Source organism: Rhizobium sp. CC-YZS058 (assembly GCF_034720595.1).
In the GTDB taxonomy this organism is placed as follows: Bacteria; Pseudomonadota; Alphaproteobacteria; order Rhizobiales; family Rhizobiaceae; genus Ferranicluibacter.
The window spans coordinates 2,501-59,190 of record NZ_JAYESJ010000001.1 but is presented as its reverse complement, the minus strand read 5'-3'; the positions used below and the strand labels follow the sequence as shown (position 1 = coordinate 59,190).

The 56,690-nt window shown below is 64.2% G+C and carries 52 protein-coding genes, 1 tRNA gene and 2 rRNA genes (1 of these 55 cut by a window edge); 23 read left to right on the top strand and 32 right to left on the bottom strand.

Annotation, left to right across the window (positions count from 1 at the left end):
- Together U8330_RS00290 and U8330_RS00285 are read right to left on the bottom strand one after the other, a co-directional pair.
- Positions 1–750, bottom strand: the 5' portion of a protein-coding gene (locus U8330_RS00290) for a MurR/RpiR family transcriptional regulator (RefSeq protein WP_323107062.1). 114 nt of this gene lie to the left of the window's left edge; the window shows 750 of its 864 coding nt (coding positions 1–750); the start codon lies at positions 748–750; its stop codon lies beyond the left edge, outside the window.
- Positions 751–792: 42 nt separating this feature from the next.
- Positions 793–1,182 (bottom strand): RidA family protein, encoded by a 390-nt coding sequence (locus tag U8330_RS00285; protein ID WP_323103073.1) that lies wholly within the window; start codon positions 1,180–1,182, stop codon positions 793–795.
- A 100-nt stretch (positions 1,183–1,282) separates the two neighbouring features.
- Here U8330_RS00285 and U8330_RS00280 point away from each other — a divergent pair, with 100 nt between their 5' ends.
- The gene (locus U8330_RS00280) at positions 1,283–1,783 is read left to right on the top strand and encodes a hypothetical protein (RefSeq protein ID WP_323103071.1); all 501 of its coding nucleotides are present in this window, start codon (positions 1,283–1,285) and stop codon (positions 1,781–1,783) included.
- Between the two features lie 23 nt (positions 1,784–1,806).
- Positions 1,807–3,297, top strand: a complete 1,491-nt coding sequence (locus U8330_RS00275; protein ID WP_323107061.1) for a M81 family metallopeptidase — start codon at positions 1,807–1,809, stop codon at positions 3,295–3,297.
- A gap of 13 nt (positions 3,298–3,310) precedes the next feature.
- Here the strand turns inward: U8330_RS00275 and U8330_RS00270 are convergent, their stop codons facing one another.
- Positions 3,311–4,945, bottom strand: coding sequence for a Na/Pi cotransporter family protein (locus U8330_RS00270; RefSeq protein WP_323103069.1), 1,635 nt, complete (start codon positions 4,943–4,945; stop codon positions 3,311–3,313).
- On the opposite strand from U8330_RS00270, the gene U8330_RS00265 reads away from it, so the two are divergent.
- The 4 genes from U8330_RS00265 to U8330_RS00250 all read left to right on the top strand — a co-directional run bounded on the left by U8330_RS00265 (position 4,926) and on the right by U8330_RS00250 (position 8,537).
- Positions 4,926–5,195 carry a hypothetical protein gene (locus U8330_RS00265; RefSeq protein ID WP_323103068.1) on the top strand — a complete coding sequence of 90 codons (270 nt, stop codon included), beginning with the start codon at positions 4,926–4,928 and terminating at the stop codon, positions 5,193–5,195. The two genes, U8330_RS00270 and U8330_RS00265, sit on opposite strands and share 20 nt — an antisense overlap.
- Positions 5,196–5,403: 208 nt before the next feature.
- Entirely contained in the window at positions 5,404–6,375 is a 972-nt protein-coding gene (locus U8330_RS00260) for a helix-turn-helix transcriptional regulator (RefSeq protein ID WP_323103066.1), read from the top strand.
- A gap of 125 nt (positions 6,376–6,500) precedes the next feature.
- A complete protein-coding gene (locus U8330_RS00255; protein ID WP_323103065.1) occupies positions 6,501–7,772 on the top strand; it encodes a calcium-binding protein in 1,272 nt (423 codons plus the stop codon).
- A gap of 9 nt (positions 7,773–7,781) precedes the next feature.
- Positions 7,782–8,537, top strand: a complete 756-nt coding sequence (locus U8330_RS00250; RefSeq protein WP_323103063.1) for a calcium-binding protein — start codon at positions 7,782–7,784, stop codon at positions 8,535–8,537.
- Here U8330_RS00250 and U8330_RS00245 read toward each other — a convergent pair.
- The gene (locus U8330_RS00245) at positions 8,461–8,814 is read right to left on the bottom strand and encodes a hypothetical protein (RefSeq protein WP_323103062.1); all 354 of its coding nucleotides are present in this window, start codon (positions 8,812–8,814) and stop codon (positions 8,461–8,463) included. The two genes, U8330_RS00250 and U8330_RS00245, sit on opposite strands and share 77 nt — an antisense overlap.
- A gap of 494 nt (positions 8,815–9,308) precedes the next feature.
- On the opposite strand from U8330_RS00245, the gene U8330_RS00240 reads away from it, so the two are divergent.
- The 5 genes from U8330_RS00240 (at position 9,309) to U8330_RS00220 (ending at position 14,694) form a co-directional block, all read left to right on the top strand.
- A complete protein-coding gene (locus U8330_RS00240; RefSeq protein ID WP_323103060.1) occupies positions 9,309–10,466 on the top strand; it encodes a Gfo/Idh/MocA family oxidoreductase in 1,158 nt (385 codons plus the stop codon).
- A 13-nt stretch (positions 10,467–10,479) separates the two neighbouring features.
- Positions 10,480–11,367, top strand: a complete 888-nt coding sequence (locus tag U8330_RS00235) for a sugar ABC transporter permease (RefSeq protein WP_323103059.1) — start codon at positions 10,480–10,482, stop codon at positions 11,365–11,367.
- Positions 11,364–12,224: a carbohydrate ABC transporter permease gene (locus tag U8330_RS00230; RefSeq protein ID WP_323103057.1), complete on the top strand. Its 861-nt coding sequence runs from the start codon at positions 11,364–11,366 to the stop codon at positions 12,222–12,224. Before U8330_RS00235 ends, U8330_RS00230 begins: the two co-directional genes overlap by 4 nt.
- A 31-nt stretch (positions 12,225–12,255) precedes the next feature.
- Complete coding sequence (locus U8330_RS00225) at positions 12,256–13,485, top strand: extracellular solute-binding protein (RefSeq protein WP_323103055.1); 1,230 nt, start codon at positions 12,256–12,258, stop codon at positions 13,483–13,485.
- Between the two features lie 75 nt (positions 13,486–13,560).
- Positions 13,561–14,694, top strand: coding sequence for a sn-glycerol-3-phosphate ABC transporter ATP-binding protein UgpC (locus U8330_RS00220; RefSeq protein ID WP_323103053.1), 1,134 nt, complete (start codon positions 13,561–13,563; stop codon positions 14,692–14,694).
- Positions 14,695–14,718: 24 nt separating this feature from the next.
- Here the strand turns inward: U8330_RS00220 and U8330_RS00215 are convergent, their stop codons facing one another.
- The 14 genes from U8330_RS00215 to U8330_RS00150 form a co-directional block, all read right to left on the bottom strand.
- The gene (locus U8330_RS00215) at positions 14,719–15,417 is read right to left on the bottom strand and encodes a response regulator transcription factor (protein WP_323103052.1); all 699 of its coding nucleotides are present in this window, start codon (positions 15,415–15,417) and stop codon (positions 14,719–14,721) included.
- Positions 15,414–18,122: a sensor histidine kinase KdpD gene (locus tag U8330_RS00210; RefSeq protein WP_323103051.1), complete on the bottom strand. Its 2,709-nt coding sequence runs from the start codon at positions 18,120–18,122 to the stop codon at positions 15,414–15,416. The genes U8330_RS00215 and U8330_RS00210 overlap by 4 nt, the downstream gene beginning before the upstream one ends.
- A 57-nt stretch (positions 18,123–18,179) precedes the next feature.
- Positions 18,180–18,749 carry a potassium-transporting ATPase subunit KdpC gene (gene kdpC, locus U8330_RS00205; RefSeq protein ID WP_323103049.1) on the bottom strand — a complete coding sequence of 190 codons (570 nt, stop codon included), beginning with the start codon at positions 18,747–18,749 and terminating at the stop codon, positions 18,180–18,182.
- 11 nt (positions 18,750–18,760) lie between these two features.
- Positions 18,761–20,836 (bottom strand): potassium-transporting ATPase subunit KdpB, encoded by a 2,076-nt coding sequence (gene kdpB, locus U8330_RS00200; RefSeq protein ID WP_323103047.1) that lies wholly within the window; start codon positions 20,834–20,836, stop codon positions 18,761–18,763.
- A 37-nt stretch (positions 20,837–20,873) separates the two neighbouring features.
- The gene (locus U8330_RS00195; RefSeq protein WP_323103046.1) at positions 20,874–21,023 is read right to left on the bottom strand and encodes a hypothetical protein; all 150 of its coding nucleotides are present in this window, start codon (positions 21,021–21,023) and stop codon (positions 20,874–20,876) included.
- A 15-nt stretch (positions 21,024–21,038) separates the two neighbouring features.
- Complete coding sequence (kdpA, locus tag U8330_RS00190; RefSeq protein WP_323103045.1) at positions 21,039–22,742, bottom strand: potassium-transporting ATPase subunit KdpA; 1,704 nt, start codon at positions 22,740–22,742, stop codon at positions 21,039–21,041.
- A gap of 35 nt (positions 22,743–22,777) precedes the next feature.
- Positions 22,778–22,867: a K(+)-transporting ATPase subunit F gene (kdpF, locus tag U8330_RS00185; protein WP_323103044.1), complete on the bottom strand. Its 90-nt coding sequence runs from the start codon at positions 22,865–22,867 to the stop codon at positions 22,778–22,780.
- Between the two features lie 406 nt (positions 22,868–23,273).
- On the bottom strand, positions 23,274–23,612 hold the full coding sequence (locus U8330_RS00180) for a hypothetical protein (RefSeq protein WP_323103043.1): 339 nt from the start codon (positions 23,610–23,612) through the stop codon (positions 23,274–23,276).
- Positions 23,593–24,117, bottom strand: coding sequence for a Panacea domain-containing protein (locus tag U8330_RS00175; protein WP_323103042.1), 525 nt, complete (start codon positions 24,115–24,117; stop codon positions 23,593–23,595). The genes U8330_RS00180 and U8330_RS00175 overlap by 20 nt, the downstream gene beginning before the upstream one ends.
- Before the next feature lie 146 nt (positions 24,118–24,263).
- Positions 24,264–25,145, bottom strand: coding sequence for a dihydrodipicolinate synthase family protein (locus tag U8330_RS00170; protein WP_323103041.1), 882 nt, complete (start codon positions 25,143–25,145; stop codon positions 24,264–24,266).
- A 38-nt stretch (positions 25,146–25,183) separates the two neighbouring features.
- Positions 25,184–26,794 (bottom strand): ABC transporter ATP-binding protein, encoded by a 1,611-nt coding sequence (locus U8330_RS00165; RefSeq protein ID WP_323103039.1) that lies wholly within the window; start codon positions 26,792–26,794, stop codon positions 25,184–25,186.
- The gene (locus U8330_RS00160; protein ID WP_323103037.1) at positions 26,787–27,710 is read right to left on the bottom strand and encodes an ABC transporter permease; all 924 of its coding nucleotides are present in this window, start codon (positions 27,708–27,710) and stop codon (positions 26,787–26,789) included. Before U8330_RS00160 ends, U8330_RS00165 begins: the two co-directional genes overlap by 8 nt.
- A gap of 8 nt (positions 27,711–27,718) precedes the next feature.
- The gene (locus U8330_RS00155) at positions 27,719–28,633 is read right to left on the bottom strand and encodes an ABC transporter permease (RefSeq protein ID WP_323103036.1); all 915 of its coding nucleotides are present in this window, start codon (positions 28,631–28,633) and stop codon (positions 27,719–27,721) included.
- An 83-nt stretch (positions 28,634–28,716) separates the two neighbouring features.
- On the bottom strand, positions 28,717–30,231 hold the full coding sequence (locus tag U8330_RS00150) for an ABC transporter substrate-binding protein (protein WP_323103034.1): 1,515 nt from the start codon (positions 30,229–30,231) through the stop codon (positions 28,717–28,719).
- Between the two features lie 304 nt (positions 30,232–30,535).
- Between U8330_RS00150 and U8330_RS00145 the strand changes: the two genes are divergently transcribed.
- The 3 genes from U8330_RS00145 to U8330_RS00135 are packed head-to-tail and all read left to right on the top strand — an operon-like array spanning position 30,536 to position 33,839.
- A complete protein-coding gene (locus U8330_RS00145; RefSeq protein ID WP_323103032.1) occupies positions 30,536–31,732 on the top strand; it encodes a sialidase family protein in 1,197 nt (398 codons plus the stop codon).
- Complete coding sequence (pdxA, locus tag U8330_RS00140) at positions 31,729–32,694, top strand: 4-hydroxythreonine-4-phosphate dehydrogenase PdxA (RefSeq protein ID WP_323103031.1); 966 nt, start codon at positions 31,729–31,731, stop codon at positions 32,692–32,694. Before U8330_RS00145 ends, pdxA begins: the two co-directional genes overlap by 4 nt.
- The gene (locus U8330_RS00135; RefSeq protein WP_323103030.1) at positions 32,691–33,839 is read left to right on the top strand and encodes an iron-containing alcohol dehydrogenase; all 1,149 of its coding nucleotides are present in this window, start codon (positions 32,691–32,693) and stop codon (positions 33,837–33,839) included. Before pdxA ends, U8330_RS00135 begins: the two co-directional genes overlap by 4 nt.
- A 128-nt stretch (positions 33,840–33,967) precedes the next feature.
- Here the strand turns inward: U8330_RS00135 and U8330_RS00130 are convergent, their stop codons facing one another.
- The gene (locus U8330_RS00130; protein ID WP_323103029.1) at positions 33,968–34,666 is read right to left on the bottom strand and encodes a FadR/GntR family transcriptional regulator; all 699 of its coding nucleotides are present in this window, start codon (positions 34,664–34,666) and stop codon (positions 33,968–33,970) included.
- Between the two features lie 4 nt (positions 34,667–34,670).
- Positions 34,671–35,699 (bottom strand): four-carbon acid sugar kinase family protein, encoded by a 1,029-nt coding sequence (locus U8330_RS00125; RefSeq protein WP_323103027.1) that lies wholly within the window; start codon positions 35,697–35,699, stop codon positions 34,671–34,673.
- Between the two features lie 242 nt (positions 35,700–35,941).
- Between U8330_RS00125 and U8330_RS00120 the strand changes: the two genes are divergently transcribed.
- A complete protein-coding gene (locus U8330_RS00120; RefSeq protein WP_323103025.1) occupies positions 35,942–37,237 on the top strand; it encodes a cytosine deaminase in 1,296 nt (431 codons plus the stop codon).
- A gap of 11 nt (positions 37,238–37,248) precedes the next feature.
- Here the strand turns inward: U8330_RS00120 and hutC are convergent, their stop codons facing one another.
- A complete protein-coding gene (gene hutC, locus U8330_RS00115; protein WP_323103022.1) occupies positions 37,249–37,959 on the bottom strand; it encodes a histidine utilization repressor in 711 nt (236 codons plus the stop codon).
- 125 nt (positions 37,960–38,084) lie between these two features.
- Here hutC and hutF point away from each other — a divergent pair, with 125 nt between their 5' ends.
- Positions 38,085–39,446 (top strand): formimidoylglutamate deiminase, encoded by a 1,362-nt coding sequence (gene hutF, locus U8330_RS00110; protein ID WP_323107060.1) that lies wholly within the window; start codon positions 38,085–38,087, stop codon positions 39,444–39,446.
- Positions 39,447–39,454: 8 nt separating this feature from the next.
- Here hutF and U8330_RS00105 read toward each other — a convergent pair whose 3' ends face one another.
- From U8330_RS00105 to U8330_RS00095, 3 genes are read right to left on the bottom strand one after another with little or no spacing between them, the layout of a single operon-like run.
- The gene (locus U8330_RS00105) at positions 39,455–40,156 is read right to left on the bottom strand and encodes a D-lyxose/D-mannose family sugar isomerase (protein ID WP_323107058.1); all 702 of its coding nucleotides are present in this window, start codon (positions 40,154–40,156) and stop codon (positions 39,455–39,457) included.
- Positions 40,157–40,184: 28 nt separating this feature from the next.
- On the bottom strand, positions 40,185–40,964 hold the full coding sequence (locus tag U8330_RS00100; RefSeq protein ID WP_323103020.1) for an SDR family NAD(P)-dependent oxidoreductase: 780 nt from the start codon (positions 40,962–40,964) through the stop codon (positions 40,185–40,187).
- Positions 40,957–41,682, bottom strand: coding sequence for a FadR/GntR family transcriptional regulator (locus U8330_RS00095; RefSeq protein WP_323103018.1), 726 nt, complete (start codon positions 41,680–41,682; stop codon positions 40,957–40,959). The genes U8330_RS00100 and U8330_RS00095 overlap by 8 nt, the downstream gene beginning before the upstream one ends.
- 130 nt (positions 41,683–41,812) lie before the next feature.
- On the opposite strand from U8330_RS00095, the gene uxuA reads away from it, so the two are divergent.
- On the top strand, positions 41,813–43,003 hold the full coding sequence (uxuA, locus tag U8330_RS00090; protein WP_323103017.1) for a mannonate dehydratase: 1,191 nt from the start codon (positions 41,813–41,815) through the stop codon (positions 43,001–43,003).
- 46 nt (positions 43,004–43,049) lie between these two features.
- Here the strand turns inward: uxuA and U8330_RS00085 are convergent, their stop codons facing one another.
- Positions 43,050–43,763 carry a carboxymuconolactone decarboxylase family protein gene (locus U8330_RS00085; RefSeq protein WP_323103016.1) on the bottom strand — a complete coding sequence of 238 codons (714 nt, stop codon included), beginning with the start codon at positions 43,761–43,763 and terminating at the stop codon, positions 43,050–43,052.
- A 67-nt stretch (positions 43,764–43,830) separates the two neighbouring features.
- On the bottom strand, positions 43,831–44,406 hold the full coding sequence (locus tag U8330_RS00080) for a flavodoxin family protein (protein WP_323103015.1): 576 nt from the start codon (positions 44,404–44,406) through the stop codon (positions 43,831–43,833).
- Positions 44,407–44,511: 105 nt separating this feature from the next.
- Between U8330_RS00080 and U8330_RS00075 the strand changes: the two genes are divergently transcribed.
- On the top strand, positions 44,512–45,438 hold the full coding sequence (locus tag U8330_RS00075) for a LysR family transcriptional regulator (RefSeq protein ID WP_323103014.1): 927 nt from the start codon (positions 44,512–44,514) through the stop codon (positions 45,436–45,438).
- Between the two features lie 81 nt (positions 45,439–45,519).
- The gene (locus U8330_RS00070) at positions 45,520–45,816 is read left to right on the top strand and encodes a PRC-barrel domain-containing protein (protein ID WP_323103012.1); all 297 of its coding nucleotides are present in this window, start codon (positions 45,520–45,522) and stop codon (positions 45,814–45,816) included.
- Positions 45,817–45,896: 80 nt separating this feature from the next.
- On the opposite strand, the gene xth is transcribed toward U8330_RS00070, so the two are convergent.
- Positions 45,897–46,667 carry an exodeoxyribonuclease III gene (xth, locus tag U8330_RS00065; protein ID WP_323103010.1) on the bottom strand — a complete coding sequence of 257 codons (771 nt, stop codon included), beginning with the start codon at positions 46,665–46,667 and terminating at the stop codon, positions 45,897–45,899.
- The gene (locus U8330_RS00060; RefSeq protein WP_323103008.1) at positions 46,664–48,361 is read right to left on the bottom strand and encodes a dihydroxyacetone kinase family protein; all 1,698 of its coding nucleotides are present in this window, start codon (positions 48,359–48,361) and stop codon (positions 46,664–46,666) included. Before U8330_RS00060 ends, xth begins: the two co-directional genes overlap by 4 nt.
- Before the next feature lie 209 nt (positions 48,362–48,570).
- On the opposite strand from U8330_RS00060, the gene U8330_RS00055 reads away from it, so the two are divergent.
- From U8330_RS00055 to U8330_RS00040, 4 genes are all read left to right on the top strand, one after another.
- Positions 48,571–48,885: a hypothetical protein gene (locus tag U8330_RS00055; RefSeq protein ID WP_323103006.1), complete on the top strand. Its 315-nt coding sequence runs from the start codon at positions 48,571–48,573 to the stop codon at positions 48,883–48,885.
- A gap of 183 nt (positions 48,886–49,068) precedes the next feature.
- Positions 49,069–49,713, top strand: coding sequence for a DUF47 domain-containing protein (locus tag U8330_RS00050; protein ID WP_323103005.1), 645 nt, complete (start codon positions 49,069–49,071; stop codon positions 49,711–49,713).
- Positions 49,713–50,717, top strand: coding sequence for an inorganic phosphate transporter (locus U8330_RS00045; RefSeq protein WP_323103004.1), 1,005 nt, complete (start codon positions 49,713–49,715; stop codon positions 50,715–50,717). The genes U8330_RS00050 and U8330_RS00045 overlap by 1 nt, the downstream gene beginning before the upstream one ends.
- A 141-nt stretch (positions 50,718–50,858) precedes the next feature.
- Positions 50,859–51,395, top strand: a complete 537-nt coding sequence (locus U8330_RS00040) for an NUDIX hydrolase (protein ID WP_416236780.1) — start codon at positions 50,859–50,861, stop codon at positions 51,393–51,395.
- Positions 51,396–51,436: 41 nt separating this feature from the next.
- Here U8330_RS00040 and U8330_RS00035 read toward each other — a convergent pair whose 3' ends face one another.
- The 4 genes from U8330_RS00035 to U8330_RS00020 form a co-directional block, all read right to left on the bottom strand.
- Positions 51,437–52,555 carry a branched-chain amino acid ABC transporter substrate-binding protein gene (locus U8330_RS00035; RefSeq protein WP_323103003.1) on the bottom strand — a complete coding sequence of 373 codons (1,119 nt, stop codon included), beginning with the start codon at positions 52,553–52,555 and terminating at the stop codon, positions 51,437–51,439.
- 222 nt (positions 52,556–52,777) lie between these two features.
- Positions 52,778–52,854, bottom strand: a tRNA-Met gene (locus U8330_RS00030).
- A 57-nt stretch (positions 52,855–52,911) separates the two neighbouring features.
- Positions 52,912–53,026: ribosomal RNA gene (gene rrf, locus U8330_RS00025) — 5S ribosomal RNA — on the bottom strand.
- 304 nt (positions 53,027–53,330) lie between these two features.
- A 23S ribosomal RNA gene (locus U8330_RS00020) occupies positions 53,331–56,218 on the bottom strand.
- Positions 56,219–56,690: the final 472 nt, after the last annotated feature.

Here is a 56,690-nt window from a genome sequence, read left to right as displayed (position 1 = left end):
GAGGATATCGACCAGCGCCAGGTAGGCGATGCGGGTGGAGGTGGGACGGAAGATGTTGACGCCTTCGCTCAGATCCACGGCCAGCACCGTATCGGCGGCTTCGGCCACCGGACTGCCGGTCTGGGTGATCACGATGGTGGGAATGCCGAGCTCGGCAGCAAGCTTCAAGGAGCGGACCAGCTCGGCATTGCGGCCGGAGAGCGAGGAGCCGATGATGACATCGCCAGGCCGGGCGGCGGCCGTCAGCATCAATTGCATGCTATGATCTGCACTCGCCGTGACGCGGATGCCCAGGCGGAACAGCCGGTTCTGCAGCTCGGTCGCGACCATGGAGGAGTTGCCGCCGGAGCCGAAGGCGTAGACCATCTCGGCTGCGACGATCCGCTCCACCGCCTGTTCCACGGCCGCGATCTCGAGCTGGTCGTGCAGGAGGAACAGAGCGTTCTGCGCCTTGGTGATGATTTCCTGCGCCACGTCGCCGGCATTGGAGCTCTTCGGCTCGGGCTTGAGATAGCGCATGCCGACATAGGCGGTGCGGGCGAGCCGGATCTTGAAATCGGAGAAACTGTCGCAGCCGAGCCTTCGGCAAAACCGCGTCACGGTGGGCGGCGAGACGGCGGCGCGTTCCGCCAGCTCGATGATCGAGGCGCCGACGGCAAACTCGAAGTCGTTAAGGATGATGTCGGCGATCCGGCCCTCGGAAGGCGACAGCTTCGCCTTTTCCGCCTGCAGATTGGAAAAGAGATCCATGCCGTCCGCCAACCCCTGTCCGACCGCCGCCATGACCGACTGCTAGCCTTCCTTGGGTTTGTAGGCGATGCAGTCGATCTCGACCTTGCAATCGACCATCATGGCGGACTGGACGCAAGCACGCGCCGGCGGATGGGCACCGAAATAGCTTTGATAGACAGCGTTGAAGCTCCAGAAGTCGCGCGGATCATCCAGCCAGACCCCGCAGCGCACCACATGCTCCACGCCGTAGCCGGCCTCGTGCAGGATGGCGATCAGGTTCTGAATGGCCTTGTGGCTTTCGGCCACGATGCCGCCGCCGATGATTTCGCCCTTTTCCATGGCCACCTGGCCGGAGACATGCAGCCAGCCATCGGCCTCGACCGCGCGGGCGAAGGGCAGCGGCTTTCCGCCGGCGCCAGCCTGCACATCTCCATAGCGTTTGATGGACACCGCGCTCCCCTTGCAAATTATTTTCGTGATCCGTTGACAAGTGACCATACAAGACGGATTTTGACCAGAGAAAATCGGCGTTCATGAAAAGAATTTCAATATGACGGTGGATCGAGACCCGTTTGCCAACCCGTTCCCTGCTGCGGACACGGACCGCCGCGCGATCTGGGAGATGCTGGTCGAGCGCGACATCACGGCCTTCCTCGCCGCCGACTGGTCGATGGTCGCCGACGATTTCGTCGAGGACGCATTCCTCGGCATCGACGGCCGGAAATCGGTAAGCCCGGCCACATGGCGCCTCACCTTTCCGACGCTTGCCGACTACCGCGAGGAATGGCTGCGCCAGGCGCGCGACTTTGCCGCCACCGCCTTTGCCGAGGATCCCCGCCAGGCGATCTTCAGGACGACAACGCTGACCGACATCGAGATTTCCGGCAGCGCGGCGCTTGCCCGCAAGATGTTCGATGGAGCGATCACCAAGGCCGACGGCACGCGCGACGTCTTGAAATGGCAGACGCTCTATTACTGCCGCTTCCATGCGGGACGATGGAAGATCTGCGGCTTTACGGGCTACCTGCCCAATCCGATGGAAGAGAAATGACGGCTGACGCCGCGGGGGGACATGTGCGGATCTTTACGGCAGCGCTGGCGACGGAAACCAACACGTTTTCGCCGATCTGCATCGATCGCCGCGCCTTCCTTGCCTCGCTCTACGCGCCGCCGGGCGAACACCCCGAAACGCCCACGCTTTGTTCCGCCCCGATCACCGTCGGCCGGCGCGTCTGCCGGGACAAGGGCTGGACGCTGATCGAAGGCACTGCAGCCTGGGCCGATCCCGCCGGTCTTGTCGCAAAGGCGACCTATGAAGGCCTGCGCGACGAAATTCTCGGCCAGCTTCAGGCCGCCCTCCCCGTCGATGCCGTGGTGCTCGGCCTGCACGGCGCCATGGTGGCTGCCGGCTACGAGGACACGGAAGGCGACCTTCTTGCGCGCGTGCGCGCCATGGTCGGCCCAGACGTCCTGGTCTGCGCCGAGCTCGACCCGCATTCGCACCTGACGGAAAAGCGCCGGCAGGCGGCGGATTTCTTCGTCTACTTCAAGGAATTCCCCCATACCGACTTCGTCGACCGCGCCGAGGATCTCTGGCGCATTGCCGTCGACACGCTGGAAGGCCGCGTGCGACCGGTCATGTCGGTCTTCGATTGCCGGATGATCGATGTTTTCCCCACCTCGCGCGACCCGATGCGCAGCTTCGTCGACCGCATCGCGGCGCTGGAGCGCATGGAAGACAGCGTGCTGTCGATCTCGGTGATCCATGGTTTCATGGCCGGCGACGTGCCGGAAATGGGCACGAAGATGCTGGTGGTGACCGACAATGCCCCCGAGACCGGAGAGGCGCTGGCGCGACGGCTCGGCCTCGAACTCTTTGCCCGGCGCGGCACCTTCATCATGCCGCAGATCGACGAGCGCGAGGCGGTGTCGCGTGCCTTGGCTGCGCGTGCCCATCCGGTGGTGATCGCCGATATGTGGGACAATCCGGGCGGCGGGACGGCAGGGGATGCGACCGTCTTGCTGGCCGAGCTCCTCGCCCGCGGCGCGCGCGATGTGGCGATCGGCACCATCTGGGATCCGATGGCGGTGCAGATCTGCATGGCGGCCGGGGAAGGTGCGGAGATCCCCTTGCGCTTCGGCGCCAAATCCGCCCCCGGCACCGGCCAGCCGATCGACGGGCGCGTGACCGTGGTGCGGCTGGTCGAAAATGCGCAGATGCGCTTCGGCGAAAGCTATGCCCCGTTCGGCGATGCCGCGCATATCCGGCTGGATGGCATCGACATCATCCTCAATTCCACCCGCGCCCAGAGTTTTGACCCCAGCCTGTTCTCCGCCCTCGGCATCGACCCGACGGCGATGAAGATCCTGGTCATCAAATCGACCAACCACTTCTACGCTTCTTTCTCCAAGATCGCGGCGGAGATCCTTTATTGTTCGGCCGGCACGCCCTACCCGAACAATCCGGCCCGCACGCCCTATCGCCGCGCACCGCGCACCATCTGGCCGATGGTGGCCGATCCGCACGGCCTGGAAACGGCAGTGCCAAGCCGCGGCGTCGCCTGAGCGCAGGCGGGCCTTACATCGCCCGCAACCGGCTCTCGCTGAGCAGCCCGCTCGTATCCATGATCGGATGGGCCACCGAGACGATATGGGCGTTGATGCGCTTCAGGTCGCGCAGCATGTCCAGATGCAGCGAGCTCGTCTGCAGACTGGCCGGCTGGCCTTCGCGCAGGCGCTGGAAGTGGCGCTCGGCCGATTGCTTCTCGAGATTGCGCACCTCCACCTTCACCTCCATCAGGCGCCTTGCCAGGTGAATGTCACCGGTGACGAAAATGGTCTGGGCGATGCGCAGATTGTCGATCGTCAGGTCGAAGAAGCGTGACAGCTCCGCAAAGCCTGCTTCCGAAAAGGTCAGGCCCAGCGACACCTTCTTCGTGACCTGCTCGGACAGGCCCTTCTCGATGATGTCGCCGATATGTTCGAGGTTGATCGCATAGTCGATGATGGCGATCGAGCGGCGGGCGTTCTCTTCCGTCAGTTCGCTGCGCCCGAGGCGCGAGAGATAGAGCTTTACCTCCTGCTGCAGCCGGTCGACCCGCTGCTCCAAAGCCGGAATTTCGCGCAGCGTGGCCGGATCGCCGGTCCGGAATGCATCGGCCGCCTTCAGCAGCATCCGCTCGATGAGATCGCCGACCCCCAGCACTTCGCGCGTGGCGCTGGTCAGCGCCACCACCGGCGTCGAGAGCTCGTGGGCGTCGAGATAGCTCGGCCCCTGGTCGGAACCCGCTTCCTCCGGCACCAGCCGCACCATCAGCCGGGTGAGGCTGCGGGTGAGCGGCCAGGCAAGCAGGGCAAGGACGAGATTGAAGAGAAGATGCGCATCGACCGGCAGCTTGTCGCCCGGCAGGCGGGCGAGAAGTGCCGCAGCCTGTCCGGCGAACGGCAGGGCTGCGAGACAGCCGCAAGCCCGCACGATGAGATTGCCGAGCGTGATGCGCCGCGCCGCAGGCGCTGCCCGCAAGGTGGCGACATAAGGCGGGATTGCCCCGCCCAGATTGGCGCCGAGCACCAGGGCCACCAGCAGCCCGCCGGGCAGCACGCCGGTGGACGCCAGCGACAGGATCAGCACGACGATGGCGAGGCTGGAGGAGCAGGCAAAGGCAAGGCCGGCTGAAAAGGCGAAGGCCACCGGCCAGGCGCCATCGAGCAGGCGGATGAAGGTTGCAAGCGCCGCCGAATGGCGCATGGGCGCGCTGGCCTGGTCGAGGAGGTGCAGCGAGAGCAGCATGAGACCGATGCCGATCAGCGCGACGCCGCCGCCCTGGCGCGCCGTGGCGGCGCTGCGGGTCAGGGCGAAGCCGCACAGGATGAGGAGCGGCGAAAGCCACTCGATCCCGGTCGAGACGATCCAGGCCGTCAGCGCTGTGCCGAGATTGGCGCCGAGCAGCACGATCTGCGCCATGCGCGGCTTGACGAGACTGCGCTCGACGAAGGAGGAGACCATCAGCGCCGTTGCGGTGGAGCTCTGCAGCGCGAGCGTGGCGACGAGGCCGGAGACGAAGGCCCGCCAGGAGCGTCGCGTCGCCGTGGCGAGCCCGGTGCGCAGCCGCGCGCCGAAGGCCCGCGACACACCGTCCTTCACCTGTGCGAGCCCGACAAGCAGAAGAGCGACGGCCCCAAGCAGATTGATCATGACGATGGTGGACTGCATGGCCGTTCCTGACTGGCGCTCGGCTGAACCGGCCTCTCGATCAGGGCCGGCGCGAAGCGCATGCGCATGGGCTCAGACTGTCACGCTTCGCGTCATCGCGCAGGAGAAAAAGCGACATCGGCCCTTCGTTTTCGCAGACAAAATCATTCGCCGGCTTATCAAAAACACCGTCGGCGGCGACGGTTGGGTGCTGGAGGGCCAAGGGTCTACGATCGGTTTCAATCTTTGCGCGCTGCGCACAGGCAAATGATAGAAAATGACATATTCGAAAATAAGGTTGCAATGATGAGGTGCTGTGCAATGCTGATCGTGGGCGCGCCCTCAAAGCGGCAGCCTGTTGCAGCGCCCGCCGCTCGGGCCTTGAAGGCCGCTTCACTGTCCGGTCCCGTCCGGCCTCTGTCGACGACCGGACACACCCGACGGACAGACGTGCATGACAGTCCTGAAGGAGAGACGGCATGGTTCTTCCTTTCCGATCCAAGACGGATGTCGCCCTCGGCGGAGAAATTGCCGGCTTCCGCGATCTCTGCCGTCACTACGGACAAATGATCGGCCACCGCTATTCCGGCCTCGCAGCCGAGGATGAGGGACGGGTCTATCGCTTTGCCAATATCTCGCTGCCCGAGGCCTGCGCTACGGTCTTCGACCAGGGCCTGTCGCGCTTCGTCATGTCGCCCAACATGAACGGGCTCGATCTCGTGATGTTCTCGATTCCGTTCGGCGAGAGCATTCTGGTCTATGAGCAGCGCGGGCGCGTCGAGAAGGCGGAGGCGGGAGAGATCCTTGTTCACGCGACGGCCGAAACGCTTCGGTCGCATTCGCGGCAGGTCGGGCGCACGCTCGCCCTTGCCCTGCCGCGCGCCAAGATCCTGCCGCTGGTGACCAGCGAGGACCGGTTCGACATGGTGCGCCTCGGCCGCGACAACCCGGCCTGCAGCCTGCTGCGCAGCTATGCCGACACGCTGATCAACGAGGATATCCAGCCGGACTTCAAGCTGGCGGAAACGATCGGCGACCAATTATGCGATCTGGCCGCCCTGGCGCTCGGCGCCAGCGCGATGGGCAAGGAGCGCTGCCTTTCCGGCAAAGCCTTGAGCGATGCGCGCCTGCACCGGGCCAAGCTGTTCATCGCCCGCAATCTTTCCAATGGGCGTCTGAGCGAGGCGCATCTGTCCGCCCATCTCGGCTTGAGCGAAAGCGCGGTGCGCAAGCTTTTTGCGGAAAGCGGAACGCCGCTGGCGCGCTACATCCGCATGCAGCGCCTGGAGCGCGCCTGCCGTCTGCTCGCCCAAAGGCATGGCAGCACGCAGCGCATCGTCGATATCGCGCTCGATTGCGGCTTCGAAAGCCTCTCCGCCTTCTACCGCGCCTTCCGCCAAGCCTACGGCACAACCCCCTCGCAGCGCAGCGACCACGCCCAACAGGCCTAAGGCAACCATCGCTCTTTTCGCCGCGCCTGTCAGGAATGGCACATGAGCATGTCGAAATATGGACGCGCCGCGCTGATTGCCCATGCAAGAACCCTCTCCAACCAACCATTCGGAGGGAGACGGCCATGGGTGCCATCGGAACGATCGGGAACGACTTCATCTACAATGAATTCGCACTCTCCTATGAGGGCTGTGAAGGCGACGATGTGCTGGGCTCGGATTCAATGTCCTTCATCGGCTATGGCGGCGAAGGCAATGATGTCGTCGTCTGCGACTACGGACGCAACAACAACACCGCTTTTCATCTTCTCATCGCCCATGGCGGCGGCGGCAATGACTGGCTGGTCAATCGATCGCTGTCGTCTGGCGGCGACTCGCTGTCCGGCGATGGCGGGCGCGATGTGATCGAGGCCGGTCTCGGCAATGATAGGCTGGAGGGGGGCGACGACTGCGATTCGCTGTGGGGCAGGCTCGGCGACGATCACCTGAGTGGCGGCGACGGCGATGACAGCCAGATCACCACCGTGGTGGCAGGCTCCACCGCGCTTGGCCAAGGATACCAGACCTCCAAGCTCGGCGGCCTCTATGGCGGCGAGGGCAACGACGTGCTCGATGGCGGCGCCGGCAGCGATTCGCTCGACGGCGGTGTTGGCGATGACGAGCTGTTTGGCGGCACCGGCCTCGATTCTTTGTCCGGAGGCGACGGCAACGACACGCTGGACGGCGGCAGCGGCAGCGACTGGCTCTATGGCGGCAATGGCGACGACACGCTGACGGAAAGCCGCGGCAACGACGCGCTCTATGGCGAAAACGGCAACGATACTATTGCGACCGCCAGCTTTTTCGGCAAGGCCAGCAGCGGCAAGTCCACCGTCTATGGCGGAGACGGCGATGACTGGATCTATGCCAATGGCAAGGATCTCGTCTATGGCGGCGACGATAACGACCACATTTTCGGCAGCGCCGCCGCGCAGCTGCTGTACGGAAACAGCAACAATGATGTGATTGCCGGCGGGCGCGGCAATGACCGGATCTGGGGCGGCGACGGGCTGGACATCCTCACCGGCGATGCAGGCAAGGACATCTTCTTCTTCGACTGGACACTGTCGGCGAAGACGAATGTCGACACCATCACCGATTATCGCGTCAAGGATGATACGATCTCGCTGGAAAAGACGGTCTTCATCGCGCTCGGCTCAGGATCCAGGCTGACCAGCTCCCAGTTCGTGGCAGGCGCTGATGGCAAGGCCCATGATGCCTCCGACCGGATCATCTACGAAACAGAAACGGGCAAACTCTTCTACGATGCCGATGGGACGGGTAAGCTGGCCGCCATTCTCTTCGCACAGCTCGACGCGCACCTGGCCATGACGGCGAGCGAGTTCATTCTGGCCTGAGAGGCGAGCATGACCCGATACGGAACCGACAACGCCGATTATCTCTACAACGTCGCGGAAACCGACATTGACGGCCTGGAAGGGCCCGATGTCATCGGATCCAGCCTCAATGGCTTCACAGGCACCGGCGGTGGCGGCGACGATACGATCCTCCTTAATGAATCGACCACAACCTTCGGCAAACCGGGCGTTTCGCTGATCGCCTCGGGCGGATCGGGCAATGACTGGCTGGTCAATCGATCGGGATCCATGGGCGGCGACCGACTGTCCGGCGACGGCGGGACGGATGTGATCGAGGCGGGCCCCGGCCGCGACCGGCTGATGGGCGGGGCGAACGGCGACTCGCTCTGGGGCGGGCGCGGCAACGACCATCTCTTCGGCGGCAGCGGCGATGACAGCCAGTCCATTGTCGTGGTCGCCGGCTCGACCGTCTTCGGCGAGGAATTCCAGACCTCCATGCTGGGCGGCCTCTATGGCGGCGCAGGCAATGACGTGATCGACGGCGGAGCCGGCCGCGACTCCCTGATCGGCGGCACCGGCAAGGACCGGCTGACCGGTGGCAAAGGCACCGATGTTCTGGAGGGCGGCACGGGCAACGATACGCTGTCCGGCGGCAGCGGGAACGACTGGCTGTCCGGCGGGGCACGATCGGCTGCGCCGATGCAGTGGGTTCGAGGTGGGGTGACGGCTAGTGGCGCGCGCCGTTGGCGCCCTGGCGCATCAGCGCTTCGAGGATCGCCGCCATGTCGTCGGCCGTGTCGTTGAGCAGGAAGGGTTTCGGCTCGCCGCGCGCCATCTCGCCGATGACGGCGAAGAGAAAGGGCACCTCTGCGAGATCGAGGCGCTCGGAGAGATCGTAGATCTGGTCGATCTCCTCGGTCATATCGAGGACGACCCCGGCGGCCAGCCGCGCCTCTTCGATCCGCACCGTCGAAGCAGCAATGGGGCCGACCAGCGTGATGCCACGCTCGGCCCAGGCCTTGCGGGCGGGATCGGACAGAATGGTTTTCGCGCCAACGACAATGATCTTCAAAACAGGCACCCTGCGTCTTCCCTTATGGAGTGCCGTCGCGTTCAGCCCCCTTGGCCGCCTTGAGGCCGGTCCGTCGTCTGGCGAACAGGATTGCGGCCGCGCTGCCCCAACCCGTCGGCCCGGCATCACGCCAGGCCCTGTCTAGGCGCGTTTAATCCGCCGGGCATCATAAAGCAATGCGTGAGACGCCGTGTTTCTGCGCCTTGCGGAACACTCATGTGTTCTATTTGCCTAACCGCGCCTTCTTGGTGAGGTTCCCGGCACTCGCATTTGTAGGGTGACCACGGCAACCGGATCAGATTCAACTTACCGCACTCACTGGTATGTGTTCGGTTGTGCAGACCAAGCTGAACTGTCGCTATCCTCGCTCGACCGGCAATGAGCCTCCCTTTATGAAAATGAATTTCATACTTCAGAGAATTTCAGCATTGCCTGTTGACGAGAATGAAAAGTTAGACCAGTCTGAAGAAAATAAATTACGAAAAACGGGAACGTAAGCAATCATGAAAGTTGGGATCATCGGGCTCGGTTTCCGGCTCGGCTATCTGGGCTATGTCTTCAAGACGATCGACCCGTCCTTCGACATCGTCGGCTATGTGGATCCCGATCCGGCAGGTCTTCCCGGCCTTACCGAGAAGGGTATATCGGCAGGCAAGGCTTACGCAACGCCCGAAGCGCTGATTGCCGGCGAAACGCTCGATCTCCTGATGATCGGTTCTCCCAACCATTTCCATCTCGATCATATCCGCATCGGTCTCGAGGCCGGCCTGAAGGTGTTCTGCGAAAAGCCGGTGGTGACGACGATCGAGGATTCGATCGCGCTCGCCCATTTGATGGCCCGCTTCGGCCAGGAGCGGCTGATGGTCGGCCTCGTTCTGCGCTATTCCCCGCTTTACAAAGATCTGGTGGCGGAGAAGGCCAAGGGAACGCTTGGGCATGTCGTCTCGATCGAGGCCTCCGAGCATATCTATCCCTATCACGGCGCCTTCTTCATGCGCGACTGGCGTCGCTACGAGAAGTTCTCCGGCAGCTTCATGCTGGAGAAGTGCTGCCACGATCTCGATCTCTACAACGGCATCGTCGGGGCGCGGCCGGAGCGGGTCTCGAGCTTCGGCGGACGGCGGACCTTCATTCCGGCCAATGATCCGCGGCTCGACGGCGTCAACGACATGACGATGTTCCACTCCAAGCCGTCCGGCTGGATGGGCAGCGACAAGGTCTTCGAAAGCGATGCCGACATCATCGATTACCAGGTGGCGATCGTCGAATATGCCAATGGCGTCGGCATGACCTTCCACACCAATCTCAACGTGCCCGACCAGTTCCGCCGCTTCGCCATCATCGGCACGCGCGGCACGGCCGAGGGCGATTTCGTCCGCGGCTATATGGACGTGACCGAGGTGCTCTCGGGCGAAAAGGTGGTGGAGGCGCGCTATGCCGCCACCGAACTGTCCCAGCATTACGGCGCCGACGAACAGATGGCGGCCGATATCATGGCCCATGTGCGCGACGGCATTCACCTGCCCGTCTCGACGCTGAACGCGCTCGAGGCCGGCATCCTGGCGCTGGCCATGGACGAAGCGCGCATCAAGAAGACCATCGTCGACCTGCGTCCCGTCTGGGACCGTTTCGACGAGGCGCTCCTGGCCAAGGCGGCCTGATGCCATGGGCGGGATGAGCGTTCAACGCAGCGCCGTTCTCTTCGCCTGGATCCTGCTGACGCCCGCGCTTCTCTATGTCGCGGTCATCGTCGCCTATCCGCTGATCGACACCTTCATCCTGTCCTTCACCGATGCGTCCCTGAAGCGGACGACGAACTGGGTCGGCTGGGCGAACTATTCGAAGATCTTCAACGCCACCTTCGCGGAAGTCATCATCCGCACCTTCGTGTGGACCTTCTTCTCCGTGTCGATCAAGATGATCATCGGCACCTTCGGCGCATCGATGCTCAATGCCGCCGTGCCCGGCCGCGCGCTTTTCCGCGTGCTGACCATGCCGCCCTGGATCGTGCCGATGGCCATCGGCATCTTCATGTGGGGCTGGATGTACAACGGCCAGTTCGGCATGATTTCCGGCATGCTGCAGCGTGTCGGCCTGGTGGACAGTCCGGTCGCCTTCCTCGCGCAGGGCTCCACCGCCTTCTGGGCCACGATCATCACCGATGTGTGGATCGGCGTGCCGATGGTGACGCTGTATATGCTCGCCGCCATGCAGGCGATCCCGCAGGATCTCTACGAGGCCGCCTGGGTGGATGGCGCCGGCCGCTTCTATCGGTTCCGCCGCATCACCCTGCCGCTCATCGTTCCCTCGATGATCACCATGTCGATGCTGTCGCTGATCTCGACCTTCAATTCCTTCGACATCATCTGGATCCTTACCCGCGGCGGGCCGTCCGGCGAGACGACGACGATGATCATCGACACCTACAAGACCGCGATCGGCTCCAACAAATATGGCGAGGGTGCCGCCCGCGCGGTCTTCATCTGCATTTTCCTGTCGATCTTCTGCGTCTGCTATTTCCGCATCATCAGCCGCCTGTCCTCCGGAGTCGAAAAGCGATGAAAGAGCCGCCGCTTCTGATCAACCGCTATGCCTGGTACGAGCTCGTCGGCATCTATTTGGGCATCGCCGTCTTCCTGACCTTCGTGCTTGCCCCCTTCGTGGAAGGCTTCCTGGTTTCGCTGAAGCCGCTCAGCCAGCTTTTCTCCTCCCCCTATCGCTTCATTCCGGAAAACGGCTCCTTCGAGGCTTATCGGACGATGTGGGTGAGCGTGCCGGGCTTTGCGCGCTATATCTTCAATTCCTTCTTCATCTCCACCATCGTCACCGCGGTCGTGCTCGTGCTCGTGGTGCCGGCGGCCTATGCCTTCGCCCGCTTCGAGTTCAAGGGCGCCGGCCCGCTGCTCGGCGCCTTCCTGGCCGTCAACATGTTCTCGGGCGCGGTTCTGCTGATCCCGCTCTTCCGGCTGATGCGCTCGATGGGCGTGCTCAACACCTATTTCGCCATGATCGTCCCAGGCGTCGCCTTCCTCATCCCGTCCGCCATCTGGCTCCTGCGCACCTATATGATGCGCATCCCGCGCGAGCTGGACGAGGCCGCCTTCGTCGATGGCGCCAGCCACTTCTACACGCTGCGCCGCGTCATTCTGCCGATTGCCATGCCCGGCATCACGGTGGTGGCCATCACCACCTTCATCGGCTCCTATGCGCAACAGTTCATCTTCGCGCTCACCTTCAATTCCAAGACCGAATATGCGCCGCTGCCCGTGGGGCTGTTTGCCTATTTCGGTCGCCAGGAAGTCGTCTGGAACGAGCTCATGGCCGCAAGCTTCGTCGGCATCGCGCCCGCCATGATCGTGATCTTCTTCCTGCAACGCTATCTCGTCAGCGGCCTGACCGCCGGCGCGGTGAAACAATAAGAATGCAACCCCAGAGGACGGGAGTTAAGAGATGACCATCGCCTACAAGACCGGAGTTTTCGCGCTTGCCCTGCTCGGCTCGACCGTGCTCGGCGGGATGACGGCCCAGGCCGCAGACCAGGAGATCAGCTGGATCTATTGCGGCGACAAGATCGACCCGATCCACGAGAAGTACATCAAGGAATGGGAAGGCAAGAATGCCGGCTGGAAGATCGCGCCGGAAGTGGTCGGCTGGGAGCAGTGCCAGGACAAGGCGACCACGCTCGCTGCCGCCGGCACGCCGGTCGGCATGGCCTATGTCGGCTCGCGCACGCTGAAGGAGTTCGCCGAGAACGACCTGATCGTTCCCGTTCCGATGACGGACGAGGAAAAGAAGAGCTATTATCCGAACATCGTCGACACCGTGACCTTCGACGATACGCAGTGGGGCGTGCCGATCGCGTTTTCCACCAAGGCGCTCTACTGGAACAAGGACCTGTTCAAGCAGGCCGGTCTCGATCCCGAAACCCCGCCGAAGACCTGGGCCGAAGAGATCGCCTTTGCCAAGCAGATCAAGGAAAAGACCGGCACCCCCGGCTATGGCCTGCCTGCCAAGACCTTCGACAACACCATGCACCAGTTCATGCACTGGGTGTACACGAACAACGGCAAGGTGATCGACGGCGACAAGATCGTCATGGATAGCCCGGAAGTGCTGGCAGCCCTGCAGGCCTACAAGGATATCACGCCCTATTCCGTCGAAGGCGCCACCGCCTACGAGCAGAACGAAATCCGCGCCATCTTCCTCGACGGCAAGGTCGGCATGATCCAGGCAGGCTCGGGCGCGGCCGCGCGGCTGAAGGAAACCAAGATCAACTGGGGCGTTGCCGCTCTGCCGCTCGGCCCCTCGGCCAAGGGCGAAGGCACGCTGCTCATCACCGACAGCCTGGCGATCTTCAAGGGCACCGGGGTTGAAGACAAGGCGATCGAATTCGCCAAGTACATCACCTCGCCTGAGCCGCAGGGCGAATATGAGCTGCAGGGCGGCGCGGGCCTTACCCCCCTCCGCCCCTCGCCCAAGGTCGATGAATTCGTGAAGGCCGATCCGTCCTGGAAGCCGTTCATCGATGGCATCGCCTTCGGTGGTCCGGAGCCGCTCTTCAAGGATTACAAGGGCTTCCAGAACGTCATGATCGAGATGGTCCAGTCGGTCGTCACCGGCAAGGCCGAGCCGGAGGCTGCGCTGAAGACCGCAGCCGGCGAACTCGAACAGTACAAGTAAGATCGTCGGGCGGCCGCAAAGCCTGCGGCCGCCCCTCTCCTCCAAACGAATGCGGCCGCCCGCGCGGAGACGGAATTGGGACAGCTCTCTCTCAAACAGGTTCGGAAGTCCTATGGCGACTTCGAGGTGCTCAAGGGCGTCGAGCTCTCGGTCGGCAATGGCGAATTCGTCGTCTTCGTCGGTCCGTCGGGCTGTGGCAAATCCACGCTTCTGCGCATGATCGCCGGGCTCGACAGCACCACCGGCGGCGACATCGTCATCGATGGAACGCGCGTCAACGAGCTGCCGCCCGTCAAGCGTGGCATCGCCATGGTCTTCCAGTCCTACGCGCTCTATCCGCATATGAGCGTCTTCGAGAACATCGCGTTTCCGCTCCGCGTGGAAAAGATGGAGGAGGAGAAGCTCAAGGCCAAGGTGGAGCACGCCGCGCGCATTCTCCATCTCGACCAGCGCCTGCAGCAGAAGCCGGGCATGCTCTCCGGCGGCCAGCGCCAGCGTGTGGCGATCGGACGCGCCATCGTGCGCGAGCCGAAGATCTTTCTTTTCGACGAACCGCTGTCGAACCTCGATGCCGCGCTGCGCGCCGATATGCGGATCGAACTCGCCAAGCTGCACCGGCAGCTCAAAGCCACCATGATCTATGTGACGCATGACCAAGTGGAAGCCATGACCATGGCCGACCGCATCGTCGTGCTGAATGCCGGCACGATCGCCCAGGTCGGCCCGCCGCTCGAGCTTTATCACAAGCCCGCCAACCTTTTCGTCGCCGGCTTCATCGGCAATCCGAAGATGAACTTCCTGCCCGTGACCTGCGACGCTGTCAGCGAGGCGGGCGTCGCCGTCTCCTACAAGGGCCGGTCGATCACCGTTCCCGTTGATCCCGCCGGCGTGGAGCCCGGCATGCCCCTGACGCTTGGCATCCGCCCGGAACATATTGAGAGCGGGCCGGGCGATCTCGATCTGACGCTTATGCCGACCGTGATCGAGCGGCTGGGTGCCCAGACCGTCGCCTATGCGTCGCTGGAAGGAAAGGGCGAGGATTTCTGCGCCATGCTGCCCGGCGTCTCCCCGGTGCGGCTGGACCAGCCCATGCCGGTCGGCATCAAGGCGGCGGATTGCCACCTCTTTACGGCCGGCGGCGCAGCGCTCGAGCGCCGCGTGGCGCTGACCGAGATCGACATGAGCCTGCTCAGCCCGACGGCTGCCTGACCCGGCACGGCGGCCGTCGCCGCCTCAAGCCGTCACGTCCTCGGCCAGGCGATAGCCGACGCCCGTCTCGGTCAAAATATAGCGCGGCCGGTCGGGCGATGTCTCGATCTTCTGGCGCAGCTGGCGCACATAGACGCGCAAGTATTGCACGTCGCTGAGCTCGGTCCAGACATGCTCCAGGATATAGCGGTGCGTCAGCACCTTGCCGGCATGCTGGACGAGGATCTGCAGGATCTCGTATTCCTTCGGCGACAGCTTGACCTCCCTTCCCTCGACCTTGACGATCCGTTTGACGAGGTCGACGGAGAGGTCGCCGGTCTGGAAGAGCGGGCGCGTGCCCTGGACCTGCAGCCGATGGCGCAGGGCAACGCGCAGACGTGCCAGCAGCTCGTTCATGCCGAAGGGCTTGGTGACGTAGTCGTCCGCGCCAAGCTCGAGCGCGCGCACGATGCCTGCCTCGTCGGTGCGGCTTGAAAGAATGACGATCGGCACGTCGAGCCCCTCCGCCCGCCAGCGTTCGAGAAGCGTGTGACCGGGCATGTCGGGCAAGCCGAGATCGAGGATGATCAGGTCGGGTTTGTCGGTCTTGACCAGCTCCTGCGCCAGTTTCGCATTCATCGCCTCGCTGACCGCATAATCCTGGGTCGCGAGCCCGACGCGCAAGAGCTTGCGGATCGGCGGCTCGTCCTCGACGATGAGGATGCGAACGGCGGAAGTCGTCATGGCTCGTCTCCGAGAAGCGGTTGCGCCGCGGGCAGCGGCATGCGGATGGTGAAGACCGCGCCCCGCCCTTCCGCCCTGTTGGCGGCGGCGATGGTGCCGCCCATGGCCTCGATGAAGCCGCGGCAGATGGCAAGACCGAGGCCGGTGCCCGCCTGCACCGTATCGGCCTTGCGGACCCTGTAGAAGCTGTCGAAGATCTTTTCGAGATCGTCCGGCGGAATGCCGGGCCCCTCGTCTTCCACCGAGAGCAGCACGGCCTGTCCCTCGCGCCGGCCATGGATCTTGATCGCCGTCTGCGGCGGGGCGTATTTGGCGGCATTGTCGAGAAGATTGAAGAGCACCTGCTCGAACAGCACCGGGTCGAGCCGGACCATCGGCAGGCTGTCGGGCATGTCGAGGATCACGCGGTGGCCGCGCATGATTTGCTTCGCCCGCTGCAGCGCCGTTCCGACAAGATCGCCCGGGTAATGCAGGGCATAATTCGGCTCCATCGCGCCGGCGCCGATCCTGGTCATGTCGAGCAGGTTGGCGATGAAGCGCGAGAGCCGCTCGGATTCCTCGACGATGGTCGTCAGCAGGTCGCCGCGCGCCTCTTCGGGGATCTCGTCCTTCAGGTCGATGAGGGTTCCGGCCGAACCCATGATGGCGGCAAGCGGGGTCTTGAGATCGTGCGAGATCGAGGTGAGCAGCGCGGTGCGCAACCGGTCGGTCTCGGCCGCAAGGCGCGCCCGATCGACATCGGAGACCAGCTCCACCCGTTCGATCGCCAGCGCCGCCTGATCGGCCAGCGCATCGAAGAGCCGCTGCTGGTCGGGAGTGAGGAGCGGGCCCTGGCGGTCATTGTCGAGGCCGATGACCCCAACGGCGCCGCGAGCGGTGCGCAGCGGAAGGTAGAGCCTCTTGGCACCCGGCAGCGTATCGGCGGCGCGGCCGGCCGGGCGATTGTGCTCCCAGGCCCATTTGGCCGCGGCAATATCGGCATCGACCAGCGTATCATCCGGCGGGTAGCCCGCCTTGACGGCGATCGTGCCCTCCTCGGGCAGGAGGATGACGACGCGCAGCTTCAGCATGGAGGCGATCTGGAAGGCAGTGGCCCAGAGCACGTCATCCAGCGTGCCCGTGCCGGCCAGCTTTTTGGAGAAGGAATAGAGATCCTTGGTGGTGCGGGCGCGCTGGCGCGCCGCCACCGCCTGGCGCTGGACCGCAGCGGTGAGATTGGAGGCGATCAGCGCCACGCTCAGGAAGGAGACGAGCGCCACCACGCTTTCCGGATCGCGCACCGTGAAGGTGAAGCGCGGCTCGAGAAAGAAGAAGTTGAAGGCGAGCGCGCCGATGAGCGAGGAGAACAGCGCCGGGCCGAGCCCGCCGCGCACGGCCGAGACGAGAACCGCCATCAGGAACACCAGCGCCAGGTTCTGCACATCGAGCGCGCGGTCGAGGATCGAGCCGGCGCCGATCGCAAGCGCCACCCAGGCCAGGGTTTCGGCATAGGGTCTGAGGCGACGCGGCTCGGAGGCGGCCGCCACCTTGACCCCGCGCTGCGGCGGCTCCGCCTCACGCCCCTCGCCGGAAACGACGTGAACGGCGACATTGCCCGCTTCGCGGACGAGATCGGTGGTCACCGAGCCCTGCAGCATCTGGCGCCAGCGCGGCTTGCCCGGGCGGCCGACCACGATATGGGTCACGTTGTTTTCCGCCGCATAGGCGAGAATATCGCGGGCCGGGTGCAGTCCCGGCAGAACCGCCGTTTCGCCGCCCAGCTGCTCGGCCAGCCGCATGGCGGCCGCCAAGCGATCCTTCTCCTCTTCCGACGCCGCCGAAGAGCGCGGCGTCTCGAGATGCAGCACGGTCCATGGCGCCCGCAGCCTGTCGGCCTGCCGGCGGGCATAGCGCACCAGGCCCGCACCATTCCGGCCATGATCGAGGCAAACCAGCACCCGCTCGCCTGCCGCCCAGGGGCCGGAAATCGCATGGGCCTGCATGTGGTGCAGAAGCTGCTCGTCCACCCGCTGCGCCGTGCGCCGGAGCGCCAGCTCGCGCAGCGCCGTCAGATTGCCTGGGGAGAAATAGTTCTCCACGGCCCGGCGCGCGGTTGCCTCGCGGTAGACCTTGCCGGTGTTCAGCCGCTGGATGAGATCGGCCGGGGTGATGTCGATGATCTCGACCTCGTCCGCCTCGTCGATTACCCGATCCGGCACCGTCTCGCGCACCTGGATGCGGGTGATCTGCGCCACGATATCGTTCAGGCTTTCGACATGCTGGATGTTGAGCGTCGAATAGACGTCGATGCCGCGGGCAAGCAGCTCCTCGACATCCATGTAGCGCTTGGGATGCCGGCTGCCGATCGCATTGCTGTGGGCAAGTTCGTCGACCAGAACGAGACCGGGACGCCGGGCAAGGATGGCATCGAGGTCCATTTCGCCGAGCACCTGCCCGCGATAGTCGATCTGGCGGCGGGCAACGATCTCGAAACCATCGACCAGGGCTTCCGTCTCCGCCCGGCCGTGGGTCTCCACCACGCCGATCACCACGTCCACGCCGTCGCTGCGCCGTGCCCGGCCGGACATCAGCATCTCATAGGTCTTGCCGACGCCGGGTGCTGCGCCGAGGAAGATCTTCAGCCGGCCACGCTCCTCCCGCCGCGCCGCGGCAAGCAGCGCTTCGGGGGAGGGACGGGCAAGGCTGTCGCGAAGGTCATCCGCCATGGGCACGTGTCATCTGGTCCAGATCGGACCGCAAGGGCCTGCGGTCCCGCCTAGCTTTTAGGAGGTTTGTGCATCGAGCGCCATGTTGAGACGCAGGACATTGACCACCGGTTCGCCGAGCACGCCGAGTTCGCGCGGCTCGACATGGGCATCGACCAGCCCGCGGACCACGGCCTCGCCGAGATTGCGGGCCTTGGCAATGCGCGGCACCTGCAGATAGGCGGCCTCCGGCGTGACATGCGGATCGAGCCCGCTTCCCGAGGCAGTGACGAGATCAACTGGGATCGACGCCGCGGTGGGGTCGGTTGCCTTGGCGGCGGCAAGATCGGTCTTTACCCGTTCGATCAGCTTGGCGCTGGTCGGCCCGAGATTGGAGCCCGACGAGGCGGAGGCGTCATAGCCGGCGCCGGCTGCCGAGGGACGGCCGTGGAAATAGCGGTCGCTGGCGAAGGCCTGGCCGATCAGGGCGGAACCGACCACCCTGCCGTCCCGCTCGATCAGGCTGCCATTCGCCTGATGGGGAAGCAGCGCCTGGGCGACGCCGGTCATGGCGGCGGGATAAAGGAGCCCGGTCAAAGCCGTCATGGCGACGATCATGACAAGGGCGGGACGCAATTGTTTCAGCATGGATATTCTCCTTAAGCGAGGCCGAGCGCGGTGATGACGATGTCGATCGCCTTGATGCCGATAAAGGGCACGACGATGCCGCCGAGGCCGTAGATCATGAGATTGCGCGAGAGCAGGGCGCCGGCGCCGACCGCGCGATAGGTCACGCCCTTCAGCGACAGCGGGATCAGCGCGACGATGATCAGAGCGTTGAAGATGATCGCCGAGAGAATGGCACTTTGCGGCGTGGCAAGACCCATGATGTTGAGCACGCCGAGCTGCGGATAGAAGGTCAGGAACATCGCCGGGATGATCGCGAAATATTTGGCGATGTCGTTGGCGATCGAGAAGGTGGTCAGCGCGCCGCGGGTCATCAGGAGCTGCTTGCCGATTTCGACGATCTCGATGAGCTTGGTCGGGTCGCTGTCGAGATCGACCATGTTCCCCGCCTCGCGCGCCGCCACCGTGCCGGTGTTCATCGCCACGCCAACATCGGCCTGGGCAAGCGCCGGGGCATCGTTCGTGCCGTCGCCGCACATGGCGACCAGCTTGCCCTTGGCCTGTTCCTCGCGGATCAGCGACAGCTTGTTCTCCGGCGTTGCCTGGGCGAGGAAGTCGTCGACGCCCGCTTCCGCAGCGATGGCCGCTGCCGTCATCGGATTGTCCCCGGTGATCATGACGGTGCGGATCCCCATGCGGCGCAGCTCGGCAAAGCGCTCGCGGATGCCACCCTTGACGATATCCTTGAGCTGCACGACGCCGAGCAGCCGGCCGTCCCGCGCAACGGCAAGCGGGGTGCCGCCGGATTTGGCGATCTCGTCGGCGATCGCCTGAAGCTCCCGCGCGGCCTCCGCCTGGGTCTCCGCACTCCCGGCCGGCGGCAGCGTGCCACCGCGCACATAGGTGAGCACCGCCTCGACGGCCCCCTTCCGGATCTCGGTGCCTTCCAGATCGACGCCGCTCATGCGGGTCTGGGCGGTAAACGGCACGAAGGCCGCGTTGAGCCCGGCCATGTCGCGGCCGCGCAGCGCATATTTCTCCTTGGCGAGCACGACGATCGAACGGCCTTCCGGCGTTTCATCGGCGAGCGACGCCAGCTGGGCCGCATCGGCGAGATCCTGCTCGGTCACGCCGCGCACCGGCCGGAAGGCGGTTGCCTGGCGGTTGCCGAGCGTGATCGTCCCGGTCTTGTCGAGAAGCAGCGTATCGACGTCGCCCGCGGCCTCGACCGCCCGGCCGGACATGGCCAGCACGTTGAAGCGGACGAGACGGTCCATGCCGGCAATGCCGATGGCCGAAAGCAGCGCGCCGATGGTGGTCGGGATCAGCGTAACGAAGAGCGCGACGAGAACGATGATCGGGATCGAGCCGCCGGCATAGGCCGCGAAGCTCGGAATGGTCGCCGTCGCGAGCACGAAGATCAGCGTCATGCCGGCGAGCAGGATGTTGAGCGCGATCTCGTTCGGCGTCTTCTGGCGCTCCGCGCCTTCGACGAGCGAGATCATGCGGTCGATGAAGGTGGAGCCGGCAGCGGCAGTGATGCGCACGCGAATCCAGTCGGACAAGACCTGCGTGCCGCCGGTGACGGCCGAGCGGTCACCGCCGGATTCGCGGATCACGGGGGCGGATTCGCCGGTGATCGCCGCTTCGTTGACCGAGGCGACGCCTTCGATCACCTCGCCATCGGAAGGGATGATATCGCCGGCCTCGACCAGGACGAGATCTCCCACCTTCAGGCTCGTTCCCGGCACGGGACGATAGGCCGTGCGATCCTCGCCGGTCAGGAGCTTGGCGCTCGTTTCCGTCCGGGCCTTGCGCAACGAGTCCGCCTGCGCCTTGCCGCGGCCTTCCGCCACCGCTTCGGCGAAATTGGCAAAGAGCACGGTGAACCAAAGCCAGAGATTGATCTGAAAGGAGAAGCCGAGATCGGCACCGCCCGTTGCGAGATCGCGCAGGAAGAGGACCGTGGTCAGTACCGAGACGGTGGCAACGACGAACATGACGGGGTTTTTGGCAAGCGTGCGCGGATCGAGCTTGCGAAAGGCGGCGAACAGCGCCGGCACAAGAATGTGACGGTCGAGGATATTGGTGGTTTTTGCCTGGCTCATGAGAGGTTCCAGCCTGTGAGTGGCGACCGGTCTGCGGTCAGCCATTGAAGATGTTTGCGAGGCCCACGAGGGCGCTGACGCCGAGCAGCGAGGCGAGCAGCAGGGTGGAGGCCCGCCACCAAGGCGGCGGGCTGTCCGATGATCTCTGCAGCCGGCGCCCGGGGCGTCGGGGAAAGAGCGGGAGCATGGTGGTGTGCATCCCTTAGAAGGTTTGCCCGGCCAGCATCGCCAGATGTTCCACCACGGGGCCGAGCGCCAGCGAGGGCAGGAAGGTCAGGCCGCCGACGATGACGATGGTGCCGACGAGCAGGCCGACGAAGAGCGGACCATCCGTCGGGAAGGTGCCGGCCGAGGCGGGAACCGTCTTCTTGGACACAAGCGAGCCTGCAATGGCGAGGGCCGGGATGATGACCAGGAAGCGCCCCATCAGCATGCCGAGGCCAAGCGTGATGTTGAACCAGGGCGTGTTGGCCGAGAGCCCGCCGAAAGCCGAGCCGTTGTTGGCGGCTGCGGAGGTATAGGCGTAGAGGATCTCCGAGAAGCCGTGCGGGCCGGCGGTGCCGATCGACGCTACCGCCGAAGGCAGGATGGCCGCCACCGCGGTGAAGAGCAGCATGGCGAGCGGCAGGCAGAGAATGGCCAGCACGGCCATCTTCATTTCCTTCGCCTCGATCTTCTTTCCCAGATATTCGGGCGTACGGCCGACCATGAGGCCTGCGACGAAGATGGCGATGACGATGAAGAGAACGATGCCGTAGAACCCGGCGCCCACACCGCCGACAATCACTTCGCCGAGTTGCATGTTGATGAGCGGGATCAGGCCGCCCAGCGCCGTGAACGAGCCATGCATGGCATTGACCGCGCCGCAGGAGGCGGCGGTGGTGATCACCGAGAACAGCGCCGAGAGAGCGATGCCGAAGCGGACCTCCTTGCCTTCCATATTGCCGCCTGTCAGGCCAAGGCCGTTCAGCAGCGGGTTGCCGGCCGCTTCCGCCCAATAGACGACGGCGACGCCGACGAGGAACAGAACGCCCATGGCCGAAAGAATCGCCCAGCCCTGCCGCTCGTTGCCGACCATGCGGCCGAAGACATGCGTAAAGGCGGCGCCGATCGCGAAGATCGACAGCATCTGCAGCATGTTGGAGATGGCATCCGGGTTTTCGAACGGATGGGCGGAATTGGCGTTGAAGAAGCCGCCGCCATTGGTGCCGAGCATCTTGATGGCAAGCTGCGAGGCGACTGGGCCGACGGCAATCGTCTGCTCAGCCCCTTCGAGCGTCGTGGCGCTGACCGCGGGGCCGAAGGTCTGCGGAACGCCCAGCGCCACATAGGCAAGCGTCAGCAGGATGCAGAGCGGCAGCAGGATATAAAGGGTCGCCCGGGTCATATCGACCCAGAAATTGCCGATCGCCTTGGCGGATGCGCGGGAGAAGGCGCGGATGAGGGCGATGGCGATGGCCATGCCGGTGGCGGCGGAGACGAAATTCTGCACCGCGAGGCCCGCCATCTGCGAGAGGTAGGACATGGTCGCCTCGCCGCCATAGCTCTGCCAATTGGTGTTGGTGACGAAGCTGACGGCCGTGTTGAAGGCAAGCTCCGGGCCGACTGCGGGAAGCCCGGCCGGATTGAGCGGCAGCATGTCCTGCAGGCGAAGCAGGCCATAAAGCAGCAGCACGCCCATGAGATTGAAGAGGAGCAGCGAGACGGCATAGGCCGTCCAATGCTGCTCCTCCCGCTCATGCGTGCCGGCCACGGCGTAGAGGCCGCGCTCGACGGGCGAAAGAAGGGGCGAAAGCAGCGTGCGCTCGCCGGAGAAGACCCGCGTCATATAGGCGCCGAGCGGTTTGACGAGCAGCAGCAGCAGCCCGCAGAACAGAAGGATCTGAAGCCATCCAAAGACGGTCATGGGACATGGACTTTCAAGCAGCCCGACGCAGCGCGTCAGAAGCGTTCGGGACGAAGAAGGGCATAGGTGAGATAGACGGCGAGGAAGAGGGTCACGCCGCCGCTGAGCAGATAGTCAAACAGCATGGCAGCGCCCTCACAGCCCGTCGCAGGCGCGCGTATAGGCGAGGCACAGGCCGAAGAAGCCAATGGCCACGGCAAGCAGAACGAGATCGAACATCACTCCGGACTCCAGCAGGGATCGCGACAGCGGACGGTGCAGCTCTCAAGGCAGGGCACCGGTCTGTCCTTGCAAACGGAGACCATCATCAGCCTCCGCCCCTTGATATGCAGCTGGAGCGCATAGGGATTCGAGACGGAGCAACGAGCGACGTTATAGGAATCTTATAGGAATTTCGGAAAGCGGCGCGCAGCGAACATGTCATCGAGATCCTTGATCAACGATGCTGACGAGGATCGATCGACCCCTATTCGATCGATTCGCTTTTGAACGTCTCCACCAGACGATGCCGCCAGACCATAAGACCTCCTGTCAACAACCAGAAGACAATGGCAAGTCACAAGCATGTGGGCCGAGCATAGGTGAAAAAGTACGCCGCCTCTTTCGGCAGATCAGGCGTAAGGAGCGAATCTTTGTATATATCGAGCCAGAAAGCGAAAAACCGGATCCGAGCGAACCGGTCGCTGTCGCCGTCAGGTTGGCTAGACCGATCTGTTGAAGTTCACTTTCAGTGACGACGAAGCATTTGAAGCGTCGTCGGGAATAGATCGGCTCCAAGGTCGCGCCGGCCACGCCCTCCTTCCACGCAACACCTGCGCTGAGATCGGCCGCGCTGGTCTCCTTGAGTTTATCAAGAAGCCCTTCGGACATGGATCTCGTTGGCCGCGGTCAGATACCCTTCGATCTTGTCAACGAAATGCGATTTGATATCGGCATCATTGAGTGTGACGCCGAGAACGTTCTCCCGATAGACATTGCTCCAGGGAGAGCCTGCCTCATGCGTTTTCTCTCTTAGCTGCCAGCCTGTGAAGCGCTTGTAGGCGGCCCATACGCGGTCGAGAACGAGGCGTGTCACCTCGTCATCTTCACGGATCTGCGGCGCAAACGTCTCAAGCGTCTCCAGATCGAGATCATAGGCGCGGCGATTGATCCCGCTCGAGCCGAACTCCTTGAACTCATGGTAGATCGAGGGAATGACAGGTCCATGCTGCCATGCCTCGATCGGCTCGTCGAAAAGCTTGTCACCGACGAGAGCCAAATTCCATCCATAGGCGATATAAACGAGCTTGATCAGCTTGAGCGGCGACACGCGAACGCCTTCACGCTCAGCCCTTTCAAGAAAATAGTTGGCGATGTGCTGTGGCGTATAGGCCATCTCCCATAAACCCTTTGGCTATCTCCAGTGTCGTCGCTCAACGCTGAAATGATCGACCACTAAAATAGGAGAGTTTTGTCTAACGGGAAAGGGAAATTCTCTGCGATGTCGCGCGTTCACCCTGCCGGACCGGAAGCCACTCGCCTCTACGCCAATTCATAACGCGCCAAAATCTCCGCGATCTGCCTGTCCTGTTCGGGATCGGGCAGGAGGGCGGGTTGGCGGCTGGCGCCGACGGAGGGGTCGGTGAGGTAGAGGGCGCGCTTGACGAGCGCCGGCGGGAAGCCCAGGCCGTAGAGATCGGTGCGGAAGCGGGTGAAGATCTCCTGCTGACGCTCGGCCTCGGCCATGTCGCCGGCATTGTAGGCGGCGAGGATTCCCGAGAGAACCTTCGGCATGGCGTTGCCGAGGCCGGAAATGCAGCCGGCAGCTCCGTTCTGCAGCGACCAGAGCACCAGATGATCCGGGCCGGAATAGACTTCGAAGCCCGGCACGCGGGCGGAGATCGCCAGATAGGCCTCCAGCGTCTCCTTGGCGCCGCCGGAATCCTTGATCCCCGCAATATTGCCGTGGGCGGAAAGACGCTCGGCGGTTGCCGGCTCGATATGGTTCTGGGTTCGGGCCGGGATGTCGTAGAGATAGATCGGTGTCGAGACGGCATCGGCCACCGTCGAGAAATGGCGAACGAGGCCCTCCTGCGTGCAGGCGATGAAGAAGGGCGTGATGACGGCTATGCCGGTGACGCCGATCCGGTCGAATTCCCGCGCGAGTTTCAGCGTCTCGAAGGTGGCGGGCATGCCGGCATTGACGATGACATCGACGCGGCCGCCGACCTCGTCGACCACCTCCTCGGTCAGCCGCACCTTTTCATCATGAGTGAGCGCCGAGAAATCGCCATTGGTGCCGGCGCACATGATGTTGTTGCCGGCCTCGACCTGGCGGCGCACTTGGGCGCGCGTCGCGGCGAAATTGATCGTCTCGTCCTCGTTGAAGCAGGTGACGAGCGCCACGAAGGCCTTCTTGGACATGAAAACTCCTGTTGCTGATGCGCCCGGCCCGATTGGGCTCAGGCGCGCCGGGCGGCGCGGTGCGCGGCCTGGACATCCGGATCGGGGTTGAGCCCGGCGGCAAGAAGCGCCTGGGTATAGGGCTCACGCGGTGCGTCGAAGACCTCGCGCACCGTGCCGAGTTCCACCACCCTGCCGTTCTGCATGACCATGACGTGATCGGCGAAATCGCGCACCACCGGCAGATCGTGGGCAATGAAGATGAAGGCGATGCCCATATCCTTGCGCAGCCGGTCGAGCAGCGCGATCACCTGCGCCTGGACCGAGACATCGAGCGCCGAGACCGCCTCGTCGCAGATGATCAGCTGCGGCTCGAGCGCAAGCGCCCGGGCAATGGCGATGCGCTGGCGCTGGCCGCCGGAGAACTGGTGTGGATAGCGGCCCATATGCTCCGGACCGAGCCCGACCTGGACGAGAAGCTCGGCCACGCGCGCCCGCCACTTCGCCTTCGGCAAAATATCCGGGTGGATGACCCAGGCTTCCGAGATCAGCTGGTAGACGGTCATGCGCGGATTGAGCGACTGGGTGGGATCCTGGAACACCATCTGCAGGTCGCGCCGCAGCCGGTAGAGCTCGGCCGGCGCCATGGCGAACAGGTCCCGGCCCTTCCAGAGAGCGGTGCCGCCCGAAGGCTCATCGAGCCGCAACAGGATCCGGGCGAGCGTCGATTTGCCCGAGCCGCTTTCGCCGACCACTGCCAGCGTTTCGCCCGGCATCAGGTCGAAGGAGACTCCCTTCAAGGCCTCGAAGGCGCCGTAATGCTTGCGTGCTTCGCGCACCGAAAGCACCGGCTCTGCCGGCGGCAGGGGGCTGTGCATCTCGCCCTTGCCGGGTGCGGCGGCGATCAGCTTGCGCGTATAGGGGTGCTGCGGGTTGCGATAGACCTCGCGCACCGAACCGGTTTCCACCAGACGCCCCTTTTCCATGACCACGACCCGATCGGCGATTTCGGCGACGACGCCGAGATCGTGGGTGATGATCAGCACGGCCATGCCGGTTTCCTGCTGCAGCTCTTCGAGCAGCGCCAGAACCTCGGCCTGGACGGTGACATCGAGCGCGGTGGTCGGCTCGTCGGCGATCAGCAGGTCGGGGCGAAGCGCCAGCGCCATGGCGATCATGACGCGCTGGCGCTGGCCGCCGGAAAACTCGTGCGGATATTTCTCCAGCGCGCGCTCGGGCTCGGGAATGCCGACGCGGGTGACCAGCCGCAGCGCCTCGGCTTTCGCCTTGGCCGCGTCGGTGCCGTGAGTCGTCAGTGCCTCGCGGATCTGCCAGCCGACCGTATAGACCGGGTTCAGATGGCTGAGCGGATCCTGGAAGATCATCGCGATGCGCCGGCCATTAACCGCACGGCGCTTCTCCGCCGGCATGGTCAGCAGGTCAACGCCATCGAGCAGGATCTGCCCAGCCGAAATGCGTCCCGGCGGCATGTCGATCAGGTTCATGATCGCCGAGGAGGAGACCGACTTGCCGGACCCGCTCTCGCCGAGGATCGCCAGCGTTTCGCCGCGGTCGAGATGGTAGGAGATGTCGCGCACCGCATGCACCACGCCGGCGGCGGTGTGAAACTCGACGGAGAGATTGCGGACTTCGAGAAGATGGTCAGCCATGTTTGCGGCCCCTCATTTCCAGACGCCAGCGCTGCACCGGATCGAGCGCGATGCGCATCCAGTTGGACAGGAGGTTGAGCGACATGGTGGTCAGGATGATGGCGAGACCCGGCCAGAAGGACAGCCACCAGGCGTTCTGCAGGTATTGCCGCCCCTGGGCAATCATCAGCCCCCAGGTGATCTCCGGCGGCTGAATGCCGATGCCGAGGAAGGAGAGCGCGCTTTCGGCCAGCATGACATAGGCGAAATCGAGCGTCGCCAGCGTGGTCAGCGTCGGGATGACGACCGGCAGGATGTGGCGGAAGAGAATGCGTTTGGAGGAGGCACCCATGACGCGCGCCGCCTGCACGAACATGCGCTCGCGGATCTCCAGCACTTCGGCGCGCGTGGTGCGCAGGTAGACGGGAATACGCGTGATCGCCAGCACGACCATCAGGTTCAGGATCGAAGCACCGAGCATGTAGAGAACGAGAACCGCGATCAGCAGCGAGGGGAAGGACATGATGACGTCGGCAAGACGCATGATGACCTGATTGACGCGCGGCGAGGAGAAGCCGGCGATCAGACCCAACAGCGTGCCGGTGATCGCCGAGAGCGCGACGGCGCCTGCCGCCACCATCATCGTGTTCTGCGTGGCGACGACGATGCGGGCGAGCAGCGGCCGGCCGAGAGCATCCGCCCCCATCCACCAGACGATGCCGCGCGACCAGTCGAAGGGGGCGGCGTTGCGCCCGCGCAGGTTCTGCTTGGTGGCGAGATCGCCCATCCAGTGCGGGCCGATGATGGCAAGCACGAGGATGAGGAGAAGGAACAGCGCCGCGCAGAGCGCGAACTTGTCGGCCCAGAGCATGCGGACGAAGCGGACGGGAGCCGATGGTTCGGCCGCAGGAACAGTTTCGATCGTGTGGATCGTCATGGCGGCCCTCAGTGACGGATGCGCGGATCGAGCAAGGCATAAGCAAGGTCGATCAGCAGGTTCATGAGGAAGATGGCGAGCGCGGTGACCAGGATCGCCGCAAGCACCACGTTGAAGTCGCGCTGCAGGATGCTGTCGATCATCAGCTTGCCGACGCCCGGAAAGCCGAAGATGGTTTCCACCACCACCGCGCCGTTGAGCAGGCTTGCCGCCTGGTCGCCGATGACGGTGATGATCGGCAGCATGGCGTTGCGCAGCGCATGGACGAAGATGATCGGCCCGGATTTGACGCCCTTGGCGCGGGCGGTCTTCACATAGGCCGAAGACAGCGCGCCGATCATCGCGCCGCGCACGATCTGGACGATGATGCCGAAGGGGCGGACGAAGAGCACGCTGATCGGCAGGATCCAATGCCAGATCGAGCCGGTGCCGGAGGTGGGCAGCCAGGCGAGATTGATCGAGAAGACGACGATGGCGACGATCGCCAGCCAGAAATCCGGCACCGAGGCACCGATGAGCGAGACGACCGAAGACAGGCGATCGAAGAAGCCGCCGGCGCGGAAGGCGGCGAGCGAGCCGACCAGGATCGCGGCGCCGGTGACGAGGGTCATGGTGATGACGGCGAGCCAGAGCGTCCAGACGAAGGCTTCGAGCACGACATCGAGCGCGGGACGCGCCTTGCGCAGCGATTCGCCGAAGTCGCCGGTCATGACATCGCCGACATAGCGGGCGAACTGCAGGAGCAGCGGATCATTGAGACCGTGCAGCTCGCGGAACTGTTGCTTGAGCTCGGCCGAGGCTTCGACCGGCAGGAAGAGTGCTGCCGGATCGCCGGTCAGGCGCGAGAGGAAGAAGACGAGCACGATAAGCCCGACGAGAGAAATCAGACTGGCGACGGCGCGCTTTCGAATGAAGCTGGACATGGCATCCTCGATGAGGGCAACGGCGCAGTCATGTCGCCGAACCGGGATGCAGACGGGCGCGGCAGGCGCCCGTCTGCTGGGTCTTACTTGATCTTGATGTCCGACAGCTGCAGCGTCGAGTTGGTCGCGATCGTCGGCGTGAACTCCAGCCGCTCCGAGACACGGGCGAAGCCGACCATGTGGAAGAGCAGGACGTCGGCCACCACATCGTCATGCAGATAGGCAATCAGCTCAGACCAGAGCTTGGCACGCTCGTCGCCGACAGCCGCCGAGGCCCGCTTGATCAGATCGTCCACCTTGGGGTCGGAGAAGCCGGACTGCGTGCCTTCCGATGCATATTTGAAGAACATCGAGAAGGACGGGTCGCCCTTGGAGTTGTCGTGCGAGGCGGCGACGAGGATCGGGCCGCGGCCTTCCTTGAAGGGCTTGGAATAATAGCCCTCATGCTCCGCCACTTCGACGAACTTCAGGTCGATCTTGAAGCCGACATCCTGCAGCTGGCCCTGGATCGCTTCCATGATCTCGGTGACGTTCGGGAAATTGGCCGAACGGGCGATGATGGTGATCGGCGTTTCGACCGGAACGCCGGCCGCCTTCGCCTCTTCGAGCAGCTTCTTGGCGCCTTCCGGATCGTAAGGGAACTGCTTGACATCCGGGTTCCAGCCGAGCGTCGTCGGCGGCACGATGGCAGTGGCCGGCACGGCGCTTTCCGGCACCAGCGTGCCGAGGAAGGCCTGGCGGTCGATCGCCATGTTCAGCGCGCGGCGAACCCGGACGTCGGTCAGCGGCGGGATATTGTGGTCGATGCGCAGATAGACGGTTTCACTGTCGAGATAGGACAGGTCGGTCGCCGGGTTGGTGGCTTCGGTCTGCGAGATCGATGGGGCGATATCGGCTTCGCCGGCCTGGACCATCGCAGCGCGGACGGAGGGATCGGCGCGGAAGAGATAGGTGGCCTCGGTCACATCCGGCTTGGCGCCCCAGTAATCGTCACGTGCGGTCAGCACGATCTGCTGGCCGGGCGTCCAGTTGCTGAGCTTGTAGGGACCGGTACCGACCGGCTCGCGGATGAATTCGAGCGGCGTTTCTTCCGGCACGATGGTGACGAGCGACATCAGGAGCGGCAGGATCGGCTGAACCGGATCGGCATTGAAGTCGATCGTATGGTCGTCGACGATCTTGGCCTCGATCTTGATGCCACCGAAATAGCGGCGGGATTCGCAGGCATTCTTGTCGCTCAGGATCCGGTCGAAGCTGTGCTTGACATCCTTGGCGTCGAAACCGGTACCGTCGGAAAACGTGACGTTCTGGCGCAGGTGGAAGCGCCAGGAGCCATCGGCATTCTGCTCCCACTTCTCGGCAAGGCGGGGGGTAACGCCCTTGTCGCCGCGCACATCGAGCTCGGTCAGCGTTTCGCTGACATTCTCCATGATGATGCGGCCGATATTGGAGCGCGTCGCCATGCAGGGCTCGAGCAGGTCGGCCTCTTCGGCAAGCACGATCTTGATCGGGCCGGACGCGGCATAGGCCGGGGTCATGGCGACCGGGTTGATGGCGGTACTGAGGAGCAGAGCCCCCAGAACGAGTGATCTTTTCACGATATTTCCTCCCTATCGATCCTTGCGTCGGCCTTGGCGAAACACAGAGGCTGCCCCTGTTCGGCATCGCGCCTGATTCCGCCGGCCCCGGCTTCCTCTTGCCAGTATCGACTTACCATCGTTCGTCCGTACAAGTTTGTCAATTGTTTTTATCCTGTAAAGGTGCAGCACGAAAAATCCTAAACTCAACCTATTGTTCTACCTATATTTTCCGAACTCATAACGGGTTAACACCCGGAACGCCAACATCATAAAACTTGACAACTCCTCGAAACGCGTGGCTTTTGAGTGCGAGGAGATCCCGATGACCCCTGATGAAATCGCTCGCGCCATGACCGGCGCTCTCAGTCAAACTACGCCGAAGCGCGCGGAAGCGCTGCTCCCTTCGCCGATGATCCAGAACCACGCGGCCTTCCTGACACAGCGTGCCGACGGCGCGCTCCTCTGCGCCTGGTTCGGCGGTACGCTGGAAGGCAAGTCCGATATTTCGATCTTCGCTTCCGTGCTTCTGCCCGGCGCATCTCAATGGGGGCCGCCCCAGCGCCTGAGCGACGATGCCGCCCATTCCGAGCAGAACCCGGTGCTCTTCAACGCACCGGACGGACGACTGATCCTGTTCCACACCTCGCAACCTTCCGGAAACCAGGACGAGTGCCGGATCCGCATGGTGGAGGTTCTCTGCGAGGAGGCCGATCCGACAGCACTGCGCGCGCCCGGCGGGAGATATCTCGACCTGCCGCGCGGCTGCTTCGTGCGCGCCGCTCCGGTCATCCGCGAGGATGGCGCCTGGCTTCTGCCGATCTTCCGCTGCGTCCAGCGGCCGGGCCAGAAATGGAACGGCAGCCACGACACCGCCGCCGTCGCCCTTTCCACCGATCAGGGCGAGAGCTGGCAGCTCGACGCACTCGAGAGCTCGATCGGCTGCGTGCATATGAGCCCGGTCTCGCTCGGCGGCGCGCATCTCGCCGCCTTCTTCCGCCGCCGCCAGGCCGATTTCGTCTACCGCACAGAAAGCCGCGATGGCGGGCGCACATGGTCGGTTCCGGAAGCGACCGACGTGCCCAACAACAATTCCTCCATCGCCGTGATCCGCTTGAAGGATGGCCGCCTGGCCATGATCTGCAACCCGGTCAACGCCGAGATGTCCAGCGCGCGCCGGGCCTCGCTCTATGACGAGCTCGGCGAGGCCGACGAGCGGCCGGATGCTGACCCGGCCGGCGGCTGCGTGCCGATCTGGGGCGTGCCGCGCGCGCCGGTCTCGCTCTGCCTGTCGGAGGATGGCGGCCGCAGCTTCCCCTCGCGCCTGATCGTGGAGGACGGGCCCGGCACGTGCCTTTCCAACGACTCCACCGACGGGCGGAACCTCGAAATGTCCTACCCCTGGCTGCTGGAGGCGCCGGACGGCACGCTGCAGCTCGCCTACACCTATCATCGACGCGCGATCAAACATGTCCGCCTGGCGCCCGGCTGGGACAAGGCGGCGGCACGGAGCACCTTATGAGCAGCATCATTGGCATCACCATGGGCGACCCTTGCGGCGTCGGCCCGGAAATCTCCGTTCGCGCGCTTCTCGACATGGCGCCCGCCGAGCGGGAGAACACCCGCATCTACGGCAATCTGGCGACGCTCGAAGCGGCACGCGATGCGCTCGGCCTTCAGATCGACCTGACCGGCTCCGTCGTCGACCTGCCGATCGAGGGCGCTCCGCTGCCCTGGGGCCAGCTAAGCCCGGTGGCCGGCGATGCCGCCTTCCGCTTCATCGAGAAGGCGGTGCGCGATGCCGAAGCCGGCACGATCGGCTGCATCGTCACCGCACCGATCAACAAGGAGGCGCTCAACCTCGCAGGCCATCATTATGACGGCCATACCGGCATGCTGCGCAGCCTGACCGGCTCCAAGGCCGCCTATATGCTGCTCGCCTCCGAGCGGCTGAAGGTCATCCACGTCTCCACCCATGTCTCGCTGAAGGAGGCGATCCAGCGGGCGACGACCGAGCGGGTGCTGGCCACCATCCGGGCCGGCGACGCGCATTTGAAGCGCATCGGCTACGCCACCCCCCGTATTGCAGTGGCGGGAATCAACCCCCATTGCGGTGAGAACGGCCTGTTCGGCACCGAGGATGACGACCAGATCGCCCCCGCCGTCGCGGCCGCCCGCGCCGAAGGCATCGACGTCCACGGCCCGATCTCGGCCGATACGGTGTTCCACCGCGCCTATACCGGCGCCTTCGACCTGATCGTCGCGCAATATCACGACCAAGGCCATATCCCGATCAAGCTCGTCGCCTTCGACACCGCCGTCAACGTCAGCGTCGATCTGCCGATCGATCGCACCTCGGTCGATCATGGCACCGCCTTCGACATCGCCGGCAAGGGCATCGCCAATCATGGCAACATGCTGGAGGCGATCGCCTATGCCCGCAAGCTCGTCGTTGGCAAGGCCAAGACGGGAGAAGCCGCATGACGATCGCGCTCCACCCCACCCTGCCCCAGACGCTCGCCCCGATCACGCTTCACCAGCCCCGCCGCCTGATCGTCGGCGCCGGCACGGTGCGCGAGGTCGGATCCTGGGCTGAGGACGCGACCTCCATCCTCGTCATCGCCACCCCGATCACCGCCGGCTTCGCGGAGCGGCTGCAGCTCAAGGGCCGGATCACGGTCTTCGACGCCATTCCCGGCGAACCGGACGTGGCCACGCTGGAGGCCGCCCTGGCAGCGGCCGGTGCGGCGGAGCCGGATCTGATCGTCGGCCTTGGCGGTGGCTCGGTGCTCGACGTCGCCAAGCTGGTTGCCGCCCTTTGGGACAGCGGCGAGACGCTCTCGGCCGTGGCCGGCCCCAACAGGGTGGCCGGCCGGCGCACGCGGCTTGCCCAGGTGGCGACCACGGCCGGCACTGGCTCGGAGGCCGGCATCCGCGCGCTGATTACGGACGCCGAGAAGGGCGCGAAGGTGGCGGTCGAAAGCCCGCATCTGATCGCCGATCTCGCCGTTCTCGATCCGGAACTGACCTATAGCGTGCCGCCGGCCGTCACCGCGGCGACTGGGGTCGATGCCATGGCGCATTGCGTCGAGGCCTTCACCAACCGCCGTGCCCATCCGATGATCGACGGCTTCGCCCGCATGGGCATCCGCCTCGTCGGCCGTTATCTCGCGCGCGCGGTGCGGGACGGGGCGGACCGCGAGGCGCGCGAGGGGCTGATGCTCGCCTCCTACTATGGCGGCATCTGCTTGGGGCCAGTCAACACGGCGGCCGGCCATGCGCTGGCCTATCCGCTCGGAACGCGGCTCAAGCTGCCGCACGGGCTCGCCAATGCCATCATCTTCCCGCATGTGCTGGCCTTCAACCAGCCTGTGGTCGCGGAGAAGACCGCCGAAGTGGCCGAGGCGCTGGGGCTTGGATCGAACCTGTCGCAGGCAGCGCTTCTGTCCGCCGCCCACGGGTTCTGCCGCGATCTCGGGATCGAGATGGCGCTCAGCGCCCATGGCGCCACAGTCGATGACCTGCCGGGATTCGCCGCCGAGGCCCATGCGATCCGCCGGCTGATGGACAACAACCCGGTCGAGATGAGCGAAGGCGACGTTCTCGGCATCTACCAGGCAGCGGGCTGAAGGCTACGGAATGACTGGCCGTCACAGGCCGGTTCGGGGGCGTCGCCGGTAGAGCGAGGACCGGCGACGCCCCTCGTCGTTTGAGCGGGCTCGCTCTTCGGCCGCAGGGGTGAAACACCGCGGCTCAATCACTGGGTGGGAAACAGGCGCTCGCGCGAGCCGACGAGATGGGCGCGCATCAGGGCTTCGGCCTTTGCGCCATCGCCGGAGCCGATCGCATTGGCGATCGCCTCATGCTCGGCAAAGACCCGGGTCAGGCCTTCGGCATCGCGCTTGACCGAGGCGCCGTGGAATTTCATGCCGACGGCAATATGGTCCTTCAGCGCTTCCATGGCGGTGGAGAAATAGGAATTGCGCGCGGCCCGGGCGATGGCGAGATGGAACTGGAAATCGGCATCCGCCCGGTGCGACTGGCGGTTCGTTGCGTCGCGCATCAGTTCCAGCGCCCGGCGTATATCGACGAGGCTGTCCTGCGTGTGGCGCGCCGCCGCGGCGCTGGCTGCAGCCGGCTCCAGCGTCAGGCGAAATTCGTAGCAATTGAGAAGATCGGCAACATTTTCGAGCTGGCCGAAGCCGAGCGGTTCTTTCAGCCCCAGGGCCCTGACGAAGCTTCCCGCACCGCGGCGGGAATAGATGAGGCCTTGGTCCCGCAGACGCCGCAGCGCTTCGCGGATGATCGGCCGCGACACTTCGAACTCGGCGGCTAGATCATGCTCGGTCGGCAGCCTCTCATCCGGCTGATAGGCGCCGGATTTGATGGCACGATGCATCCGCTCGAAGACGAGGTCGCTCAGGCTCTTGCGTGCGGTTCCGCTCTCCAGTCCCATTGTCTCAGTCGATCTCCCCGTTCAGCGCCGCGGCAATCAGCGACAGCGTGTCCGGCCCCCCGAAGCCGCCGGACTTGGCGATGATATGATGCCGCCCCGCCTTGGCAATGCCGAGCCCCGGCAGACATTCGCCGAGCAGACGGAACCGCGCAATGCCCATCGCCTCCAGCACCGCTTCCGCCGTTGCCCCGCCGGAGAGAAGAACCGTCTCCGCCTCCGCCGTCAACCGGGGATGGACGCCGGCAGCCAGGTGACGCGAAACCTCGACCGGGGAGAGAACCGCCTCCCCGTCCACTGCCTGGACGAGCGACAGGCGGCTGTCATCATCCCCCTCGGCACCCAAGACGCCGTTTGGCGCCGGTCGATGGTGCAGCCTGTGCTGCTGGCGCAAGCGCTCGATCTGGGCAAGCGTGATCGGATCGCGCGAGCCGATGACGAAGAGACCGCGCCCGGCCGGAACCCGCACGCGCTCGGCCGGGCGCCCCTGCGTCATGCGCAGCGCCAGCGCTTCGGCAAGGCCGCGGGCGCCGATCAGCAGATCGACCCCTTTCGAAAGCGCGGCCTCCAGCGCGTGCGACAGGTCGGCATTTGTCTGCGTATCTGGAATGATCGCCCGTTCGGCATGGCGCCCGAGCACGGGCGCGATCGGGAGCGGCGTGGGAACGCCGAAGCCTTCCACAGCACCCTCGCGCACGATCCGGCCGAAATCCGGTATGGCGGGAGCAACGAGAGCCTGACGGAAAGGGGTGGCGTCGAGCTCTTCGGCAATGGCCCCCTTGAGCCGGGAATCGATCTTCTTGAACAGGGTTGCATCGTGCGGCAGGCTGGCGATCGAGGCCCGCGTTGCCGCCCTTGCCGCAGAGGCGCCGACTTCGCGCGAGCGAACGTTGATCGACAGCACATCCGGCCGGCTTGCAAGCGCGGCGTCCAGCGCCGAGGGCGCAAGAACCACCTCCGTGACGAGACCACGCCCGGCAAAGGGGGCGGCTGCATCGAGCGTGCCTGTCAAATCGTCGGCAAGAATGACCAGCACTGTTTCGCTCCAAAGAAGTTGTCATGTGTATTTCAATCGGAAACATTGAAATGTCAATGTTTTTAACGATCGCATGACAGATTTCACAGTTAGGTGCTTCAAGTTGCCGGCGCATGCCGCCTCTCGTGGCTCGAAAATCGGCGGCTCCGCCCGTCCGGCGTTCTTCCCCTTCGGCCCGCTCGTGCCATCTTGTGCACCGGCGCCCTGTGGCGCAGTTTCGAGGTCAAGCTCCGGAGCGCTCCATGACGTCTGCCGCCCCCCTTCTCATTCGCCACGCACGCCTTGCCGGCTCCTCTGGATTCTCGACCCACGACCTGCGCGTGAAGGATGGGCGGATCGAGACGCTTGCTGCCGGCGGCACGCTTGCCGCAGAACCGGGCGAGGAGGTGATCGAAGCCGATTATGGGCTGGTGATGCCGGCCTTTGTCGATCTCCACACCCATCTGGACAAGGGGCATATCACCCCGCGCCGCGCCAATCCCGACGGCAGCTTCAAGGGCGCCTTCGATGCGGTGGCAGCCGACCGGGCGGCCCATTGGACGGCGGAGGATGTCGAAGCGCGCATGGAGTTTTCGCTGCGCGCCGCCTATGCCCATGGCACGGCGGCCATCCGCACCCATCTCGACTCCGCACCGCCGCAGCATGCGATCACCTGGCCGGTCTTCGCCAAGGTCAGGGAACGCTGGGCTGGGCGGATCGACCTGCAGGCCGTGGCACTCTGCGGCCCGGATCTCGCCTTGGACAAGACCGTGGTGGACGAGATTGCCCGGACGGCGAAGCATTATGGCGGCGCGCTGGGCGGGGCGATTTCGCTGTTTGATCGCGCCGAAGAGGCGATCGGCAATCTGGTCGAGGCGGCCGGCCGGCATGGGCTCGATCTCGACCTGCATATCGACGAGAGCGGCGACCCCGCCTCCCGCAGCCTGTCCGTGCTGGCGCGAACGGTTCTCGATCGGGGTTTCGGCGGCAGGGTCATCGCCGGCCATTGCTGCTCGCTCGCCATCCGGCCGGAGGCGGAGGTGGAGGAGACGCTGGCGCTGGTTGCGAAGGCCGGCATTGCGGTCGTTTCCCTGCCGCTCTGCAACCTTTTCCTGCAGGATCGCACGCCGAACCGCACCCCGCGCTGGCGCGGCGTGACCCTGCTCCACGAACTCACGGCCGCCGGCATCGCCGTGGCGCTCGCCTCCGACAACACCCGTGACCCGTTCTACGCCTATGGCGATCTCGATATGATGGAGGTTTTGCGCGAAAGCGTGCGCATCGGCCATCTCGATTATCCGCAGGATCATCTCGCCGCCTGGTTTGCCGCCGTTTCCGCCGTCCCGGCTTCGCTTGCCGGATTTGGACGGCATGGACGGATCGAGGTCGGCGCTTCCGCCGATCTTCTCCTCTTCCGGGCACGCAATCCGGGCGAACTGTTTGCCCGGCCGCAGTCGGACCGGACCATCATTCGCGCCGGCGCCATCATCCGCCCGGACCTCCCGGATTATCGCGACCTGGACGAGGTTTTCGGCGCGCAGCCAGCGCGCCAGCGGTGATCAACTGCCGGCTATGCAGAGCTTTCCAGTCGGAATCGGGTGCCTGGATGGAGCAGACGAACGGCGGTGACGGCGCGCCCTGCCGACCAGGTGCGCCGACGGACCAGAAGGCAGGGATCCCCACGCCCGATCGCCAGCAATCGGCACTCCCAAGGCTGCGGCGCGACCGCCTCGATCGATTGCTCGCTGCGCGAGAGCGGGGCGACGCGGCTCAGGTAAGCATTGGGTGTCTGGGCGGTGAAGTCCTGCGACAGGTAGTCCGGGGCCATATCCGGGTTGACGAACCGGTCTTCCAACTGGATCGGCACCTCATCCTCATAATGAACGACCACCGTGTGGAAGACGGCAAGCCCTAAAGCACGCTCGAGCGCATCGGCCAGATCCGGGCCGCAGACTTCCTCCTGCGCCAGGACGAGTTCCGCCCGGTGGACGCCACCGCGGGCGCGGATATCATCGGCGATGTTGCGCACGCCCATGGTGCCGACGCGGTGGCGCTGCGGCGCGACGAAGGACCCGCGCCCGCGGACGCGCAGGAGAACACCCTCGCTCGCCAGTTCGTGCAGCGCGCGATGCGCCGTCATGCGGCTGACGCCGAACAGGGCGACGATCTCGTTTTCCGAAGGCACGCGCGTCTGCGGCGGCCATTCGCCGCTGTCGATCCGGGCGCGGATCTGCGCCTTCACCCGCTCGTACAGCGCTTTCGTCCCGCCTCGATCCTGCATGGCTCGCCCCTCACATTGCCGTTGAGGTGGGCCTGCGCGCCCATCTCATCAGCCGCCGGCAGCTTGCCCGAGGGACTGATCCATGGCAAGTTCCCTAGACAAGTTGGTGGCGACCGATGGGGATGATGATGGCCTTGTTCTGCGACAGCGCGCTTCTTGCCGATGGCTGGCATGGCGGCGTGCGGATCGAGATTGGCCCCCAGGGCACCATCACCGCGCTGACCAGCGGAACCACAGCACAGCCGGGCGACCAGCGGGCGAAAGGCCCCGTGCTGCCGACCCTGACCAATTGCCACTCGCACGCTTTCCAGCGCGCCATGGCCGGCCTTGCGGAGACCGCCGGTTCGACCGAGGATAGTTTCTGGACCTGGCGGGTGATGATGTACCGCCTGGCCGGGCTGCTGACGCCCGACGGCATGCAAGCCGTTGCCGCAAAGTTGTATAGTGAACTTCTGAAAGGTGGCTTCGGGCGCGTCACCGAATTCCACTATGTCCACCATCAGGCAGATGGCACCGCCTATGCGACGCCGGGCGAAACCTCGCTCCGCATCCTCGCAGCCGCGCAAGAGGTCGGGATCGGGCATACGCATCTGCCGGTTTTCTACGCCCAGAGCGGCTTTGGCGGCGCGGAGCCGAATGCCGGCCAGCGGCCTTTCCTCCATGATGTCGAGCGCTTTCTGCGCCTGCTCGAAAGCCTGGAGACACCGTTTGCACGCGGCGGCGCAACACTGGGCGCAGCCATCCATTCGCTGCGCGCCGCGACGCCGGAGCAGATGCAGGCCCTGCTGTCGTCCGGCCTCACCCACGGTCCGATCCATATCCATGTCGGCGAGCAGGAGAAGGAAGTGGAGGACTGCCTGGCCTGGAGCGGGCGCCGCCCGGTCGAATGGATGCTGGACGAACTGCCCGTGGATGCGCGCTGGTGCGCGATCCACGCCACCCATATGACCGAAGCGGAGACCGCGCGGCTAGCCGCTTCCGGGGCGGTCGCTGGCCTCTGCCCGGCGACCGAGGCCAATCTCGGCGATGGCATCTTCCCCGCCACGCAGTTCCTGGCGAAGGGCGGCACGATCGCCATCGGCACCGACAGCCATGTCGCAACCAGCGTGGCGGAGGAACTGCGGCTTCTCGAATATGGCCAGCGCCTGCGCGATCGGCGCCGGAACCGCCTGGTGGTAGGCCCCGGCGCATCGGCCGGGCGGACCATGATCGAGGCCGTTCTTAAGGGCGGCGCGCAGGCGGCAGGCCAGGCGACGTTCGGCCTCGCCGTCGGCGCACCCGCCGATCTGCTGGTGCTCGATGGAGCCTCTCCCTATCTCGCCGCCGCGCAAGGCGACCAGATCCTCGACCGCTGGCTTTTCGCGCTCGGGGGAGACGCCGTGCGCGACGTCATGGTCGCCGGGCAATGGCGGATCGAGGACGGCCGCCATGCGCAAGACGAGGCGATCGACCGCGCCTTCGCGGCCGTGCTGCGCAGGCTTGCCTGAAACGCCGATCAGGCGTGCGAGGGATCGCCGAGCATGGTGGCATAGTCGGAAACCAGAAGCCGCCAAGGCGCCTCGTCTTCCTCGATGCCCGAAAAGCGGGTGACTGCAGGATCCTCGAAAATATTGTCGGCCGCATCGTCATTTACGGTCGAGACTTCGGCGACGAACACATCGCCCTCCTCCGCCCAGAAGGCGTGCCAGTCGCCGGGCATCAGCGTCACGCTTTCACCGGGTGCAAGCCGCAGCCGCGCGCCCGGAGTCAGCTTTCGCTCGATCCCGTCACAGAAGACGGTGGTGCCCTTTTCCCTGTCGCAAGCCGCGCTGGTGCCGCCGAAGAGCTCGACCACGAGCACCCCGCCCCCGCGATTGATGATGTCCTCGCTCTTGACGATATGGGTGTGGTTGGGTGTCAGCTGACCTTTGCGCGAGATCATCGCCTTTTCGGCATAGACCATGCCGCCGCCGCGCTTCAGATCCTCCAGCCGGCCATTGCGGGTGGTGAACAGCAGCAGGCCGGTCTTCAAGAAATCACCCATGCCGAAATCGGTCATGTCCCAGCCGAGGCCGGCCGTGATGACGGCGGAAAGCTCGCTCCTGCGGGCCCGCATCTCCGCCGGGCTGAGGCGCGAAAAGGGCGGCAGCACATAGCCGTGCGACAGCATGAAAGCTTCCGCCTCGCGCAGGATGCGGTTGATGTCGGATCGCAGCAGTTTCTTGGTCATGGTTGATCTTTCTTTCTCAGCGCACGCCGATGCCGGCGGTCAGGCCGCCATCGATGCGATGGTCGCTGCCGGTGATGAAGCCTGCCTGGTCGGAGGCGAGGAACGCGATGAAGGCGGCGACCTCTTCCGGCTCGCCGATGCGGCCGATCGGATGGGCGGCGCCGAAGCGGGCAAAGACGTCCTCGATCTCCGCATTCGGCCCGGAGAGCGTGCGGGCGGCAAGCGCGAGGATCGGGGTGCGCACCGAACCGGGGCTGACGGAAACGACGCGGATCCGGTCCTTCGCGAAATCGAGCGCCATGGCCCGGGTCAGCGCATGGATCGCCCCCTTGGACGCCACATAGGCCGCGACCCCGCTCTGGCAGGCATGACCCTGAACGCTGGAGAGATTGACGATGACGCCGCCGCCGCGCTTGCGCATTTCCGGAACGCCGGCCTGCGCCATCAGATGGATGGAGCCGACATTGACGGCCATGCAGCGCATGAAGGTCTCGAACGAGGTCTCGACCGCGTCGCCATAGGGGTGCACCGCTGCGGCATTGACGATGATGTCGATCCCGCCTTGGAGCGCTGAGGCTCGGGCGATGGCGGCTTCAACGGCAGCGGGGTCCGCAACGTCGGTTTCCAGGACGAGGAGATCATGGCCCGCGCCATCGAGAGCCAGGGCCGCATTGGCGGCGCGATCGATGCCGAGCGCGACGACCTTCGCCCCGCGCTGCGCGAGATGCAGACCGACGGCGCGGCCGATGCCGGTCGTCCCGGTGACCACCGCCACCTTACCCGTAAACTCACCCACCAGTGCCGCCTCCTCTTGCGTCCTGCGCCTCGACTCCGGCGTCCGGAATGAACACCAGGCCTGCGCTCAAATGTCGGTCCATGTGATAGGCGAAGCCGATCCTGTCGCGGGCTTTCAGCGCGTCCAGAATGGCCTGATGCTCGCGGCAGACGCTTTCGAGCGTCGAGCGGCGGGACTTGCCGGCCATCATCAGCCGCTGAATTACCGGCTGCAGCATGCCATAGGTTTCGGTCAGCGTCCGGTTGCCGGCAGAAGCGACCAGCATCATGTGAAACCGGAAATCGAGGGCGGAAGCCTCCTCCGCGCTCTCGGCCAGGGGGATCGCCGCATTGATGCTTTCGATCGCCGCCATCATTTCGGCCGACAGGTTCTCCACCAGGAGATCGAAGAGATTCATCTCGGTGAGCCGCCGATAGCCCTGGATATCCTGGAAGGCATCGGCCGAGACATCCATGGCGAAGGCAAAGAGATCGCGCATCGCGGTCTGGTGCTGGTCGGTCAGTACCGCGCCGAGTTTCTGGCGCGATTCGGCGATGCCATAGGCTTTCAAGGTCCGGAAGGCTTCGCGCACCGTGTTTCGGCTGGAGCCGAACATCTCCGCGAGCTCAAGCTCCCCAGGCAGGACATCGCCGACGCGAAGGCCGCGCGCGCGGATCAGGCTGCGGATCTGACCGACAACCTCATCGACCGCCGAACTGCGGCCGTCCTGTTCCGGCATGCCTGGCACACGAGCCTCCCATTGTCCGGTTCCTGCTTATTATGTTGGCCATAATTTTGCAAATCGATTTGCATCTTGCCAAATCGACCAAATTTTGTCCCTATTGTCCAACATAAGCGGAGGATGCGTGATGTTGGAAAGCTGGCGATGGTTTGGGCCCAAGGACCCGGTGACCCTGTCGCATGCCCGCCAGGCCGGCGCGCATGGCATCGTCACGGCGCTTCACCATATCTATGACGGCCGCAGCTGGACGGATGAGGACGTGCTGTCGCACAAGCGGCTGATCGAAGCGGCCGGCATGGTCTGGTCGGTCTGCGAGAGCATTCCGGTCAATTCGGCGATCAAGCTGCGCAGCGGCGCCTGGCGCTCCTATGTCGACAGCTGGAAGGACAGCCTGGCGGCGCTCGGCCGGGCCGGCATTCCGGTCGTCTGCTACAATTTCATGCCGGTGGTCGACTGGACGCGGACCAACTTACGCTTCCCCACCGCGACCGGCGGCCTGGCGCTGCGCTTCGACATGGCGGATTTCGCCGCCTATGACCTGTTCGTGCTGAAGCGCAGGCAGGCCGAAGCAGACTATCCGCCGGCACTGGTCGAGACCGCGCGCGCCCGCCTTGCGGCCCTTTCCGACAGTGAAATCGCCACGCTGGAAACCAACATCATTGCCGGCCTGCCCGGCAAGGAAGACAGCCACACGCGCGAGGGCATCCGCGCGCAGATCGACAGTTTCGACGGCGTGACGTCGGACGACATGCGTGCGAACCTGATCGAATTCCTGAAAGAGGTCGTGCCGGTTGCGGCGGAGTGCGGCGTACGCCTGGCCATCCATCCGGACGATCCGCCCTTCTCGCTCTTCGGCCTGCCGCGCGTCGTCTCGCGCGACGCGGATGTCGCGCATCTGCTTTCATCCGTCGACGACCCAGCGAATGGCATCACGCTGTGCGCCGGCTCCTATGGATCCCGCTCGGACAATGACGTGGTGGCGATGGCGCGGCGTTTTGCCGAGCGCATCCACTTCGTGCATCTGCGCAATGTGAAGACGGAGGCCGACGGCTCCTTCATCGAATCCGACCATCTGGACGGTGACGTCAACATGGTGTCGCTGGTCTCGGTGCTGCGGCGGGAGGAAGAGCGGCGCAAGCAGGCCGGGCGCGCCGACAGCACCATTCCCTTCCGCCCCGATCACGGCCATCTGCTGATCGACGACCAGACCAAGACCGTCAATCCCGGCTATTCCTGCATCGGCCGGCTGAAGGGCCTGGCGGAACTGCGCGGGGTGATCGCCGCCGTCGACCAGCTCGACACGGCGCTCTCTGCCTGACGCGAAAACAGGCGGCGCCGGGGCACCGCCTGCTCTGGTCGTCCGTTCACGCTGCCTGTGCGGCGAAATAGGCCGTGGCGGCATTGGCGGCCGAAAGCGCGGCCGGCCAGCCGAGATAGAAGGCGAGATGGGTGATCGCCTCGGCCACCTCCTCCCGCGTCACGCCCATGCGAACGGCCTTGTCGAGATAAAGCCCGAAGAACTCCATCTGGCCCGCAGCGATGAAGGCGACGATCGTCACCAGATTGCGGTCCCGCGGCGAGAGCCCCGGCCGAAGCCAGACCTCGCCATAGAGCAGGCTGTTCGTCACCGCGACGAGGCCCGGCACGAAACCGCCGAAGCGCTCTTCCAGGATAGCTTTCCGGATCGCATCGCCCGGCAGCGCCTCATCGGCCGGCAGCAGATCGGGCGAGACCGGCGGCAGTTGATCGGTGCCGATGCCGCGGTCCTCGAACAGCGATTTTAGCGCAAGGCTTGCGGAGAAGGCGGTGGACCAGCCGGCATAGAAGGCCACCTGCGTGACGATCTCGGACAGCTCGGCCGGAGTGACGCCGCAGTCGAGCGCTCGGGCGAAATAATGGGCAAAGCCGATGCTGCGTTCACTGGCGATCAGCGCCGCGACGGTGACAAGGCTGCGGTCGCGCTTCGAGAGACCAGGCCGGCTCCACAACGCCTGCGTCAAGGCATCGGCGGTGTAATGGGCGAGCGCCGGCGAAACCGCCTTGACGTCATCCAGGCTGACGGTGGGAAAAGGGGACATGAGAACGTTCCTCGATCAGGAAGAGAAGGGGTCTGGTTTCAGCGCGAGCTCGCGCGGCTTGCCCGCGTCAGGCCTTGCCCGCGAGATGGCGTCGGGTGACGGTGGCGACACGCTCGCCGAGATAGGCTGCGGTCTCGAGGTCGCTGCTGTTCGGCGTGTCGTCGGCGCTCTGGTCGTTGTTCGACTGGGTCATGACGCCGAGCCAGCTGCCGTGGCGATTGAGGTCGGCCGTGCTGCCCGTGCTGCTGCTGTTGCCGGGCATCAGGTCGAGACCGACCCAGATCATCCCGTGCTGCGCGGCAAAGAGCGACAGGCCGATCAGCGCATTCAACTTGTCGCCATGCTGGGCGCCGGAATTGGTGAAGCCGGCTGCCAGCTTGTTGCGCCATTTCTGCTCGATCCAGGCCGGCCTGGTCGAGTCTTCCATGAACTGTTTGAAGCCGGCGCTAAGCGAGCCGTTATAGGTCGGCGCCCCGAAGATGAGCGCGTCGCTTGCCTCCAGCCGTTCCCAGGGCACGGGACCGCCGGTCAGCGCGATCAGCTCGACGCGGGCACCCTCGACTCGCTGCACCCCTTCGGCCACCTTCTGTGCCACGCGGGCCGTATGTCCGGAACCACTGTGGTAGATCACGGCAATCTTCATCTGCGACCTCCTTCTTGCGTCCGCCATTGTCTACGGTAGAATTCGCCGTGTATGGGGAGACAAATCTTCCCAGATCCTGGGCGTCCAATTCTACAATGAGGCGTGATGCGCGATCGGTTCGAGGGTTTGGCGGTGTTCATCGAAACCGTGGAGGCAGGCGGCTTCGCCCGGGCCGGCGAGCGGCTTGCCCTGTCCCGCTCGGCCGTGGGCAAGGCGATCGCGCGGCTGGAGGCGCGGCTGGGCGTCCGGCTTTTCCAGCGCACCACGCGGGCGCTGAGCCTGACGGAGGATGGGCAGGCCTATTACGAGCGCTGCCAGCGGGCGCTGCACGAGCTGCATGCTGGCCAGGCTCTGCTCGAATCCGGCAAGAGCGAGGTCATCGGCGCGCTGCGCATTTCCATGCCGGTCCTCTTCGGCCGCCACCGGATCGCGCCGATCCTGATGCGGCTTGCCGCCAGGCATCCGAAGCTGGAGCTCGACCTGCGCTTCAGCGATCTCGTCGTCGATGTGATCGGCGAAGGCTTCGACCTGGCAGTCCGGCAAGGGCCGATCGTTGCCGGGGCGGGCCTGCGCATGCGCAAGCTGACCCGTCAGAAGAAAATCATCTGCGCCGCGCCATCCTATCTCGAGCGTCGCGGAGCGCCCGGCAGCAGCGCAGACCTCAGCGAGCACGAGGCTCTGGTCTACTGGCGCAACAACCAGGTCTTTCCCTGGCAACTGCGCCGGCCGGACGGAACGCCTTTCGACTGCCGGGTGAGCTGGCGGCTGAAGTTCGACAATCTGGAAGCCATCGTCGATGCGGCGCTGGCCGGCATGGGCATCGCCCATCTTCCCGACTGGCTGATCGAGGAGCCGCTCGCCAGCGGCCGCCTCGTGCCCCTGCTTGTCGACGAAGGCGCGAGCGAGATCGAGACATCGCTGGTCTGGCCGGACCGAGACTACATGCCGATGCGGCTGCGGATGACGATCGACGCGTTGGTGCGATCGCTCCAGCGTTCATCATCCCCCTCGTCCGCCGTCGCATCGACGTGAAGACGGGCTGAGCGAAAGGTGGAACAGAAGAAGCCGGTGAGGCGTTGCGTATCCGCTAACCAAGAAAAGGAGGAAACGACAATGGATCATAGCAAACATGTTCGCCTGACCGAAACCGAGCTGACCCCGGCCGTACTCGAGGGTGCCACCGTTTATGGAGCGGACGACCACAAGGTCGGCAAGGTGGACCATGTCCATGGCTCCGGCTTCGGCAGCAAGGCCATCATCGATGTCGGCGGTTTCCTCGGCATCGGCGCAAAGCCCGTCGCTGTCCCGCTGAGCGACCTCGATTTCATGCGCGACGAATCCGGCGACGTGCATGCCGTCACGAGCTGGACCAAGGACCAGCTCAAGGACATGCCCGAGCACAAGCACTGATCAGCGTTGTTTGGACCGCATGGGCCCGGCATTGCCGGGCCTTTCGCGTTTCCGGGGCTGGCGGACCGGCCAACCCGGCGTCAATCGATCTCGATCCACACCGGCGCATGGTCGCTGGACTTGGCCCAGCCTCTGACGGTTCGATCGACCCCCGCCGCACGCAGGGACGGCGCCAGATCAGGGCTGAGCAGCAGGTGGTCGATGCGTAGCCCCGCATCGCGGGCATAGCTGTTTCTCAGATAATTCCAGAACGTGTAGATCCGCTCGTCCGGATGAAGATGGCGCAGCGCGTCGGTCCATCCCTGGGCCAGCAGCCTCGCATAGGCTTTGCGGACCTCCGGGCGAAACAGCGCGTCGTCACGCCAGCGCTCCGGCTTGTAGACATCGAGATCGGTCGGCATGACGTTGAAGTCACCGATGAGCGCCACCGGCACCTCCAGCGCCAAAATCTCGGCCGCGTAGGCCTGAAGCCGCTCGAACCACCGCAGCTTGGCGCGAAACTTCGGGCCCGGCGCCGGATTGCCGTTGGGCAGATAGAGGCAGCCGATCAGAACGCCCTGTACTGCCGCCTCGATGTAACGGCTCTCCTGGTCCTCGGGATCGCCGGGCAACCCACGCCGCGTTTCCAGCGGCTCCTGATCGCGGGCAAGGATGGCCACCCCGTTCCAGGACTTCTGGCCCAGCCAGACCGCTCCATAGCCGGCTTTCTCCAAAGCTAGGCGCGGGAAGTTTTCGCCCGCAGCCTTCAACTCCTGAAGGCAGACGATGTCGGGCTTGGCCTCGCCGAGCCAGCGGAGCAGGATCGGCAGCCGGCCATTGATGCCGTTCACATTGTAGGTCGCGATCTTCACCGCGCTCCAGCCCGGCCGATCGCCGCGAGCCAGATGCTCACCGCCACAGCGCCCGCATCCGCATGTCCAAGGGCGCGGTCGCCCAGATAGCTCGCGCGGCCAAGCCGCGGTTTCATCGACGCGGTCGATTCGGCGCCGGCGCGTCCCGCCTCCACGGCCGCTGCCCAGGCAGCGCCGGGCGCGGCGCCGCGGTCAAGCGCAGAGATGAAGGCTTCGGCGGCCGGGCGCAGCCCATCGACCATGGTGCGATCCCCGAGCCTTGCACCGCCGAGCTCGGAGATGGCGTCCACGGCTGCGGCAAAGGCGCGGGCAAGGTCTCTCGCGGACGGTGCCTCATCCTGCGGGAGTGCGCGGGCAGCGCGCATCAAGCCGGTTGCGTAGAACGGGCCCGAACTGCCGCCGATCGCCCGGCGCAACGTCGCCGCCACAGCCAGAAGCCCGTCCGGCACCGTGGGAAAGGCGTCTTTCCCCAAGGCAAGAATAGCCTCCCCGGCCCGCGTCATGCTGGCGCCGAGATCGCCGTCGCCGGTGACGCTGTCGAGTTCGGTCAGCTCCGGCTCGGCCTCGATCAGAGCCTGGGCAACCGTGCGGGCAATGGAATGGAGCTGCGCGCCGGCCGGTGAGATCGAGCCGCCTTTCGGCGGAGCCGGTTGGGCAGGCAGTGGCGCCAGTCTCGGCATCGGGTTGAGCGCGCCGCCGCGCGGCCAGGCCGGCGCCTGCGTTGGCGCATCAAGACGCGCCAGAGCAGCATCGTCGACCGGCAGGACGGAAAGCGAGAAGCCAGGCATGTCCAAGGCGGACAGAAAGGTGCCCGCCCAGGCCCGCTCGACGACCACGCCCGCCGTTGCCAGCCAGGCCAGCGCAGCGCGCGCGACGATCGCCAGTTCCATCAGCGGCGTTGCCCCGAGCCCGTTGACCAGCAGCGCCACATGGCTGCCGGCGGCAAGGCGCCCATCTTCCCGCATGGCGTCCAGAACAAGCCCGACCAAGGCATCGGCCGGGGCGATCGGCATCCGCCGTACACCCTGCTCGCCATGAATGCCGAGCCCCACTTCGATCTCCTGCTCGCCGAGCACGAAGCCCGGCTTGCCGACGGCGGGCAGCGTGCAGGCGCCGAGCGAAATGCCCATGGAGGCGAGGCCCGCAGCCGCCGTTCGAGCGATCTCCGCAACGGCTTCCAGGGGCAAACCCTGTTCGGCGGCGGCTCCGGCCAGCTTGTGAATCAGCACCGTCCCGGCGATGCCCCGCCGGCGTTCGGCGGGCACCGTCTCCCTCAGCGCCACATCATCGGCAACAACCACGACCTCGACCGGAATGCCTTCCGCTCGCGCCAGCTCTGCGGCAAGACCGAAATTCAGGCGGTCGCCGGTATAGTTCTTGACGATCAGCAGGGCGCCGGCTGGTCCGGCCACCGCGCGGATGCCGGCGAGCACGGCATCGGTGCTGGGCGAGGTGAACACATCCCCCGCCACGGCAGCGCTCAAAAGACCCGACCCGACATAGCCGGCATGCGCCGGCTCATGACCACTGCCGCCCCCGGAAAGCACCGCGACCTTGCGGGCCTCAGCAGCCGGGATGTCTGAGCGGATGACGACGCTTTCCTCTGCGAGCAGAACGGCGCCAGGGTTCAGCGCCACCACTCCTTCCAGCATGTCGCGCACGACATGGATCGGATCGTTGATCAACTTCTTCATGAAGGTCTCCTCCTCGCCTGGGCATGCACGCCTCTTCGCGGCCGGGCGTCAAGTCGCAGCCCATGCTCCGCCGACAGCAACGCGGCGCCCCCCTAAACATGTCACGTGCCGTGCAGGAGGCAAGCGCCTCACTTTCGAGACAATCCCCTGTGAAGCGCACGACGCCCCTGCGGGCAATCGACGGAAGACGAACAGAGGGATCTCTCATCATGCGCACTCTCCTGCTGGCCCTGCCCCTGGCAATGACCGTTACCGCTGCCCATGCATCCTCGGACGCCGCCTGGGCGGAGCTCGACCGAAAAGTGACCGCCGCCTGCACCAAGGCCAGTGGCCTGAAGACGCCCAAGGCGTCCCGTCCGGTGCAGTTCGACGACACGCTCGGCAAGGTCGCCGTTCTCGTCAGCGGCGTCTTTCCGCAGAAGACGATGAAGGGTGCCCGCGGCACGATGCTCTGCCTGTTCGACAAGGCGAGCGGCAAGGTCTGGATCGACGAGGCCCAGGGCTGGAGCGCTCCCTCGAACTAAGGGACCAAGGGGGACCGAGCTGCCCTCGGCTCCCTCCCCTGGCGGAACGCCCCGCGCCTTCCGCCATCCATGCAGGATGCAGCGAGGCAAAGCCTGTATCCCCAGAACTTTCGGCTTTCCCAGCGGCGCTTAGCCGCCTATATGACAGTTTTGTGACAGTGCCGAGAGCAAGGGTTTGCGCGCATGATGGGCCTTTTCCGCAAGTTGATGCCGCGTGAAGAGCGGTTCTTCGAGATGTTTGCCGCCCACTCGGCCGTCGTTGTGGAAGCGGCGGAGGCGCTGGCAGCGCTGCTCGAAGGCCGCGATGTCGAGCGCAATTGCGACCGGATCATCGCGCTCGAGGATCAGGCGGACGCCATCACCCGCGATGTTCTTCTGGCCGTGCGTCGCAGCTTCATCACGCCCTTCGATCGCGGCGATATCAAGGATCTCATCCAGTCGATGGATGACGCGATCGACATGATGCACAAGACGGTGAAGACGATCCGCCTTTTCCAGCAGAGCAGCTTCGACCCGCTGATGCGCGAAATGGGCGGCGAGATCGTCAAGGCCGCTCATCTGATCGCGGAAGCCATCCCGCTGCTCGACAAGGTGGGCGCCAATGCGCAGCGTCTTTCCCAGATTTCCGAAACGGTGACCCGCGTCGAAGGCCGTTCCGACGAATTGCATGATCTCGGCCTCAAGGCTCTCTTCACCCACCACGGCGCCAAGGGGGACGCCATGGCCTATCTGATCGGCAGCGAGATCTATGGCGAACTGGAGAAGGTCGTCGACCGCTTCGAGGATGTCGCCAACGAGATCAGCGGCATTGTGATCGAGAACGTCTGATGGATGCGACACTGGCGCTGCCGCTGCTCTTCGCGCTCATCGGGGTCGCGCTGTTCTTCGATTTTCTGAATGGGCTGCATGATGCGGCCAATTCGATCGCCACCATCGTTTCGACCCGTGTGCTGCGGCCGCAATTTGCCGTGGCCTGGGCCGCCTTCTTCAATTTCATCGCCTTCCTGTTCTTCGGCCTGCATGTGGCCGAGACCGTGGGCAAGGGGATCATCGATCCTGCGATCGTCTCCCCGGCGGTCATCTTCGCCGCGCTCATGGGCGCCATCACCTGGAACATCGTGACCTGGGTGTTCGGCATTCCCTCCAGCTCCTCGCATGCTCTCGTCGGTGGCCTCCTCGGCGCAGGCCTCGTGAAGGCGGGCTTTAACGGCGTCGTCTGGGCAGGGTTCCTCAAGACCTTCGGGGCGATCTTCCTGTCGCCGCTGATCGGCTTCCTGCTCGCGCTGGTCCTCGTCCTCGCCGTATCGTGGATCTTCGTGCGCCAGACGCCTTTTGCCGTCGACCGCACCTTCCGTGTCATGCAGTTCGTCTCGGCCTCGCTCTACTCGCTCGGGCATGGGGGCAATGACGCGCAGAAGACCATGGGCATCATCGCCGTACTGCTGTTCAGCCAAGGCTATCTCGGCAACAGCTTCTACGTTCCGTTCTGGGTGGTCATCTCCTGCCAGTCCGCCATGGCGCTCGGCACCCTGTTCGGCGGCTGGCGCATCGTCCACACCATGGGTTCGAAGATTACCCGGCTCAACCCGATGCAGGGGTTCTGCGCCGAAACAGGCGGCGCGCTGACGCTGTTCGGCGCCACCTGGCTCGGCATTCCCGTTTCCACCACCCATACGATCACCGGCGCCATCGTCGGCGTCGGCGCGGCGCGCCGCGTCTCCGCCGTGCAGTGGGGACTGGCGGGCAACATCGTCATTGCCTGGATCGTCACCATGCCCGCCGCGGCAGCCGTTTCCGCCCTCATCTATGCCGTGGTCACGCTGCTTGGCTGAGCGGGCGGCCTGCAGCGGGGGCTTGCCAGGACGAGGGAACGGCAGCACTCTCTCCCGGTCGGAACTGACATGTCGTTCCGCCCGTCCGCTGCGGTCGGGGACTGGAGGAGATGCATCCAATTCCGGCGGAGGCCGACGGAAATGATGGAGTCGCTCCCTTCCGGATTGACCTTCGGCAAGAAGAAGGCGCGCGAGGGCGAAAAGGGCCGCGACCGGCCTTTGCTGAAGCAACTGGCCGCAAACCCCGACAAGCTCTTTTCCGGCGCCTTTCGCCAGCAATATGGTGCTTTGTGCTTCCGCTATAAAAAGAGCGAAGCCGAGATCGAAATCCTTCTCGTGACCACGCGGGAGAGCGGGCGCTGGATCCTGCCGAAGGGCTGGCCGATGAAAGGCAAGACCCCGCACAGGGCCGCGGCACTCGAAGCCTGGCAGGAGGCGGGTGTGCGCGGCAAGGTGCGGCGAAAGCCCGTCGGCCACTACACCTACCTGAAGCTCTTCGACAATGGCGAGGTTGCGCCCTGCATCGTCGATCTGTTCCAGATCGAGGTGCGGGAATCGCGGGACGACTTCAAGGAAAAAGGGCAGCGGATTCTCGCCTGGGTCAGCCCGGACGAGGCGGCGCGCCGCGTGCGCGAGATCGAACTCAAGTCGCTGCTGGTCGGCTTCACGCCGCAATAGGGACGGCTCGGCTGCAGTCTGCTGCAGCCGAGCCGAGGCGCTTACTTTGCGATCGGCGCGTAGGAACCGTTGCTCCAGCGATTGATATCGTAGCTGGCGTTCTTCAAATCGCCCTTCTCATCAAAGATCACGCTCCCGACCACCGTCTCGACAGGCTGGCCGTTCTTCAAGGCCTTGGCGACCTCGGTCGGATCATCCGATCCCGCACGCTCGACGCCCTGGGCGATTGCCTGGACGACGGCATAGGAGAAGAGCGTGAAGCCTTCTGGCTTGAAGCCGCCGGCCTTAATCTTCTCAACCGCGTCCTTGGCTTCCGGCTTCGCCTGTGGGTCAGACGGGAACACGAAGAGCGTGCCTTCGCCGGCCGGCCCTGCCACCTGCCAGAACTCCGGCGAGGAGATGGAATCCGGCATGATCAGCTGGAACGTGTAGCCCTGCTCGGCTGCCTGACGCAGGATCAGCCCGGCCTCCGGGTGATAGCCGCCGAAATAGACGACATCGACCTTGGCCTCCTTCAGCTTGGTGACGAGGACGTTGTAATCCTTCTCGCCGGCATTGATGCCTTCGGCCATGACTTCCTTCAGGCCGTTCTCGTTCAAGGAGGCGCGGACGACATCGGCGACGCCCTGGCCATAGGCCGACTTGTCGTGCAGCACGGCGACATTCTTGCCGGCATAGGTCTTGGCGATCCACGGCCCGATGAACGCACCCTGCGCATCGTCGCGCGTGTAGAGCCGCATGATGTTCGGCCACTCTTTGGCGGCCGCCTCGTCGGTCAGAACCGGATTCGAGGAGGCAGGGGTCATCATCAGCGTGGCGTTTTCCGCGTAGACGGCAGAGGCGGGGATGGACGAGCCCGAGCAGGCATGCCCGTCGACGAACTGGATCCCGGCCGCGGCGATGCGGTTGGCGACGGAAACCGCCTGCTTGGGATCGCACTGATCGTCCTCGAACTGCAGCGCGATCTTGCGACCCCGGACGCCGCCCTTGGCGTTGATCGCGTCCGCCGCCGCCTGCGCGCCCTGCTTGAACTGGTCGCCGATCGTCGCCAGAGGCCCGGTCAACGGCCCCGCGACCGCGATCATCAGATCATCGGCCCGCGCCGCCGCCGCGCCGAGCAAAAGCCCGAGCGTCGTTCCCAAAACCAGAACCGTCTTCATATCATCCTCCCATGCGCCTCGCGTGCCGAGGCTTCGTTAAGGCTATCTTACCGAATCGGGTTTCTCACAGATGACGGGCGAGGTTAAGTCCTTTTCCGCAGGGTTGTGCCCATTGGGAACGGATTCCATCCTCCGCCCCACAAGCCCCCTTCCGCTTTGCCTGGAACGCAAGAAAGCCCCGTCGGCGAGAGCGAACGGGGCTTTTGGTGTTTTGGGTGTGTTTGGTTGCGGGGGCAGGATTTGAACCTGCGGCCTTCAGGTTATGAGCCTGACGAGCTACCGGGCTGCTCCACCCCGCGGAATGGGATTGGTTTGGGGATGTGTGATGAGAAGATTGGATGACTTGCGCTTAGCAGACCTGGCAGCGACCGACTCTCCCGCGTCTTGAGACGAAGTACCATAGGCGCTGGGGCGTTTCACGGCCGTGTTCGGAATGGGAACGGGTGGGGGAACCCCGCGATGACCACCAGGTCGGCTAAGGGCAAGTGTTTTTCGAGAAGCTGGATTTGGGGCGAAGTGCGAAGTGCGCAGTGCGAATAGGGTATTCGCCAGTCGGCAATCGCTGGTTTTGAACACGTCGTTGGTATGGCAGTGGCGAGGGAGCCGTTTGGAGGCTCCGCAAGCGCGTGCCGGATTTTTCCAGCAGCCGGCAGAGCCGAGCCGCCGGGCGTCCGGCGCGCCGTGCGCAGCGAAGCGGCCGAAGGCCGCGACAGCGCGAGCACATAACATGGCATCATCGCCGCGCGGCGCGCGGTGATGAGCACAAGCAATGGGAACGATCAAGATCGAACGAACGATTAGTACCGGTAAGCTTCATGCATTGCTGCACGTCCACACCCGGCCTATCAACGTGGTCGTCTTCCACGGTTCTTCAGGGAATACTCGTTTTCAGGGGGGTTTCCCGCTTAGATGCCTTCAGCGGTTATCCCGTCCATATATAGCTACCCTGCTATGCCCTTGGCAGGACAACAGGTCCACCAGAGATATGTCCATCCCGGTCCTCTCGTACTAGGGACAGATCCTGTCAATATTCCTACACCCACGGCAGATAGGGACCGAACTGTCTCACGACGTTCTGAACCCAGCTCACGTACCGCTTTAATTGGCGAACAGCCAAACCCTTGGGACCTGCTCCAGCCCCAGGATGCGATGAGCCGACATCGAGGTGCCAAACAACCCCGTCGATATGGACTCTTGGGGGTCATCAGCCTGTTATCCCCGGCGTACCTTTTATCCGTTGAGCGATGGCCCTTCCACGCGGGACCACCGGATCACTATGACCGACTTTCGTCTCTGCTCGACTTGTCAGTCTCGCAGTCAGGCGGGCTTATGCCATTGCACTCGACGACCGATTTCCGACCGGTCTGAGCCCACCATCGCGCGCCTCCGTTACTCTTTCGGAGGCGACCGCCCCAGTCAAACTACCCACCATACACTGTCCCGGATCCGGATAACGGACCGCGGTTAGACATCCATGACGATAAGGGTGGTATTTCAAGGATGGCTCCACAGGAACTGGCGTCCCTGCTTCAAAGCCTACCACCTATCCTACACATGCCGACACGAATGCCAGTGTAAAGCTATAGTAAAGGTGCACGGGGTCTTTCCGTCTGACCGCAGGAACCCCGCATCTTCACGGGGAATTCAATTTCACTGAGTCTGCGTTGGAGACAGCGGGGAAGTCGTTACGCCATTCGTGCAGGTCGGAACTTACCCGACAAGGAATTTCGCTACCTTAGGACCGTTATAGTTACGGCCGCCGTTTACTGGGGCTTCGATTCAAAGCTTGCACCTCTCCTCTTAACCTTCCAGCACCGGGCAGGCGTCAGACCCTATACGTCGTCTTACAGACTTCGCAGAGCCCTGTGTTTTTGATAAACAGTCGCTACCCCCTGGTCTGTGCCACCCCATCCTGGTTGCCCAAAATGGGGTCACGCTTCTTCCGAAGTTACGCGTGCAATTTGCCGAGTTCCTTCAACGCAGTTCTCTCAAGCGCCTTGGTATACTCTACCTGACCACCTGTGTCGGTTTCGGGTACGGTCTGTACGGTGGGGCTCTTTCCTGGAACCGGTTCCCTGCAAGGCGCAATCCAATAAGCCCTCACAAGTTGCCCGATCCGTCACTTCCCACCAGGCCCACGATTATTAACGTGGTTCCCATCGACTACGCGTGTCCGCCTCGTCTTAGGGGCCGGCTAACCCTGCTCAGATGAACTTTAAGCAGGAACCCTTGGTCTTTCGGCGAGAGGGTCTCTCACCCTCTTTATCGTTACTCATGTCAACATTCGCACTTCCGATACCTCCAGGAGCCCTCACGGGTCTCCCTTCACTGGCTTACGGAACGCTCCGCTACCCCAACGATCGTAAGATCGTCAGCCTCAGCTTCGGTGCATGGCTTTAGCCCCGTTACATTTTCGGCGCAAAACCCCTTATTTAGACCAGTGAGCTGTTACGCTTTCTTTAAATGATGGCTGCTTCTAAGCCAACATCCTGGTTGTTTTGGGAGTCTCACATCCTTTCCCACTTAGCCATGACTTGGGGACCTTAGATGGAGGTCAGGGTTGTTGCCCTCTTCACGACGGACGTTAGCACCCGCCGTGTGTCTGCCGATTAGTACTCTCAGGTATTCGGAGTTTGATTAGGATCAGTAAGACGGTGAGTCCCCATAGCCCATTCAGTGCTCTACCCCCTGAGGTATTCGATCGACGCACTACCTAAATAGTTTTCGCGGAGAACCAGCTATCTCCGAGTTTGATTGGCCTTTCACCCCTAGCCACAAGTCATCCCAATCTATTGCAACAGATGCGGGTTCGGTCCTCCAGTTGGTGTTACCCAACCTTCAACCTGCTCATGGCTAGATCACTCGGTTTCGGGTCTAATGCGACGAACTCAAACGCCCTGTTCAGACTCGCTTTCGCTGCGCCTCCACCTACCGGCTTAAGCTTGCTCGTCACACTAAGTCGTTGACCCATTATACAAAAGGTACGCGGTCAGCCTTGCGGCCTCCCACTGTTTGTAGGCATCCGGTTTCAGGTTCTCTTTCACTCCCCTTGTCGGGGTGCTTTTCACCTTTCCCTCACGGTACTTGTTCGCTATCGGTCATGCACGAGTACTTAGGCTTGGAGAGTGGTCTCCCCATGTTCAGACAGGGTTTCACGTGCCCCGCCTTACTCAAGGACGATCAAAGCCTCACCGCATACGGGGCTGTCACCCGCTCCGGCCGCGCTTTCCAACGCGTTCTGCTTTATCTTCAATCGCCACTGGCCTGGTCCGCGTTCGCTCGCCACTACTAACGGAGTCTCGGTTGATGTCCTTTCCTGCAGGTACTTAGATGTTTCAGTTCCCTGCGTTCGCTTCTAACCCCTATGTATTCGAAGGTCAGATACCTTGTTTCGATGCTTGGAACCTCGCGCCGCCTCGTCGACGCAGCCAATCGCCAATCGACATTCGCCAATCGGATTTTCAAACCCGACTGCCGACTGCCCAATTCCGATTGTCCGCGCCAACGGCGCCAGATTCCCAAGCATCCAAGGTGGGTTTCCCCATTCGGAGATCCATGGATCAAAGCTCATTCGCAGCTCCCCACGGCTTATCGCAGCGTATCACGTCCTTCTTCGCCTGTGCATGCCAAGGCATCCACCAAATGCCCTTACTTCTCTTGATCGTTCTCATTGCCAATGCTCATCATCTGTCTGGTTTGGCTAAGCTATCCTTCTCGCTTCCGCTCGAAGGGCAGTCCAAACCTGGCCATCCGGGCACCTCCAGGGCGCCGGGACAGACCGTTCCTCGCTAACGATCGGCGAGGAACGAACACCAGCGGTTACCTTTTACAACCGCCGTCTTCAATGATGCCATCGACGTGTTCGATCCGGTCCTCATCCGAAGGCACGCCGGTGCACTTCGAGGCCGGATCTTCAAGACCAGCTTCTCGAGATCAAATCCGAGGATGCGCGGTCAGGCAACATCCACCAGATCGTTCCGCATCCAAAAAGCTTCCGCCCTTCAGCACGCAACGATCCTTGACTGGCATGGGCCACAAGGCCCATCCGGATCAATCTTCTCTTCACAATGGATAAAGATCAGGCAGAACCGCGTGTTTCACGCAGCCTGCAAACTGTGGTCTTTCTCTTGAAGAC

Bases quoted from the DNA above. Each gene is read 5' to 3' on its own strand.
- U8330_RS00280 (WP_323103071.1), top strand. From the start codon at position 1,283: ATGACGGTGGATCGAGACCCGTTTGCCAACCCGTTCCCTGCTGCGGAC.
- U8330_RS00265 (WP_323103068.1), top strand. From the start codon at position 4,926: ATGACGATGGTGGACTGCATGGCCGTTCCTGACTGGCGCTCGGCTGAA.
- U8330_RS00270 (WP_323103069.1), bottom strand. From the start codon at position 4,945: ATGCAGTCCACCATCGTCATGATCAATCTGCTTGGGGCCGTCGCTCTT.
- U8330_RS00260 (WP_323103066.1), top strand. From the start codon at position 5,404: ATGGTTCTTCCTTTCCGATCCAAGACGGATGTCGCCCTCGGCGGAGAA.
- U8330_RS00255 (WP_323103065.1), top strand. From the start codon at position 6,501: ATGGGTGCCATCGGAACGATCGGGAACGACTTCATCTACAATGAATTC.
- U8330_RS00250 (WP_323103063.1), top strand. From the start codon at position 7,782: ATGACCCGATACGGAACCGACAACGCCGATTATCTCTACAACGTCGCG.
- U8330_RS00240 (WP_323103060.1), top strand. From the start codon at position 9,309: ATGAAAGTTGGGATCATCGGGCTCGGTTTCCGGCTCGGCTATCTGGGC.
- U8330_RS00235 (WP_323103059.1), top strand. From the start codon at position 10,480: ATGAGCGTTCAACGCAGCGCCGTTCTCTTCGCCTGGATCCTGCTGACG.
- U8330_RS00230 (WP_323103057.1), top strand. From the start codon at position 11,364: ATGAAAGAGCCGCCGCTTCTGATCAACCGCTATGCCTGGTACGAGCTC.
- U8330_RS00225 (WP_323103055.1), top strand. From the start codon at position 12,256: ATGACCATCGCCTACAAGACCGGAGTTTTCGCGCTTGCCCTGCTCGGC.
- U8330_RS00215 (WP_323103052.1), bottom strand. From the start codon at position 15,417: ATGACGACTTCCGCCGTTCGCATCCTCATCGTCGAGGACGAGCCGCCG.
- U8330_RS00210 (WP_323103051.1), bottom strand. From the start codon at position 18,122: ATGGCGGATGACCTTCGCGACAGCCTTGCCCGTCCCTCCCCCGAAGCG.
- kdpC (WP_323103049.1), bottom strand. From the start codon at position 18,749: ATGCTGAAACAATTGCGTCCCGCCCTTGTCATGATCGTCGCCATGACG.
- kdpB (WP_323103047.1), bottom strand. From the start codon at position 20,836: ATGAGCCAGGCAAAAACCACCAATATCCTCGACCGTCACATTCTTGTG.
- U8330_RS00195 (WP_323103046.1), bottom strand. From the start codon at position 21,023: ATGCTCCCGCTCTTTCCCCGACGCCCCGGGCGCCGGCTGCAGAGATCA.
- kdpA (WP_323103045.1), bottom strand. From the start codon at position 22,742: ATGACCGTCTTTGGATGGCTTCAGATCCTTCTGTTCTGCGGGCTGCTG.
- kdpF (WP_323103044.1), bottom strand. From the start codon at position 22,867: ATGCTGTTTGACTATCTGCTCAGCGGCGGCGTGACCCTCTTCCTCGCC.
- U8330_RS00180 (WP_323103043.1), bottom strand. From the start codon at position 23,612: ATGTCCGAAGGGCTTCTTGATAAACTCAAGGAGACCAGCGCGGCCGAT.
- U8330_RS00175 (WP_323103042.1), bottom strand. From the start codon at position 24,117: ATGGCCTATACGCCACAGCACATCGCCAACTATTTTCTTGAAAGGGCT.
- U8330_RS00170 (WP_323103041.1), bottom strand. From the start codon at position 25,145: ATGTCCAAGAAGGCCTTCGTGGCGCTCGTCACCTGCTTCAACGAGGAC.
- U8330_RS00165 (WP_323103039.1), bottom strand. From the start codon at position 26,794: ATGGCTGACCATCTTCTCGAAGTCCGCAATCTCTCCGTCGAGTTTCAC.
- U8330_RS00160 (WP_323103037.1), bottom strand. From the start codon at position 27,710: ATGACGATCCACACGATCGAAACTGTTCCTGCGGCCGAACCATCGGCT.
- U8330_RS00155 (WP_323103036.1), bottom strand. From the start codon at position 28,633: ATGTCCAGCTTCATTCGAAAGCGCGCCGTCGCCAGTCTGATTTCTCTC.
- U8330_RS00145 (WP_323103032.1), top strand. From the start codon at position 30,536: ATGACCCCTGATGAAATCGCTCGCGCCATGACCGGCGCTCTCAGTCAA.
- pdxA (WP_323103031.1), top strand. From the start codon at position 31,729: ATGAGCAGCATCATTGGCATCACCATGGGCGACCCTTGCGGCGTCGGC.
- U8330_RS00135 (WP_323103030.1), top strand. From the start codon at position 32,691: ATGACGATCGCGCTCCACCCCACCCTGCCCCAGACGCTCGCCCCGATC.
- U8330_RS00130 (WP_323103029.1), bottom strand. From the start codon at position 34,666: ATGGGACTGGAGAGCGGAACCGCACGCAAGAGCCTGAGCGACCTCGTC.
- U8330_RS00120 (WP_323103025.1), top strand. From the start codon at position 35,942: ATGACGTCTGCCGCCCCCCTTCTCATTCGCCACGCACGCCTTGCCGGC.
- hutC (WP_323103022.1), bottom strand. From the start codon at position 37,959: ATGCAGGATCGAGGCGGGACGAAAGCGCTGTACGAGCGGGTGAAGGCG.
- hutF (WP_323107060.1), top strand. From the start codon at position 38,085: ATGATGGCCTTGTTCTGCGACAGCGCGCTTCTTGCCGATGGCTGGCAT.
- U8330_RS00095 (WP_323103018.1), bottom strand. From the start codon at position 41,682: ATGCCGGAACAGGACGGCCGCAGTTCGGCGGTCGATGAGGTTGTCGGT.
- uxuA (WP_323103017.1), top strand. From the start codon at position 41,813: ATGTTGGAAAGCTGGCGATGGTTTGGGCCCAAGGACCCGGTGACCCTG.
- U8330_RS00085 (WP_323103016.1), bottom strand. From the start codon at position 43,763: ATGTCCCCTTTTCCCACCGTCAGCCTGGATGACGTCAAGGCGGTTTCG.
- U8330_RS00080 (WP_323103015.1), bottom strand. From the start codon at position 44,406: ATGAAGATTGCCGTGATCTACCACAGTGGTTCCGGACATACGGCCCGC.
- U8330_RS00075 (WP_323103014.1), top strand. From the start codon at position 44,512: ATGCGCGATCGGTTCGAGGGTTTGGCGGTGTTCATCGAAACCGTGGAG.
- U8330_RS00070 (WP_323103012.1), top strand. From the start codon at position 45,520: ATGGATCATAGCAAACATGTTCGCCTGACCGAAACCGAGCTGACCCCG.
- U8330_RS00060 (WP_323103008.1), bottom strand. From the start codon at position 48,361: ATGAAGAAGTTGATCAACGATCCGATCCATGTCGTGCGCGACATGCTG.
- U8330_RS00055 (WP_323103006.1), top strand. From the start codon at position 48,571: ATGCGCACTCTCCTGCTGGCCCTGCCCCTGGCAATGACCGTTACCGCT.
- U8330_RS00050 (WP_323103005.1), top strand. From the start codon at position 49,069: ATGATGGGCCTTTTCCGCAAGTTGATGCCGCGTGAAGAGCGGTTCTTC.
- U8330_RS00045 (WP_323103004.1), top strand. From the start codon at position 49,713: ATGGATGCGACACTGGCGCTGCCGCTGCTCTTCGCGCTCATCGGGGTC.
- U8330_RS00040 (WP_416236780.1), top strand. From the start codon at position 50,859: ATGATGGAGTCGCTCCCTTCCGGATTGACCTTCGGCAAGAAGAAGGCG.
- U8330_RS00035 (WP_323103003.1), bottom strand. From the start codon at position 52,555: ATGAAGACGGTTCTGGTTTTGGGAACGACGCTCGGGCTTTTGCTCGGC.